This window comes from Seonamhaeicola sp. ABD4_175 (genome assembly GCF_056160885.1).
This window is the reverse complement of sequence record NZ_JBSWYC010000001.1, coordinates 355,514-413,184: the sequence shown is the minus strand read 5'-3', so window position 1 is coordinate 413,184 and position 57,671 is coordinate 355,514. Positions and strand designations below refer to the sequence as shown.

Here is a 57,671-nt window from a genome sequence, read left to right as displayed (position 1 = left end):
AAATATATTACATTTTGTAAGGTTTACTCTCTATATTTGTAGAACCAATCAAATAATAATTTAAACCCTAACACCTTAAAATTCAATGAAATCAAAATTACTTTTTCTAGCATTATTTGCTAGTACTATTTTTGCTTGTTATGCTCAAAATCAAAAACTGTTTTTTATAGATGAAGATAATAGGCAGTTAAAAACAATAAACACTAATGGTACTAACGAAAACTTATTTTTTGCCAAAACAGAAGCCTTATCTTCAAGGTATTTAGCTGTAAACAATACTACACAAGAGTTGTTTTTTTCAACAGGTTCTCCTTATAGCATTTATAAAAAGAACCTTAATGGTAGTGTAGAAGAAAAATTATATACTTCACTAAATAGTACTTCAATTTATGGTATAGCTATAGACGAAGCAAACTCTAAATTATATTGGGCGGAATATGAAACAATAAAGCGCAGTAATTTAGACGGGTCTTCTGTTGAAACTGTTATAAATCAAAGCACTGATGTATATTTTCGTAATGTAGCCATAGGTGGTGGCAAGCTTTATTGGGCAGAACGGTATTATAATACTTCTAATTTTTCAAACACCTATTATTTAAAGCGTAGTAATTTAGATGGTTCTAATTCAGAAACTATACATTCTGAATATGTACCATCAGGACAACTTTATGTAAATGAACTGGGTACCATTTATGGCATGCAAGTAGATAATACTAATAGTGTGTTGTATTGGGCATCATCATCGGCCGATGGTATATTTAAAAAGAATAGTGATGGTACGGGAAGTGTTGTTAAAATTTTAAACGATACTTATGTAAAATCTCCAAGAGGCTTAGCTATTGATGTTGCAAATAATAAATTATTCTGGACAGATTCCGATTCTAGCTTTGATAATTTAAGAAGTGCAAATTTAGATGGTTCAAATGTTACAGTATTGTCAACTACTTCAGACGATCCTTATGGGTTAGCGTTAGCGCTAGTAAACGAAAATCCATTGGCAAACCCAGAAATTGAAATACAGGGTAATAGTTTAAGTATTGCCAATAATGATGCAACCCCAAATACAGATGATAATACAGATTTCGGTAATGTTGCTTTAAATAATAATTATAAAGATTTTTACTTCTTTGTTAGAAATTTAGGTGGTGCAAATTTAAGCATAACAGGATCTCCTAGAGTTAGTATTACGGGTACTCATGCGGCAGATTTTACTTTACAAGCAGATGTAGCTGCAACAATAGAATCTACTAGTTCTAGTTATTTTGTAATTAGGTTTGATCCTTCCGTTTTAGGTGAAAGAACAGCAACTGTTACGGTAAATTCTAATGATGCAGATGAACCAGCTTATACGTTTTCTATTAAAGGAACTGGTAATGTTTCTAGTGGAGAAATAGGAACAAATGATGTTAGATTAACAACACATGCCACAGGAGTAACTCTTGATAATGAAGATCCTTACATTGCATACGATCCTACTTTAAATAGATATTTAATGGTGTATGAAGGTGAGGTAACAAATAGTGATGAAGAAATTTTTGGTCAATTTATTGATGCAAACGGAAATTTAGATGGCAGTGCGTTTCAAATTTCTAAATCAGGAAATGATGGTGTAACAGATATTGATGCTTTTAACCCAAAAGTTGTATTTAATGCTGTTTCTAATCAATTTTTAGTGGTTTGGAGAGCAGATATGGGTACAACTGCTCAAACCGACAGCGAAATTTTTGCACAAATAATTAATCCAAATGGTGTTTTTGTAAATGGGTTTGACTCTGGACAAATTAGAGTTTCTCAAAATGGACCAGAAAATAATGATACTTATGGAGCTTCAAATCCAGAAGTAACAGTTAATACAAGTAATGGAGATTACTATATAGTTTGGCAAGCTCCAACTGCAAGTAACGCCGAAGTAGAGATCTTTGGAACAATCCTACAAAGTAATGGTACATTAACTAACGGATTAGGAGGAAAGGTGCAGCTAAGTTCTTATGCGGCTTCAAATATAGCTCCAGCTACGCCGCACGTAACGTATAATCCTGTTACAAATCAATATTTAGTGGTGTATTATGCAGACTATCCAAGCAATGGCGTAAATAATATTTTTGGACAAATAGTTGCAGCAAATGGTAGTTTGGTAAGCGGTATTAATACCCCAATAACTATTACTAATGTAGATTCTGATAGAGATGCCGATTACCCAAGGGTTATTTACAATAGTTTATTAAATGAATATTTTGTTGGGTATCAAACAGATCATATTAATATAGATAACGAAGAGGAAATTTTCGGACAGCGTATTGCATCAAATGGAGCTTTAATTAATGCGCCAATACAACTTAGTTTTGCAGGAATTGATGGTGATGGTGAAGAAACAGGTTCTTACTTTGATTTTGCTTATAATACTATAGATGATCATATTTTAGTAACGTTTCAATCTGAAGAGCCAGGGAGTAACTCATATGATATTTTTGCAACAACTTTTGATGCTTCAAACTATGCTAAATTAGAAACTCAAAGCAGAGTTAGTGATATGGGAGATACTAATGGGGATAACGATTTTTCGGCCCAAAAACCTAAACAAGTCTTTAATAGTACATCTCAAAACTTTTTTATTGTATGGGAAGGTGATGATACTGTGCCAGGTAATGGAGAGGATGAAATTTTTGGCCAGTTATGGCAAGCGCCTCCAACAGCCGAGATAGACATTAGGGGAAATGCAGTTAGTATTTCCGACGGAGATACGACATCTGATACTGCTGATAATACAGACTTTGGTAGTGTAGCACCTTCTTCATCAATAATTAAAGAGTTTACTATTTATAATACAAATACTGAACAGTTAGTTTTAAATGGTTCACCTACTATTGAAATTACAGGAACTAATGCTGCAGATTTTGTAGTTACTAAACAGCCTAATTTAGCTATAAATTCAGGAGAGTCTACTACTTTTGAAATTACCTTTACACCAACAACAACTGGAGTAAAAACAGCAAGTATTAGTATTGCTAATAATGATGTTGGAGAAAATCCTTATAATTTTAGTATACAAGGAGAAGGTGAAAACACTTTAGATCTAGAATTACCAAAAAAGAAAGAGTTTTTAGTGCTTTACCCAAATCCAGCAGGAAGTTATTTATATTTTAAAGGGCTAAAAGAAACTACCAGTTTTTTGGTAGTAAATATTATTGGTAAGCAAGTTTTAAGTGGCAAGGTTAAACCAAATACTTATGTAGAACTAGAAAATTTGGTTCAGGGAGTATATATTATAAAGCTTAAAGGTCATTCACCTATAAAATTTATAAAAAAATAAAATAAGTAAAATCAAAATAAAACCCGGTAACTTATGCTACCGGGTTTTTTTATGAAAAAGAAATTAAAATTAATCTTCTTTTCTATCTTCTCTAGGTTTTCTATCGTCTCTACGGTTACCTTTATTGCGGTTATCACGTCCACGATTATTATCTCTATTACGATTGTTGTTATCACGTTTTGGTCTATCTTCCCAACCTTCAGGTTTAGGTAAAATAGCTTTTCTTGATACCTTTTCTTTGCGTGTTCTTTGGTCTATGCCAAAATACTTAACATCAAAAACATCACCCATGTTTACAACATCGCTTACGTTTTCGGTGCGTTCCCAAGCTAATTCACTTACGTGTAATAATACTTCGTTTCCTGGAGCTCCAACATATTCTACAACAGCGCCAAAGTCTAACATTTTAATAACTTTAACTTCGTAAATGCTACCAACTTCTGGTTTAAATAACATAGCATCAATACGCGCTAATACAGCATCAATACCTTCAGAGCCAACACCTAATATTTCAACAATACCCTCTTCAGTAACAGGGTCTTCATTAATAACAATAGTAGTTTCAGTCTCTTTTTGTAATTCTTGAATGTTTTTACCACCAGGGCCAATAAGCGCTCCTATAAATTCATTAGGTATGCGTCTTGTAACCATTTTTGGTGCATGACCTTTAACATCTGCATTTGGTGTTGCAATAGTATCAGTTAATTTACCAAGAATATGCATTCTGCCTTCTTTAGCTTGATTTAAAGCATTTACTAATATTTCATAGCTTAATCCTTTAATTTTAATATCCATTTGGCAAGCCGTGATACCGTCTTCAGTACCAGTAACTTTAAAGTCCATATCACCTAAGTGATCTTCATCACCTAAAATATCAGATAAAACAGCGTAACGTTCACCATCAGAAATTAATCCCATAGCAATACCAGACACTGGTTTCTTAAGCTGTACACCAGCGTCCATCATAGCCATAGTACCAGCACAAACAGTTGCCATAGAAGAAGAACCGTTAGATTCTAATACTTCAGATACAACTCTTACTGTATATGGACAATCTTCTGGTACCATACGTTTTAAAGCACGTTGCGCTAAGTTTCCGTGTCCAATTTCACGGCGCGAAGTACCTCTTAAAGGTCTTGCTTCACCAGTTGAAAATGGCGGGAAGTTATAATGTAAATAGAAACGTTCTTCGCCTTCTAATGAAGGGTTATCAATCATATTTGCTTCACGCGATGTTCCTAAAGTAACTGTTGCTAAGGCTTGCGTTTCGCCACGCGTAAATATAGATGAACCGTGTGTAGATGGTAAATAATCTACCTCACACCAAATTGGGCGCACTTCGGTAGTTTTACGTCCGTCTAAACGAATACCTTCTTCTAAAACTAAATTTCTAACAGCTTCTTTTTGTACTTTACTAAAGTATTTAGATACTAAATCGCCAACTTCTTCAAGTTCTTCTTCAGTATATTCAGCTTTTAAGGCTTCTTTTACTTCAGAAAACGCTAAACCTCTATCGTGTTTAGATGATGCGGCTTTGGCAATTTCGTAACATTTATCATAAGCAAAGGCTTTTACTTTTTCTAAAACCGCTTCGTCTTCATTTTCAAGTTCGTATTCGCGTGTTTCTTTTTTGCCTACTTTTTCAACCAAACGTTTTTGAGCTTCAATTTGAAGTTTAATGGCTTCGTGAGCTACTTTAATAGCTTCAACCATTTCTTCTTCAGAAATCTCGCTCATTTCACCTTCAACCATCATTACAGAATCTTCTGAGGCACCAATAACCATATCAATGTCAGATTGTTCTAATTGTGATTGACTTGGGTTAATAATAAATTCGCCATTTAAACGAGCAACTCTAACTTCAGAAATTGCTGTTTCAAAAGGAATATCACTTAATTGAATAGCAGCAGAGGCCGCTAAACCTGCAAGTGCATCTGGCATAACATCTTTATCTAAAGACATTAATTGAATCATTACCTGGGTTTCGGCATGGTAATCTTTCGGGAATAAAGGGCGTAAAACGCGGTCTACAATACGCATTACCAAAATTTCTTCGGTACTTGGGCGTGCTTCACGTTTAAAAAATCCGCCAGGGTAACGTCCTGCCGCGGCAAATTTTTCTCTATAATCTACCGTTAAAGGTAAAAAATCTACATCGGCAGCATTGTAATTTGAAACTACAGTACAAAGTAACATGGTCTCTCCCGATTGCACAACAACACTACCATGAGCTTGTTTTGCTAATTTTCCAGTTTCAATAGAAATTTCTCTACCGTCACCAAGGTCTATAACCTCTCTAAAAGTTTGTGGAATCATAAATTTTTTTAATTCTAATTAAACAATGGTCGTTGTGTTGTTGCGGTTGTTGTGTGTGGCAAAAAATGCCTAGACCAATGAAAAACTATAATTAGCTTCTTATTTATCAGGATTTTTTTAAACTCTTCCTGATTTAGAGTTTTATATATTTTTGGCGTTACCCGCAAGGGGTCGGGCTTTACGCTATATCTTTTTCTTCGTACCTCAAAAAAGGATGCCGCTACAATCCCTAACGCGCCCACCAACTAAGTGTAAGGCTAAAACAAAAAACCACGCTAAGTGCGTGGTCTTTTTTTATTACGATTATTTTCTTAATCCTAACTCTTTAACTATAGCACGATATCTTAAAATATCTTTCTTAGTTAAGTAATCTAATAACGCTCTACGTTTACCTACTAATTTCACTAATGAGCGCTCTGTGTTATAATCTTTTCTGTTATTTTTTAAGTGCTCAGTTAAGTGGTTAATTCTATGCGTAAATAATGCAATTTGCGCTTCCGCAGTACCAGAATCGTTTTTACCTTTTCCGTGTTTAGCGAAAATTTCTTCTTTCTTTTCTTTTGTTAAATACATGCTAATATTATTGTAAATGATTTTTATGTATATGAAAGACCATCTTTCAAGCGGCAAATATAATTATAATTAAATTTTTATTTACAAAAATTACAAACTTTTTAAAAAGTAATATTTTCCTTGTTAAAAGTGCTGATAATCAAATATATTTCCTAATTTTATATATAAGCTATTACATAATGACCGTATGAGGAAAAATTTAAGCCTTGATGCTGATAGAATTTTTGAAAACATTTTTAATTATGCAAGTGGAGGAATTGCAATAGTTAGTTTAAAAGGCGATTGGATAAAGGTAAACAACAGTATTGAGAAAACTTTAGGGTATACTAAAGAAGAACTCTATAACTTAACATTTCAAGAAATTACGCATAAAGATGATCTAGATTTAGATGTTAGCCTTATGCAATCTCTCATAAGAGGTGAAATAGAAAGTTATCAAATAGAAAAACGGTATTTTCATAAACGTGGGCATATTATTTGGGCTTTACTTTCAGTGTCTTTGGTAAGAGATGATTACCATAGGCCGTTACACTTCATATCTCAAGTTAGTGATATTTCACAACAAAAAAAAGCATCGGTTGGTTTGCAAAATATGCTAGATGTAGCTAAAGAGCAAAATACCAGACTATCAAATTTTGCAAATATAATTACGCACAATTTAAGAACACACGCCACCAATTTAAAAACCTTATATAGTTTTATTGAAGATGAAGAGGCACACGTAATTAACAAAAGCGAAAATTTTAGTTTTTTAAAAGAATCTATTTTAAACTTAAATGAAACCGTTAGTCATTTAGCTGAAATTGCTAAAATTAGAGCAGTTTCAGATGATAAAATGGAGCGTGTTAATTTAAGATTGTACGTTAAAAACGCTATTTACAATGTAAGTGCGTTAATTAAAAATTTACACTTTACTATAGAAAACAATGTAAAGCCAGACCATTATTTAAAAGTTATACCAGCGTATTTAGATAGTATAATTCTTAATTTTTTAACCAATGCCATAAAATATAGAAGTACAGAAAGACCAGGAGTGGTTGTGCTATCTAGTTTTTTAGAAGATGATTATGTGGTGTTTTGTGTAAGAGATAATGGTGTTGGTATAGATTTAAAAAAACATGGCGAGCACATGTTTGAAATGTACAAAACCTTTCATAGAAATAAAGATGCCATGGGCTTAGGGTTGTTTATTACAAGAAACCAAATAGAGTCAATGGGCGGATATGTTGAGGTTGAAAGTGAAGTAGGGGTTGGTACAAAATTTTTAACATACCTAAAAAAGAGCGCATAAAAAAACGTCTTTAAACTAAATTTTAAAGACGTTTTTTAGTGATTTTTTATTTTTAACTATGCTCTTAAAGGCATATTTAATATTAAATCTAAATATTGGTTTACTTTGTTTTTTAATTCTTTTCTTAAAGTAATAAAATCTAAAAAGCCATGTTCTAACAAAAACTCTGAAGTTTGGAAACCTTCGGGTAAATCTTGTCCGGTAGTATCTTTTACAACACGTGGGCCGGCAAAACCAATTAAAGCACCAGGTTCACTAATATTGATGTCTCCTAGCATAGCAAATGATGCAGTTGTACCACCAGTTGTAGGGTCTGTACACAATGAAATATATGGTATTTTAGCATCAGCTAATTGCGCTAGTTTTACTGATGTTTTAGCTAATTGCATTAATGATAATGCGGCTTCCATCATTCTTGCGCCGCCAGATTTTGAAATAATCATTAATGGTACATTGTTTTTTAAAGAATAATCTGCTGCACGAGCAATTTTTTCACCAACAACACTTCCCATTGAGCCGCCAATAAAGCTAAAATCCATACAAGCAACTACCAAATTACGCCCTTTTGATTTTCCTACGGCGGTTCTTACGGCATCTTTAAGTTTTGTTTTTTCTTGAGCTGCTTTTAAGCGTTCAGGGTATTTTTTTGTGTCTTCAAATTTTAAAGGGTCTTTAGATTCTAAACTAGCATCTAATTCTTTAAACTTATTATCATCAAAAAGTATTTCAAAATATTCTTTGCTACCAATACGTACGTGGTATCCATCTTCAGGACTTACGTAAAAGTTTTTAGCTAATTCTTCAGTATCAACAATTTTACCTGTTGGTGTTTTGTACCAAAGTCCTTTAGGGGTGTCCTTTTTTTCTTCGGTGGTTGTGGTTATTCCTTTTGTTTTTCTTTTAAACCAAGACATATGATTTATAATTTTAGGTTTACGGTAGTTAGCCGTTTATTTTTTAGGTTTTAGAGTACAATACTAAAAAAGCCTGTTGGCAAAATTAAGGCTTTTTTTAATTTTGTGGTAACACCGTACGGTTTTTATTGTAATGCACGCATACTATAAATAGGTTGTATAAAAAAAGCTCTGTTAATACAGAGCTTTAATAATATTTATACTGTGCTTATTATAAAGTGTTTACGTTGTTTAAGTCTTCAAAAGCTTTCTTTAAACGTTCAACAAACGTTTTTTCACCTTCGCGTAACCAAACACGAGGATCGTAGTATTTTTTGTTTGGTACATCTTCACCATCAGGGTTTCCAATTTGAGCTTTTAAATAATCTGCTTTTGCACCCATGTAGTCTCTAATACCTGTCATAAATGCATATTGTAAATCTGTATCAATATTCATTTTAATGGCACCATAACTAATACTTTCTCTAATTTCTTCAACTGTTGAACCAGAACCACCATGGAATACAAAGTCTATATGGTTGTGACCTACGTTGTATTTTTTAGAAATATATTCTTGAGAATTTTTTAAGATTTTTGGTGTAAGTTTTACGTTACCTGGCTTGTAAACACCGTGTACATTACCAAAAGCGGCAGCAATTGTAAATTGGTCACTTACTTTGCTTAATTCTTCATAGGCATAAGCAACTTCTTCTGGTTGTGTGTATAGTTTAGAGTCATCAACATCAGTATTATCAACACCATCTTCTTCACCACCAGTAATACCTAATTCAATTTCTAGCGTCATGTTCATTTTGCTCATGCGCTCTAGGTATGTTTTACAAAGTTCAATATTTTCTTCAATTGGCTCTTCAGATAAGTCAATCATATGTGAACTGAATAATGATTTACCAGTTTCGGCATAGTGTTTTTCACTAGCGTCTAATAAACCATCAATCCAAGGTAATAATTTTTTAGCACAGTGGTCTGTATGTAAAATTACAGGAACACCGTAAGCCTCGGCCATAGTATGTACGTGTTTAGCACCAGCAATAGCCCCTTGAATTGCGGCTTTTTGCCCATCATTACTTAAGCCTTTACCTGCGTTAAACTGTGCGCCACCATTTGAAAATTGAATAATTACAGGTGCGTTTAATGCTGCTGCAGTTTCTAAAACACCATTAATTGCGTTAGAGCCTATTACGTTTACTGCTGGTAAAGCAAATCCTTTTTCTTTTGCTAGTTTAAAGATTTCTTGTACCTCATAACCTGTAGCAACTCCTGGTTTTATATTATATGCCATTTTGTGTTTAAATTTAATTTGTATTTAATGTTTTCAAAAGTAATTAAATTTTATATAAAATTATATGGTTTTTAGTATGTTGAAGATAATTTAAAACTAAAACGTTATAGTTTTTTGTATTAAAACGGGTAGTTAATACCTATGTTATAAACGGCATTGGCAAAGTTATAATCATTAAACCAACGATTATTGTTTGGATATGTTGGGTCATAGGATTTAAAACCTACATCAAACCTAAATACAAAAAAGCTAAAGTCATACCTTAACCCAAAGCCAGAGCCAACAGCAATATCTTTTAATGCGCTTAAATTGTTAAAAGTTGCGTTGGTATCATCAACATCATCAAGTACGTTCCAAATATTTCCGGCATCAATAAAAAGTGCGCCATTTAGGTTTTCAAAAATGTTAAAACGTTGTTCTATGTTTAATGCAATTTTTAAGTTAGCTTCATTAAACTCGTTGGCAGATTCTGTGCTACCAGGACCTAAACGGTAGGCAGACCACGCTCTATTATCATTGGGGCCGCCAGCAAAAAAACTTTTAGAAAAAGGTATGTTTGAAGAGTTGCCGTAAGGTATAGCAATACCAAAAAAACTGCGTAAAGCTAATACGTTTTTAGAGCCTAAATCCCAGTGTTTTGTGTATTCTAATTCGGTTTTAGCGTATTGTGAAAAAGCAACATCTAGTAAATTATACCGGTTGTTTTCATCTTTTTTAAGTCCTAAAAGGCTAGAGGCGTTTGCTAATAAATTACCTGCAAATTCTATTTTGAATCTGAAAATTGAAAAATCATCATCAAACAGATTGGTTCTTTCATCTTTTGTGAAACTAAAGGCCGTTGACAGTATTAAGTTGTCTTCGGTTAAACGCTCTTTACGTTCATTAATACTGTTTACATTTTGCCTTTGCGTATTTGAAATTTCAGAAGGTGTAGGGCTTGAAAGTGCGTAATTTATAAATTCATCGGCTTCGTTTACAGGATTTTCATTATTAGGTAAATTCAAGTCATCATCAGTATAATTAACATCTTTTGCAATGGAATTTAAAAGTGCATATGAATTTTGGTACACATCAAAATAATTGTCTGTATTTAAATTTCTAACGTATTGAACATTGAATAAATCTAACCTGTTTGTTATTTTACTGTTAGGAAACCAGTTGTAATTTAGTGTGCCGCTTAATGATTGCTTATCTAAACCAATATTGGTTTGGCTAGATAGCGCTAAGCCAATACGGGTGTTTGGCGACATGTACTTTGGAATAAGGCGCTCTGTATAAAATGGCGATAGCAGTCTTGGTATGGTTAGTTTAAAATCTAAACCATATTCAATAATATCAAAAAACGGATCTGCAGCGTCTTTGTTTGCATCAATAGAAGCGCCAATAGCACCAATTGTTGATATTTGAAGCGTTTCGGCACCTCTAAAAATGTTTCGTATTTGTAAGCTAGGGTTTACAGAAAAGCCTACTTTTTGAATATTACTTGTAGAAACATCGGCTCCTAAACTTAAGCTAAACTTTTTTAATGGCGCTAGTTTTATGGTACTAGATAATGAGTGATCTAAATTTTCAACATATTCAATATTTGGATATTTAAATGTGCGTAATTGGTTTAAATGGCGGTAGGTAAGTGTGCGGTCTGCGTCTCTGTAAATATTACCAGGTGTAATAAAAATAGCATCTGTTAAAGCTCTAGGTTTATAACGCATTTTACCATAACTGTAAAGGTTGTAACCACCAAACTTTATAGAGTCTTGAAAAGGTTGATTTCTTTTATTAAATGAATAATCTGTAATAATATTTACCTCTCTAATATCGTAAATGTTAAAAGGTGTTCTTTTAATAGAATCTGGTGTTCTTATGGCTCTATTGCTAATTAAAACATCAATATCAACATTGTCATTTTCTTTGTTATGTATAACATCAAAGTTTATGTTTTCTTGAGTAAAATGATATACACCAGAATTTCTAAATAAATTAGTTAAACGATCTCTTTCATTAACAAGGTGCACATCTCTATACTGCTCATTACTATTAATAAAACTTTTTTCTGTTGAAAATTTATAAATAGAATCTACCACTTTAGAGCTTATGGTAGTGTAAATAGAGTCTATAATTTTGGGGTTGCCGGTTGTAATGTTATAAGTAACATTTGCACGTTTGTTGTTTGTTTTATCAATATTATAAGTTACTTGGTTGTTAAACCAACCATTGGCTTTGTAGTAAAGCTCTAGTCTGTTTTGAGATTTTTTGGTTTTGTTTTCGTCTAAAATAACAGGTGCTTCTCCCGTTTTTTTTAGCCAATTATTAAACCCAATAGATGATTGTTTAAGGTTGTTAATCTGTTTTTTTGAGAGTGTTTTAGTTAAACGTTCTCTACGCTTTGGTTTCTCATCTAACCATGCCTCAAAAAGCGAATCTCTATTTTTTCTGGCTAAATTATAAATATGAAGTCTTAGCGGTGTGCCTAAAATTTTGCGGTTAGGTTTTTGTATAATAAGGTTGTTTACAGCTTCGGTATTGTTTTTTTTACCATTAACATTTACAGTGTTATTGGTTAGTAAAAACGTGTTGTTAGGCACTCTTTTTGTAGCTTCGCAAGCAAAAAATAGTATTATGCATACAAAAAAAGCTAATATTTTTAAAAACTGTTTTTTCAAATGAAACTATAATTTATGTTTACTGGAGGTTGCCTAAAAACAGCTCAAAAATACACTATTTAATGCGTTTAATTTTTCTTGAATTCTTAATTTTCTCAAAAAAATAAACATCAAGGCTATTTTACAAGCTATTTTAGGTGTTTCTACCAATAATGTTATAAAAAATGGCTTATAATAAAAGTAAGCATCTATTTTTGTTTCTTTAAAAAAACAACTAGGTTACATGTTATCAAAAAACCAAATAAAATTAATAACGCGTTTAAAGCAAAAAAAATATAGATTAGAATTAGGTTTTTTTGTTGTTGAAGGTGTTAAAACAATAAAAGAGCTCCTGCATTCTAACCTAGAGCTATATATGTTATATACAACACAAAGCTTCAACTTTAATGCCAAAAATGAAGTGTTGATAACAGAAAATGAATTAAAAAAAATTAGTTTTTTAAAAACACCCAATACAGCATTGGCCATTTTTAAAATTCCTGAAGCAAAAGCTATTGATACCTCGCAATTAATTGTTGCTTTAGATGATATTAGAGACCCTGGGAATTTAGGAACTATTATAAGACTTTGCGATTGGTTTGGTATTACAGATTTAGTGTGTAGTAACCAAACTGTAGACTGTTTCAACCCAAAGGTAATTCAGGCAACAATGGGTTCAATTACCCGTGTAAATATAAATTATGTAGATTTAGAAGCCTTTTTAAATAACGTTGAATTGCCAAAATATGGCGCTTTTATGGAAGGTGATGATGTTTACAAAGCTACTTTGCCAAATAAAGGTATTTTAATAATGGGTAACGAAGCTAATGGTGTAAGTAAAAGCATTGAAAATTTAGTAACCAATAAAATTTCAATACCAAGGTTTGGTAAATTACAAGCTACTGAAAGTTTAAATGTAGCAACCGCAACCGCAATTTTATTAAGTGAATTTAAAAGAGGTTAAATTTCTAACAAAACAACAATAATACATAAAGTTTTGTTATTGTTTATTGAAACGTAAAGTTTACAAAAACGCCTCTTGTTTTCATGCTGTTTATATTACTTGTCCAAGGGCTGTTAGGGTCCTCGTCTCTAACTAATTCGTCATTTAAACCAAATACACCGCGTATTGAAGGTGTAAATTTAAAGTTGTACAAATACAAATCAATACCAAAACCAAGTTCATAAAACAAAGCATTTTTTTTGGTTCTAAATTGGCCGTTACTATTATCTTCTGGGTTGTCTTCGTTACTAGATAAATTTAATGCAGTAGAAACCCCGCCAATAATAAAAGGCTTAAAATTGTTAATACGTTTAGTTGAAACTTTTAAAAGTAAAGGCACATGTATGTATGTAGATTTTATTTCTCTAACCAAATCGTTTTGGTTTATTGTCATACCTGTAAAGTAGGTTTGGCTGTAATGCAATTCTCTACTTGTAATAAATAAACCGGGTTCTAAACGTAAGTCTAAAAAGCTGTTAATACGTAAATTACCAATAAGTCCAACGTTAAAACCTGCATTGCGTTTTACATAAATATCACGCAAATCTTGGTTGTAATCAAAATTAAAATCATACTGACTAAAACCTAAAAAATACCCCCAACGTAATAAATTATTATCTGTAGAGCCTCGGCCTTGGTTAGCGTCATAGGTTACTTTTTCTTTTTTAAAAAGTTGAGCGTTAGTAGTTTGTATAACTAGTAAAAATGATATTAATGCAAAAAACTGCTTCATATTATTACTTAGATGATTTATAAATTGTTGCCACGCCAAATGTTTGCGGAAAATCTTCAACATTAATAAACCCCGTTTTACGTAAAATATTGTTTAAAGCTTCACCATAAGGAAAAACAGAGGCAGATTCGCTTAGGTATTTATAAGCACTTCTGTCTTTTGAAAACATTTTGCCAATTAGTGGTAAAATATTTTTGGTGTACAGCTTATAGCCTTGTTTAAAAGGTGTTTTGGTAGGTACAGATGTTTCTAAAATAACAAATGCGCCATTAGGTTTAAGTACTCTGAGAATTTCTTTTAAGCCGTTTTCTAAATTTTCAAAATTCCTTACACCAAATGCTACCGTAATGGCATCAAAAGTATTATCATTAAAAGGCATATTTTCACTATCGCCTAAAACCATTTCAATTTTGGCATCTAAACCTTTAGTTTTTATTTTTTGTTTACCAATTTCAAGCATACCGCTACTAATATCTAAACCAGTAATTTTTGAAGCATTGGTTTGTGCTAAATTTATAGCCAAATCGCCAGTGCCAGTGGCAATATCTAAAATAGTATCTGGATTGGTGCTTTTTACAATGTTAACAACTTTTTTTCGCCATTTAACATCAATTCCAAAAGATATAACACGGTTTAAGCCATCATAATCGCCAGAAATAGTGTCAAACATTTTGGTAACCTGTTCTTTTTTACCTAAATCGCTGTCTTTGTATGGTTTTATTTTTGACAAATCAATATTTTTTAGCAAACCTACATAATTTATTCTTACTATAAAACACTAGCAATGTAGAAGTAACTAAATATTATAATAATGTAATATTAATGCATCTGTGTATAAATTAATGTATATTTGCATCACTTTTTATGATTATTAAGAAATGAAAATAATTATTGCAGGAGCTGGTGAAGTAGGGTTTCATTTGGCCAAATTATTGTCTTACGAATCTCAAGAAATTACCTTAATAGACCCCAACAAAAAAAGTTTAGCATACGCTGATTCTCAATTAGATATTAGAGTTGTTAAAGGAGATGCTACGTCTATTTCAGTATTAAGAGACGCAAGAATAGATAGTGCAGATTTACTTATTGCGGTAACATCAAGCGAAACTACAAATATTACCATTAGCGTATTATCAAAACAACTGGGAGCAAAAAAAACCATTGCCAGAATTTCTAATACAGAATTTATTAGGTATAAAGATGATGTTGGATTTACCAAATTTGGCATTGATGAGTTAATTTCACCCGAAGCATTAGCTGCTTCAGAGATTGAATTATCACTAAAACAATCATCATTTAAAGAAAATTATGAGTTTGAAAACGGTGCTTTAACCATGCGAGGTTTAACACTTTCAAGCACAGCATCTTTTGTTGGTAAAACCGTAAAAGAAGCCGCTCAAATATTTCCAGAAATTCATTTTGTGCCCATAGCTATGCAACGTTTTGGCACACAAAACACCATTATTCCAAGAGGCGATACGCAGTTTAGAAGAGGTGATACCGTTGTTTTTGTAACATCTGAAGGTGGTGCCGATGAACTTTGCAGACTAACAGGAAAAGCAAAAGCCGATATTAAAAATGTAATGGTTTTAGGAGGTACAAAAATAGCCTACAAAACAGCCCGAAACTTAAGTGAAAACGGTATAAATGTTAAGCTTTTTGAAGGTAATAGAGATCGTGCTTTTGAAATAGCCGAAGAACTAGATAGAGTGTTGGTAATAAACAGTGATGGTAGAAATGTTGATGTTTTAGAAGAAGAAAACATAAGCGAAATGGATGCTTTTATAGCTGTTGGTCCAAACTCTGAAACCAACATTATGTCTTGTTTATTAGCCAAAACTAAAGAGGTTAAAAAAACCATAGCGCTTGTTGAAAATATGGATTATTTTGATTTATCGCATTCCATAGGTATTGATACGCTAATAAATAAAAAGCTGCTAGCCGCCAACAATATTTTTAGATACATTAGGCGTGGCGAAGTTGTAGCCATGACCAAGCTTAGCAATTTAAATGCTGAATTACTTGAGTTTGAAGTAAAATCATGCTCTGCGGTGTGTAATAAATCAATTAAATCTATAGACTTTCCAAGAACAGCCATTATTGGCGGTGTGGTAAGAAATGGTGAAGGCATTATTGCATTAGGTGATTTTGTTATAAAAGAAGGAGACCGCGTAGTAGTTTGTAGTTTGTTAAAATCTATTAAGCGTGTTGAAAAATTATTTTTATAACATAACTTCATGAAGCTCAACTACAAAATTATATTTCAATTTTTAGGTTTATCAATGGTGTTTAATGGTGCTTTTATGCTATTATCTGCCTTGGTAAGTTTTATTTATAATGATGGTGTAACCAATCAATTACTTTTAGCAGGTTTATTAACTTCTGTTTTAGGTGGTATTGCAATGCTTGCTACTAGAAAGCACAAAAAAGAAATTAATAAAAGAGATGGTTATGTAGTTGTAACTTTTGGTTGGTTAGTGATGTCTTTTACAGGCGCAATGCCTTATGTTTTTACCCAAAGTATTCCAGATTTTACTAATGCTTTTTTTGAAACCATGAGTGGTTATACAACCACGGGTGCTTCTATTTTAAATGATATTGAAGCAGTGCCAAAAGGTGTGTTATTTTGGCGAAGTTTAACACACTGGATTGGAGGTATGGGCATAATTGTTTTAGCAATAGCTATTTTACCATTGTTAGGTATTGGTGGTATGCAGCTTTTTGCAGCCGAAGCACCCGGGCCCAGTGGAGATAAATTACACCCTAGAATTACAGATACAGCCAAACGTTTGTGGCTTATTTATTTTGGTTATACTGCTGCCGAAACTATTTTGTTACAAGTAGCAGGTATGTCTTTTTTTGATGCTATAAACCACGCACTTTGTACACTATCTACAGGAGGTTTTTCAACTAAAAATGCCAGTGTTGCCTATTGGAACGATAAACCAATAATTCAATACATTATTATTGTTTTTATGTTTTTAGCAGGAACCAATTTTGTTTTAAGCTACTTTGCTTTTAAAGGAAAGGTTCAAAAAATAATTCAAGACGAAGAATTTAAACTTTATTTTAAATTTATAGCAGCTTTTACAATAGTTGCTGCACTTTTAATTTATTTTAAAGCCGATGTTAGTAAATCTTCTATAGCACACCCAATGGTTTGGGGTAAAGCCGAAAGTGCTTTTAGGCATTCTCTATTTCAGGTATTAGCCATAGTAACAACTACAGGTTTTGTAACCGCAGACTATACACTATGGACACCCTTTTTGGTGGTGTTTTTCTTCGGGTTAATGTTTTTAGGTGGTTCAGCAGGTAGTACGTCGGGTGGTGTAAAAGTAGTGCGTCATTTAATTTTAATTAGAAATGGTTTTTTAGAGTTTAAGCGTACATTGCACCCTAATGCAATAGTGCCTGTGCGTTATAACAATAAAGCTATTAACAGGTTTATTGTATTTAATGTATTAGCATTTTTTATTCTTTATATGCTATCATTTATAATTGGAGGCTTAGTGTTTTCAATGTTTGATATAGATTTTAAATCGGCTATAGGTTTAGCAGCATCCACTTTAGGAAACGTTGGTCCTGCTTTAGGTGAATTTGGACCAGTTAATAACTACGCAGCATTACCACCTTTGGCTAAATGGTGGGCTTCTTTTTTAATGCTTATAGGCCGTTTAGAATTATTTACAGTGCTTATTTTATTCACACCGTTTTTCTGGAGAAATAGATAATTAATATTAAATTAAACCTAATTTTTTAGCACTTTTTACAAGGTTGAAGCCATTGTTAGAGTCTTTAGTATCTAACAATGTTTTTAGTTTATTTTTTCTAACCTCAATAGCGCGCGTTGAAAGTGGGATAAATTTAGTTAAGTCTTTCGTTTTTTCTCCCATTGATAAATGGTAGAGTATTTGCCTATCAAAATCATCAATAATTGAATCATTAAATACAGCTTTACTCACATAGTTTTCAATGGTTTTACTGTAATATGTTTTATTGTTTATAACATTAATAACAGCTTCTTTTAATTCTTTAGATTCAATATCAGATTTTATCATAAAGCCTTCAGGATGTATTTCTTTTATAATGCTAGATATCCTGTTTTGATCTGTTAGAGATGTGAGTATAATTATTTTAGCATTTGGTAGTTTTTCTCTTATTAACAAACTTAAATCTTCACCAGATAAAAAACGTTCGTTTGTTGATATTGGTAATTGTAAGTCTAAAATAAAAAGATCATTTTGCTCTTTTGAAATTTTTGAAACGGCATCATCACAATTTGCAGCAAAAGTAAAACTGAAATTAATTTTGGGTATTTCAGTTAAAATATTTTTGTATGCTTGGGCTATAATTTGATGGTCTTCAATAATTAAAAGCTTAATACTTTGTTCCCTCATTAACTATTAATTTTCTCAGCTCTATTTGAATAAAAGATAAGCAAAAATATAGATTGTTTTACGGTTTTGCATTATCGTAAGAAAAATATGTGGTAAAACCACATAGTATGTACGCTTTTTAATTATTTCTTTGCAAATGGTTGTTTTTATTTATCAATAATTACATTAAACTGCTGTTTTAACAGCAAATAAGAGAGAGAGAAAGCCGCTTTTAGCGGCTTTTTTTTATAAAACTTTTTAAGAAAGGTATACTATTAAAGTTTACAGTTAATTATCATGAATACATTTTAAAATTTTATGAAACACTTCATTGTTTTCATACACACCAGTAAATAGGTGAGATTTTGGCCCGTAAGCAAAAATAGGAACCATGGTACCCGTATGATCATGCGTTGTGAAATCGCCTTCAATGGAATGGTTTTTTAAATTACCTTGCGGAATACTAAATCCTGATGTTTCATGGTCTGCCGTTATTATTACAAGTGTATTATGATGATTATCAGCATATTTTAAAGCTTCAGTTATAGCTCTATCAAAATCTATAGTTTCAGTAACAATGCCGGCAGTGTTGTTGGCATGACCAAATGAATCTATCTTAGCAGCTTCTACCATTAAAAAAAATGGTTGTTGTTTTTTATTAAAAAAGTTCAAACTATTTTTTGTGGTTTCAGATAGTAAGGTGCCTCTTCCATCAGTAATAGAGGGAACGCTACCACCTGTAAAAAACAACCCTATGTGATTACTGTTGGCTGAATTAATGGCTTTTGTAGATTTTAGAATTTTAAAATTATTTTTTAAGCCAGAGTTTTTAAAAAACACGCCGCCGCCGCCGGCAAATAGGTTAAGTTTACTTGAAAGTAAATTTGTTGAAATACCATTGATATTTGATCTATCTACTTGGTGAGCGTAAAAAGACGCAGGAGTAGCACCTGTAATTAAATCGGTTGTAATGCACCCTGTAAGGTATCCTTTATCGTGTAAAATTTCGGTTATATTTTTAATAGGTTGTCCATTTACATCAGTGCCAATTGCTCTATTATTAGTTTTTTCGCCTGTTGCTAAAGCGGTAGCAGCTGCAGCTGAGTCTGTTGTGAAATCATCAGCTGATTGTGTTTTTATTAAACCAATACTTTTAAGTTGCGTTAAAGATAAAGCACCATTATTTGCAAGAACTGCCGAAGAAATTTGAGTTAATCCATTACCATCGCCAATTAGCAGAATAATGTTTTTAACCTTTGTATTTTTTTGATCTGAAGCAAATGTAGGTTTATAAACTTCAGAAAATATTTTGTTAGTAAACACTCTGTTTTTTAATGATTTTGTATACTGAACACATTTTGAAGGAACATCTGTGTTTATAATATTAACACCCATATCAATAAATGCTTTCCAAGCCGTTTTAGAATCTGGTGTAGCCCAAAAACGAAATGGTTTTTTAAAGGTTTTGGCTTTGTTTATAACAGATTTTACGCGTTTAAAGTCCTCATGCGTTAATCTGCCTTTGCCATTCCATTGAGATAATTTTTTAAAACCAGTGCTAATCATAGCCACTTTGTTTAGGCTTTCTTTAGATAATGAAATGTCTAATTCTTGATGATCAAAGTAGATGAATTTTGGATATTTAGTGTAGTCTTCCGGTAAAGGTCTATTGCCCGATATTACTATTTTTATTTTAGGATGTTGAATAACTTTTGGATACTTTTTTAGAACTTTTATAAGTTTTTTTAAAGTAGAGTAAGCTTCTGTTTTTATATCAACTAGCAGTATAATGTCTTGAAAATTAGCTTTCTTTAAATTAATAGCATTTTGTAATGGATTAAGATATAGTACATCTATTGTGTTTTTTAATTCTATTTCTTTTTCCGTATGCGCTACAAAAAGTTTTTTGTTTTTTAAAAAAACATCTACTTCAATTGAATTAGCACCGTTTGAAAAGGCATTCCAAAAAGGAAAATTTTGTAAATAATCGTTATGCGAATGTATTAGTTGTTGGTTATTGTTTTGTGAAGCTATTTTGTTAATTGCTAATACAATTAATAGTATAGTTATAATTGATTTTATATTATTAAACATGTTTACAATATTATGTTTTAATGTAATTGATGGTTAATGTAAGTAGATAAATAAGGGAGTTAAACTTAACTCCCTTATAACTAATTGAAAAAACTAACTATCAATCAAACTCAAAAATGATGTTTTACCAGCCTTTGTTTTGTGAAATTCCTGAGGATTCTAAGGCTGTATTAGGTATTGGCCATACGTGATTTACGTTTGGATCAAAATTTCTAGCGGGCCAAATAACTTCAGAATTATACGGAGAGTCTGGGTTGGCTCTATCAGTATGAATTCTACCATGTAACGGTTGGGCATAAACGGTTTGAGCATCACCCCAACGCACTAAATCAAAATGTCTGTTAGCAAATTCGCCTGCTAATTCTACGCGCCTTTCGTGTTTTAAATCATCAATAGTAGCATTAGATATTGGCGCTAAACCAGCTCTGTTTCTTACTAAGTTTAGCGGAGCATCACCGTTTTGTCCTTGCATAATTAAGGCTTCGGCTTTTATTAATAATATTTCGGCGTATCTTAGTAACGGAACATTGTATGCTGTTGTTGGGTTATCTCCGTTTGTGTTTACCGTTGTACCAATGGCGCCAGCTTCTCTAAATTCATACATGTATTTATTAAATTGAAAACCAGATAATGAGTTTTCAGATTGGTACCTTCTTGTTTCACCAAAATATTGAAACTCATCACCAAATTTTAAAATAGTTACAGCTCTTCTGGCATCGCCATCTTCAAATTCGTTATATAATTCTTCAGTTGGTTGAAAATAGCCCCAACCGTTGTAAGAACCCCAACCTTTGTTTTCTAACATAACACCAGTTAAAATACTACCGCCATCTGCACTAGAGTTAACAGACCATATATATTCACTGTCCCATTCTTTTACTGCACTGTGTAATAGTCTGTAGTCTTCTGCCGGATTATCTGTATCAATTAATGCTCTACCAGAGCCAGAGTTTGTTACAGCATCACAGTACGTTACGGCATCAGCGTATTTAGTGTTGTCATATTGTGCCCAGTATAGGTAAGTTTTAGCAATATATGCTAAAGCGGCATCTTTATGTGCTCTACCTTTATCTGCATCACCATAGGTTGAGAATAGAGGTAATAAATCGGCAGCAGCTTTTAAATCTTCAACTATTTGAGCATAGTTTTCTGTAACACTTGCAGGCCTTTCAAAGCTACCAGCTGGAGCATTCATGTTTTCAACAGTAACAATTGGTACGCCTCCGTTAGTACCGTTATCTCCATACATATGAGCTACCCAAAAAGCACTAAAACCACGCATAAAGTAGGCTTCACCTAGAATTCTATTTTTTAAGTCTTCGTTTATATTCATGCTAGGTACATTGGCTAAAATAAAGTTGGCTCTTCTAATAACTTTATAGCAATCTCCATACATGTTTTTGTAAGAACCTTCATCACCGTTCATTATAAAGTTTTTAGCATTATCAACATCGGCTCTAATTCTACCAGTAACCATGTCATCAGATACGTTTAAGTACCAAAAGAAGCCACGGCCAAATAGGTTTTGAGCTTGCATTTCATGGTATAAACTATTTGAGGCTTGTACAGCGTCTGCTTCAGATTTCCAGAAGTTACCTGTAGATACACCTCCAATTGGTTCTAAATTAGTAAATTCATCTGAACATGAGTTTACGGTTAGCATTATACTAGTTGCTAGCAAAGTGCTTTTGGTTAATTTTATAATTGATTTTATCATTTTTTTAATTTTTGTTTTATAGTTTATACTATAATTTTAAAGATAAACCTGTTGTAAAGGTTCTAGATAATGGGTATCTGGCAACGTCTAAACCATAGCCACCTACTTCTGGGTCTATACCGCTATAGTCTGTAATTGTAAATACGTTTTCAGCAGAAACATAAATTCTTAATTGTGAATTTTTAATAAGCTTGTTCATAGCGTTTGCAGGTACATTATAGCCTAATGTTATGTTTTTAAGTCTTAGGTATGACGCATCTTCTAAATACCAACTAGAGTTTGTGCCAAAATTGCTATTGTTGTCTTTGGTAGATACTCTAGGAATGTTGGTGTTTGTGTTAGTACTTGTCCATGCGTTTAACACTCTATTGTCTAGGTTGTAACCTTGAAGTGAAGCATTGTAAGTAGAGTATTTATATGCGTTAAACACTTCAGAGCCACTTACGCCTTGAAAAATCATGTTTAAATCAAACCCTTTATAATCTAGATTTAAACCAATGTTATAAGTAAAATCTGGTTGATAGCTACCCATTAAAACTCTATCATCTGGTGTTATTTTACCATCATTATTGGTATCTGTAAATTTTAAATCACCAGGTACTGCATTAGGTTGAATTAAATTACCATTTAAGTTATGAGCATTAATTTCGTCTTGATTTTGGAAAATACCTTCATAAGGTACCAAGTAATATGAAAATGGTTCTTGGCCAACCTGGGTTCTAAAAGGCCTAATTACTTGTCTTGCTGTGGTTTCATCGGTTTGAGGAATATTATAAACTTGTGTGTTGCCATTTAAGCTTACTAATTCATTTTTAAATAAAGAGAAAACGTTAGCATTTATATTAAAGTTAAGATCTCCTATGTTGTTTTTGTAGTTTAGGGCAATTTCAAAACCTGTATTTAAAACTTCGCCACCATTAATTACACCAGAGCTTAAGCCAATGTGTGTGTCACCATCATCAGGTAAAAGCATGTCTTTTGTGCGTTTTTCAAAATAGTCTGCAATAACAGTTAAAGAGCTATTAAATAAAGCAATATCAATACCAATGTTTGTAGATTCTGATGTTTCCCATGTTAAGTTTGGGTTAGATTTAATTCTCTCAAAAACAGATCTGTTTGTTCGGTCTCCATTACTTCCAATAATTTCTAAACCGCTACTTAAAGGAATATCAAAAGAGTAAGACTCTACAGAATTAATGTTTCCTAATTGCCCAAAGGAAGCCCTTAATTTTAAGTCGTTTATTACTTTGCTATTAAAAAAGTTTTCATTTGAAATTCTCCAAGCTAAAGAACCAGAGAAAAACTCGTCTTTTTGGTTTGTTTTAAAGAGTCTTGAAGATTCATCTTGCCTATAACTAAAGCTTGCATAGTATTTACTATTGAAATTATACATAGCTCTACCAATAACAGATTTTAAAGCACGCTCAAAGGCGTTAGAAAATGGATTTCTAATAACAGATGCATTTTCTAAAAACTGATTGAATGGAGCTTCACTACTAAATATTTCACCTCTTTGAGATAGAGATTCATACTTTTGATTTTGTGCAGAGTGTATGGCCGTTAAGTTTACATTATGGTTGCCAAAAGACTTAACGTAGGTTAATTGATTATCCCAAATCCAAGTTCTATTATTAGAGTTACTTTGGTCTAATGCGTTTGTTAGGTTTGTTCTTCCTAATTCTGGTCTTGTGGGTGTAAATTTTTTAGATTTATTATGCGTAGTTGCATAAGAAAAATTAGTTTTAAAGTTTAAACCTTCAATAATTTCATAATTTAAATAAGCATTTGCATTAATGTAAGTTGAAGGTCTAGTTCTTGTTGGGGCTAATAATAAAGCCATTGGGTTATAAACATCACCATAAGCTCCAGCAAATTGAGCTAAGTTAAAAGGTACAACTCCATGAAAAAGACCGTTTTCATCTTTTACAGGGGCTGCAGAAGGCATGTAAATGGCGTTTATTATGGCTCCAGAGTAACCGCTAGAAGTGTTAGTTCCTAATGCTTCGGTTTGAGAGAAATACACATTTTCGCCAATGGTTATTTTATCAGACAAATCAAAATCAGATTTCACTCTAAATGAATAACGTTCAGAACTTGTTCCTTGTAAAACACCTTCGGTAGTATTATAGCTAAACGATGTTAAATAGTTATAATTATTACCTGCACCACTAATGTTTGCGTTAACATTTGTTGTAGCTGCAGACCTAAAAATAGCATCTACCCAATTGGTTCTTGTTGTTTGGCCCCAAGGGTTTTGGTCTGCATCATGGGCAGATTGTCTTGGGTCACCAGCGTTATCTGTGGCTTGGTTATAAACAAACGCTTGTTGCTGTGCGTTTAAAGCTGTTGGTAAATTGGTAGCTTTTTTAAATCCGGTGTATGTGTCTATGTTAATTCTAGGTTTTCCTTTTTTTCCTTTTTTAGTTTGAATTACAATAACACCAGAGCTAGCAAGTGCACCATAAATTGAGGCTGCAGCACCATCTTTTAATACAGAAACAGATTCAATATCATTTGGGTTTATAGCGGGCCCATAGTATGGTACGCCATCAACTACAGTTAATACATTTTCAGAATTTGGATTAATAGAACCAATACCTCTAATAACTACTTTACCGCCACTTGTTGGGTCTCCGCCGTTTTGTAAAACAGTAACACCAGGTACATTACCTTGTAAAAAATCGGTTAAATTGTTTACAGGGCGGCTAGCAATACTTTTAATGTTTTCAACTTTAGAAATTGCCGAAGTTAAATCGCCTTTTTTAGAAGAACCATAACCAATTAAAACAACTTCATCTAGAGCGCTAGCTTCTTCTTCTAAAGTAATTTGAATTGTTTGGCTACCATTGTAATTAATTTCTTTAGTAGCGTAGCCTAAATAAGAAAATTTTAAAATACCTTTTTCTTGTTTTAAAGATAAGGTGAAGTTGCCATCAAAATCTGTACTTGTACCAGTGTTTGATTGGTTGTTAGCAACAATGGTTACACCAGGAATTGGTATGCCATCTGAAGCAGATTTTACAGTTCCTTTAATAGTTGTTTGAGCGTTAGTAAAGGTTACAAAACCTATACTAAACAACAACAAAAAGTAAATTTTATTAATCATGTTTTTAATTTTTTGTTTGTGTTTCAAAACTATTTTAAAGGTGTTATTTTAGGGTGTAAAAATGTTTCGGTAGGGTGTGAAAATGTTTCAAATTTTGTGTTTTAATTTTGAAAAAAACACCACTTTTGTTACAGTAACAATAGGGTAACACTAGAGTAATCTGGCATTAACAGCTTGTTTAGTTATTTTGTTTTTTGAATGCTTTAGGGCTAACGTTGTATGTTTTTTTAAATAAACGACTAAAATATTTTGGGTCATTATAACCACACTCAAAACTAACTTCAGATATGTTGAGGTTTTTATTTTTTAATAAATAACAGGCTTTTTCTAAGCGAAGTTTAATTATGATATCTGATGGAGACTGATTTAAATTTTCTTTAAACACTCGGTAACATTTTATTCTAGAAATTTCTAAAATGTTTATTAGTTTTTCAACGTTAAAACTGGTGTCGTGAAGATTGTTTTTTATAATCTGTAAACTTTTTTTAATTAATTTCTCATTAGGTGTATCCAGATCATTTTTATCGGTTAAAATTCTAAAAATTTGTTGTTGTAGCTTATTGTTATTTTTATTGCTTTTTTGATTTATAAAAGCAGATATTTTTTTGTTAATGTAGGTTTTTGTAGCAGGTAATTGAATAACAGTATCTATACCTAATTCAATAGATTGTTCTTGTAAATTATAATCTATAGTTTCAGAAATATATAATTTAGGAATGTTTTGCGAAGCTAAATCTTGTTTCAAGGTATTTAAAAAAGAAACTAATTTGCTGTTAATTGGGGTTTGGTAAAGTATTATGGTGCTAACAATAATATTTTTTGTAACAGCTAATGCGTTAGTTACTTCGTTTTCAAAAATTAAATTATAAGAATTGTTTGAAAGTAACTGGTTTGCAACATCAAAATTATTTTTATTGGTAAAAATAAGTATGTTGTTATCTTTTTCTAAAATAGTTTTAGAGGCTGCATTTAAGTGTTTCCATGATACTGTTTGTATTACTTGGGCATTAGTATCTACCTCAGTAACAGGTATGTTAATATAGTTTTTAAATAAATGCTCTGTATTATGTGTTATGGTGGCGTTTAAATTTTTTATTAAGTTTTTTGAAGCTTTAAAGTATGGGCTGTAATGCTCAATATTGTACCAGTTATTTCTTAGCGTTTCACTGTTAGATTCTGTAATTATTGTTATGGCATTATTTTTATAACCAATAACTGTATTTAATTGCGTTTCAGCATCAGAGTATTTAATAATATCATGAAATATATACTTTAATAGTAGTTTAAAACGTAAAACATCTAATTCTACCCAAGGTATTTTTGAGTTTATTTCACAATTAAAATTAATGTTGTTTTTTTGAAGTAGAAGCTTTTGCTTTTCTATAAAATTTTCAATTAACGGCTGAATGTTTATTGATGTTCTTTTGGTTGGCCCTAAATCTTTTACGTGGTCTAGATAATGCCACTCAGAAATCAAGTTTATAAGTTTACTACTTTGTTTTAAAATGTTTTCTTTTATTTGAGGTAAGGCTGTTAAGTTTTGTGTGTTTTTTATTATTTCAGAAACCGGCTCTTTGAACTCTGATAATGCAAAACTTTTAAATTTTTCAATTTCAAAAGCTTCACTTTTTAAGTTATTGTGAAGTTTTAAAAGCTTTTCCTTTTGTAAGAATATTTCTTTGTTTTTTTCGTCTAATTTATTATTTGCTAAAACTAAATGCTTTTTTTGCTGTTCAATTTCATGTGTTCTTAATGCTATTTGTTTTTCTAGTTTTTTGTTACGACGTTTAATATTTCTATGACGATTAAATGAGGTGTAGCCTATAATACCTAAGCATAAAAAAGCAATTAATATGTAAAAAGTAAAAGTATTATAAAACGGTTTATTTATTTTTAAAGTTAAAACTTTAGTTGCTTTAGCGTTTAAATTGCCTTTTTTTATTAATAATTGATAGTAGCCAAACGGCAAGTTTTGGTATTTAATAGTGCTGTTTTTAAGTTTATGCCATGTACTATCTAGGTTGTTTAATTTATAGTAAATTGGAAAGTTAGAATTACTAGGAAATATTATGGAATTAACAGAAACATTTAAATTATTGTTGTAATAGGGTTTTACGAGGGTGTCACTGTTTACGGGTGAGTTATCAACTAGTATATTAATATTTGGCTCATTTTTATTGAATTTAATGGTATTTGGATGAAAAAAGTTTAAACCTCTAATGCCACCAAAATAAATTAAGCCTTTGTTATCTTGGTAATAAGCACCTTCAGAAAACTCTGCAGCTTGCCAGCCTTCCTTAGGGTTGGTGGCATGTACTTTAAACGTGTTTTTATTAATAGCAGCAACACCTTTGGTGGTACTAACCCATATGTAATTAAGGTTATTTACCAAACTGTAAACCATGTGGCTTGGTAGGCCATTTAACTCTGTAATGTTGGTAATTATTCCTTTTTTTTGGTTGTAAACACTTACGCCACCCAAAGAGGCAAACCAGAAATTATTAGTTTTTTCATCAAAGTAAATTGAAAATATACTATTGCCAAGTATGCCATCTTTTGTAGTAATGGTTTTGTAAGTGCCACTTATAGTATTAAAAATAATAACGCCATTATTTTCTGTTGCAATAACTAAATTGTTGTTACTTATTACAACGTTTCTAATATTATAACCAGATAGTGATTTTTGGCTTTTAAAGGTTTCAAATTGTTTTGTTTTAAGGTTGAAATTTGCTAAACCGCCCCAACAAGCAATCCAAATATGGTTATTGTTTTCACAAAAATTATAATGTCTATTGTTAGGAATTTCAGGAATGTTTTCTGCTGTATATAGTGTATAATTATTGTTTGTAATTTTTATAATACCTGCATATGTGCCAACCCAAACAGAACCATCTGATGCTGTAAATAAAGCTCTTATTCTGTGCCAATTAGGGTTTTTTGTGGCTTCTTTTATTTCATATTCTAGGTAACAATTTGTTTTTTTGCTAAACTTATATAGTCCTTTGGTGTAGTAGCCTAACCAAATATTACCGTTATCATCTTTGGTAACAGCTCTAATGGTTTCATTGGGTAAGTGAGGGAACTTTTTAGGATGAAAAGCTACGGTTTTAATGTTTTCTGAATTTGAAAAAGCCATACTTAAGCCACCATCTTTATGCCCTAACCAAACATTTCCAAAAACATCTTTATGTAAAGTATTTATTTCATTACTTTTAAAACTATAGGTTGAATAAATATCACTTACGTAATGGTCAATTTTAGTATTATTAATATTTTCTGGGGTATTAGGTACTATAAATAAGCCGTTTCTTCTTGTGGCATACCAAATATTACCGTTGTTATCTTTTAGAATATCATTTATAATAACATCAGGATGTTTTTTTAATAGAATTTCTCTAAAAGAAGATAAATTAGTGTTATTGTGTGGTTGTTGCTGAGTTGTTTTAAATGTATCCTTTTCAAAAATATATTTAGAATTGGTTGTTTTAACAATTATATTTTTTTTAGCATCTGTATATATGTTAAGAACAGGATTGGTAAAGGTGAAATTTTGAAAGATGCCATTACCTTTATATCTACCTATTTTATAGTCTTTGGTAAGCAGCCATAAACTATTGTTATTATCTTTAATTAGTTTAATGATGTCGTTACCTGGTAGTGAATTGGCATCATTTTTTTTATGTTTAAAAACAGTAAAGTTTACACCATTGTAATAATTAAGTCCGTCCCATGTAGAAATCCATAACCCGCCGTTGGCATCATTTTCAATATCGGTTATGGAGTTATTTGATAAACCCGAGCTTGTTTCAAAAGTTTCAAATTTTAGATTTTGAGACCAATGAGATAAACTAAAAATAAGTAATGAGAGCGTGAATACTTTTTGTAACATTTTAATAAAAATAACTAGCAATATTAGCTGTAATTTTTTTTTCAAATGTTACTAATGAATTAACTATAGGTTACTGTTTTGTGGTTTTAAAGGCTTTTTTTAATAGTTGTGTAGGGAAATGTTTATATAAAAAAAGCCACTGTAAAAACAGTGGCTTTTTTGATGTGTTTGTGCTAATGTTAGTATAATTTTAGCTAACAGCTTCTTTTATTCTTTTAATAGCTTCTTTTATTTGTTCTTGTGATGCAGCATAAGAAATTCTAATACAATTAGGGTTTCCAAAAGCATCACCAGTAACAGTTGCAACTAAGGCTTCTTCTAACAGGTATAGTGAAAAATCTGTTGCATTATTAATAGTTTTTCCTTTTAGTGTTTTTCCAAAGAAATAAGAAACATCTGGGAACACATAAAAAGCACCATCAGGAGTATTGGTTTTAAAGCCTTCAATATCATTTAATAAATTTAAAATCATATCTCTACGTACATTAAATTCATCAATCATGTATTTTATGCGAGAAGGCGATTCATTTAAAGCAGTAATTACTGCGCGTTGTGCAATACAGTTAGCGCCACTAGTTGTTTGCCCTTGTAATTTATTACATGCTCTTGCAATTTTTTCTGGAGCACCAATAAACCCAATACGCCATCCTGTCATAGCATAGGCTTTAGAAACGCCGTTTACGGTAATTGTTCTATCGTACATTTCATCAAACTCCGCAATACTTGTGTGGCCTTTTCCGTAGTTAATGTGTTCGTAAATTTCATCTGAAACCACATAAATATTAGGGTGTTTAGCTAAAACATCAACCAAAGCTTGCAGCTCTTCTTTACTGTAAACAGAGCCACTTGGGTTACATGGTGAGCTAAACCACATCATTTTGGTATTAGGTGTAATGGCTGCCTCTAGTTGTTCAGCAGTCATTTTAAAATCAGTATCAATAGAAGTTTTTACTTCAACAGGAACGCCACCAAAAAGTTTTACAATATCGGCATAACTTACCCAGTATGGGCATGGTAAAATAACTTCATCGCCATCATTTAACATAACGCCAGCTACATTAAATAACGCTTGTTTAGCACCTGTTGAAACTACAACTTGAGAAGGTGTGTACGTTAAATTGTTATCGCGTTTAAATTTTGTTATGATGGCATCTTTTAAATCGGCATAACCATCAACAGGTGTGTATGAGTTGTAGCCTTCGTTAATGGCGTCAATTGCTGCATCTTTAACAAAATCTGGCACTTTAAAATCAGGCTCTCCAAGGCTTAAGCCAATAATGTCTTTGCCTTCGCCTCTTAATTCTCTTGCTTTTGCAGCCATGGCTAAAGTTGCAGAAGTAGCCATGTTTAAAATTCTATCAGATAGTAAGTTCATTCTTTAAGTTAATAGTGGTTGTTAGACTTGTAAAGCTGGTTTTACGCCCATTTCTTTTAAATGTTTAAAATGCGCTATTATGGCTTTACGTGTAGTTTTGTATTCGTTGTATGGTAAATTAAATTCTTTAGCAGTTTCTTTAACTATTTTTGAAATATTAGTGTAATGAATGTGGCTAATATGCGGAAAAATATGGTGTTCAACTTGATGGTTTAAGCCACCTGTAAACCAGTTTACAATACTGTTTTTTGTACTAAAATTAATTGTGGTTTTAAGTTGATGTACTGCCCAAGTGTTTTTCATGGTGCCATCTTTTTCGGGTAAAGGCATTTCGGCATCTTCCATTACATGTGCTAATTGAAAAACAACACTTAAAATTAGGCCAGCTGTGTAGTGCATTACAAAGAAACCAATTAAAATTTTCCACCAAGCAATATCTAAAATAAGCATTGGTAAAACTATCCAAACAGAAACGTATATTATTTTTGAAATAACAAGTTTACTCCAGTTCCAAACAGGATTTGGGTATTTGCCGTAAGATAATTTACGCTTCATGTAACGTCTCATTTGTTGCCAATCTGTAGTAATGGCCCAATTTATAGTTAGTAAACCGTATAATAAAATAGAGTAGTAGTGCTGAAATTTGTGGTACCATTTCCATTTAGAGTGTTTAGTAAAACGTAAAATTCTACCAGCATCTAAATCTTCATCGTGCCCATGAATATTTGTATACGTGTGGTGTAAAACATTATGTTGCACTTGCCAGTTATAAACATTACCGGCTAATATGTAAATGCTGCTACCCATTAAACGGTTTATCCATTCTTTATTAGAAAATGAACCATGGTTACCATCATGCATAACATTCATACCAACACCAGCCATACCAACACCCATAACAATGGTAAGTAAAAAGTTAACCCAATTAGGGAAATTAAGTGTTAAAATTAAAAAGTATGGCGCCAAAAATATTGAAAACATTACAATGGTTTTTACCCAAAGTTTCCAATTACCGGTACGTTTTATGTTATTGTCTTTAAAATAGCTGTTTACACGTTTGTTTAATGTTCTGAAAAATTTTGCAGAGTCTGTACGTGAAAATGATAGCGTTTGTTTAGTCATAACTGTATTTTTCTTACTAAAAATTAGTTTAGTCTTTGCTTTTCAACGGGCAAAGATAGGCATAAACCTTATGAACTAATAACGATTTAATGTAAAAATATGTACATAAAAAGTATATTTTTGTTGAAAATTTAACAGATTTAAATAAGTGTGATAAAAAATTGAATTTTAAATGAATTCATTAACCTTTTTATTGTATTTATTTTTTTGAAAATGTAAAAATTAATGGAACTAATTTTAAAGTATTTCCCAAATTTAACTGAAGATCAAATAACTAAATTTGAGAAATTAGAGGCTTTATACCAAGATTGGAATTTGAAAATAAACGTGGTTTCTAGAAAAGATATTGATGAATTGTATTTGCGCCATGTTTTGCACTCATTAGCCATAGCAAAACTTATAAATTTTAAAGATGGTACAAAAATTATGGATGTTGGTACTGGTGGCGGTTTTCCTGGTGTGCCATTAGCAATTATGTTCCCAAATTGTTCGTTTCATTTAGTTGATAGTATAGCTAAAAAATTAAAAGTAGTTAATGAGGTTGTTGATGGTTTAGGTATTACAAATGTGAAAACTACGCATACACGTGTTGAAGAAATTAATGATACTTATGATTTTATTGTGAGTAGAGCCGTAGCAGCAATGCCAACTTTTGTACATTGGACTAAAGGTAAAATTGATAAAAAGCAAAATAACCGTTTAAAAAATGGTATTATTTATTTGAAAGGTGGCGATTTAACCGATGAGCTAAAAGAATATACAACGGCTAAAATTTATAACCTAACAGATTATTACACTGAAGATTTTTTTGAAACCAAGAAATTAGTGCATTTACCTCAAAAGTTTAAGGGTTAATTTTTTGTTGCTTTTTCTAAAGCGGTAATGTTATTTATAAAAAAATAATATTGGTTTTGCTGCCAGTACGTGTTTTCAAAAACTTCCGAAGGTAGTAAATCTTTATTAGGGTTTAGTATGCCTTTAGCTTTGTTAAGGCTTTCGGTAGCTTTTTCAAAATTGTTCATTTTAAAATAGGTTAAAGCCAAACCTAAAAGTGCGTCAAAATCTAAAGAATCTAAGGCTAGAGCATTATTAAAATCATCAACGGCATTTTCGTATTTACCAAGTAATAAAAACGAAGCGCCTCTATAAAAATGAGCAAAGGTATTATTACTATTTAGTCTTATAGATTTAGTTAAATCTCTATTTGCTTTTGCGTAATAGTTTATATCCATGTAAAATACACCACGGTTGTAAAATGTATTGGCATCTGGTGAAATATAAATGGCTAAAGAGTAATCTTCTAATGCTTTTTTAGGTTTGTCTAGCGCTTTGTAGCAAGCAGCTCTAAGCATATATACGTTAGGAAAATTTGGGGCTGTTTTTAAAATTTTATCAAAATCTGCTATGGCGTTTTTGTAATCTTCTAAATCATATTTTACACAAGCTAAACTGTAAAGGGCGTCAATAAAACTAGGGTCTAGTTCATAAGCTTTTTCATAGTCACTTTTGGCTCCAACAAGATCTTTTAGGCTAAACCTTGAGTTACCACGATTAAAATAGCTATCGGCATCTGGTTTGTTTAAAATTATTTTTGAATAATCTACAATAGCACCGCTATAATCACCAATATCATTTTTAGTAATGGCTCTTAAAAAATAAGCGTCTAAATGATTGGGATCTAGTTTAATAACTTGGTCTAATAAATTTAGCTTTTCATTTAAGTCTGTGGCTCTTACCGCTTGCCTGTATAACTTGTTTGCTTGACTAAAAGAAAGCAATGGAACTATGGCGCAAAAGATTAATAGAAATTTTTTCATATGCTTGAAACAGCAAATAATATGCCGTAATTTTTAACCGAAAGATAATTAATTTTGAAAACATAAATGATGTCGTTTTTCAAAAAAAATATTGAAACAAAAAAAGCGAGCTTGTTAAAAGCTCGCTTTTCAGTTTTATAAGAAAGAGTTGTTAGCCTAAAAACGGATATCTGTAATCTGTAGGTGTAACAAACGTTTCTTTTATTAGCATTGGAGATACCCAACGCAATAAGTTTTGTGCGCTTCCTGCTTTGTCATTTGTTCCAGAGGCTCTTGCTCCACCAAATGGTTGTTGGCCAACTACGGCACCTGTTGGTTTATCATTAATATAAAAGTTACCAGCACTGTTTTGTAATAGTTTTGTGGCTTCAACAATTGCGTATCTGTCGGCAGCAAGAATAGCACCAGTTAAGGCGTATTCACTTGTATTATCAACAAGTTTTAAGGTTTCGGTGTAATCATCATCTTCATATACATAAATAGTTACTACCGGGCCAAAAAGCTCTGTACACATGGTTGTATATTTAGGGTTTTTGGTTACAATAACCGTTGGTTCAATAAAATAGCCTTTACTTTTATCGTAATTTCCACCAGCAATAATTTCGGCATCATCATCGGCCTTAGCTTGGTCTATGTATTTTGCTAATTTATCAAAAGAACCTTCGTGAATAACAGCAGTAATAAAGTTGCTCATGTCTTCAGGTGATCCCATTTTAAACGATTTTAAATCTGCTAATAAATGGTTTTTCACGTCTTCCCAAATACCTTTTGCTACGTAAACTCTAGAAGCGGCGCTACATTTTTGACCTTGGAATTCAAAGGCACCACGAGCAATAGCGGTAGCAACTTGTTTAGCATTAGCTGTTTTGTGGGCAACAATAAAATCTTTTCCACCAGTTTCGCCAACAATTCGTGGGTATGTTTTGTAATTGTGAATATTTTCTCCAATTTGTTTCCAAAGTTCTTTAAATACAAATGTTGAACCTGTAAAGTGTAACCCTGAAAAATCTGGACTTGCTAAAACAGTATTTGTAATCATTACCGGGTCTCCAAATACAACATTAATAACACCGGCAGGTACGCCAGCTTCTTTAAACACATCCATAATTACTTTGGCAGAGTAAATTTGGCTATCGCTTGGTTTCCAAACAACAACGTTACCCATTAAAGCCATACAAGCAGGTAAGTTACCAGCAATAGCGGTAAAGTTAAAAGGTGTTACGGCATAGGTGAAACCTTCTAATGGGCGGTATTCAACACGGTTCCAGGCATCACTTGTGCTTTCGGGCTGCTCCATGTAAATATCGCTCATAAATTGAACGTTAAAACGTAAAAAGTCTATTAATTCACAAGCCGAATCAATTTCTGCTTGATGAATATTTTTAGACTGCGCAATCATTGTAGCAGCGTTAATTTTAGCTCTGTATGGGCCAGCAATAAGTTCGGCAGCTTTTAAAAATATAGCAGCACGTTGCTCCCAAGGTGTATTTGCCCAATTATTTCTTGCTTGTAAAGCTGTTTCTATAGCGTCTTCAACATTATTTTGTTCAGCTAAATGATATGTTCCAACAATATGTTTATGATCATGAGGAGGCGATATTTGTCTAGTATTTCCTGTTGTAACATCTTCACCGTTAATATATAAAGGTACATCAACTTTACTGTTAAACATATCTTTATAAGTTTTTAAAACTGCTTCGCGCTCCGGTGATCCTGGAGCGTAACTTTTTACGGGCTCGTTTACCGCAATTGGCACATTAAAAAAGCCTTTTCCCATGATTTTTTAGTTTTTATTAAAAATATTTCATTGAATTGGTCGCAAATTTAAGAATTATTAAATGATTTAGTTGAATATAGCTTTATAAAATAACGTTAATTTTTATTTATTTTTTGTAAGTTGCTCCTTTGTATTTAGACTACAATTTGCATGTGTACAGTTACCCTTATTCCTACTAGTAATACTAATTTTATTTTAACCTCTAATAGAGACGAAGCTCCTAACAGAACATCTTTAGCTCCAGAATTTTACAGTTTTGATGGTGTAAAAACTTTATTTCCAAAAGATGAGCAATCTGGCGGAACATGGGTTGGTGCAAGCCAAAAGAACAGAGTGGTTTGTGTTTTGAATGGGGCATTGAAACCCCACCAAAGAAAACCGCAATACCGAAAGAGTAGAGGTTTAGTGGCTAAAGATTTTATGATTGCTGATGATATAGTAAACACCATTGAAAATTATAATTTAATAGACATTGAACCGTTTACAATTGTTATAGCCGATTGGAATACAGGTTTGACATTTTTTGAATTAATTTGGGATGGTAACCATAAGCATTTTAATAAATTACCATTATTGCCTAAAATATGGTCTTCATCTACATTATATAATGATGTTATGAAACAAGAACGCCATACGTGGTTTGATAATTTTACAAAAACACATGCTTTAACTGCCGATAATTTGTTGGAGTTTCATAATGAAGCAGGTAAAAACAAGCCAAATTATGGTGTTGTAATGGATAGAGGTTTTGTTAAAACCACCAGTATTACTCAAATAGAAAAACAGGATACAATGTTGCATATGGCTTATGATAACCTTCAAGATAAAACAGTAGCAAACCAAATATTTAATTTACCTTAAATGAGTAACACAGGTATAATTTTAACATTGGCTTACCCGGAAACTATTGTAATGGTGGCAGATGAATGGTATTCGCCATTTTTAAAATATTTGGGTATTGGTAAAAAGAATTATTTACGAGCAGGACACGCTGCGTTGGTTTTAATTAATAAAGAAACAGGTGTTTTAGAATACCATGATTTTGGACGATATATTACTTCTGAACCTAACGGAAGAGTTAGAGGTGCAGATACCGATAATGAACTTTACTTTCCTGTAAATGTCATTATTAAAAATGACGAAATAAAAAATCTTAACGAAATTTTAAAGTTTTTAGCAACCCACCCAAAGTTAACGCATGGCGATGGCAAATTAGTAGCCTCTGTTTGTAATGCTGTTAATTATGAAAAGGCTAGGGCACATATTAGCCAAATGCAAAACAAACATTTTATAAGGTATGCCGCATTTATTAAAAATGCTTGTAATTGCGCACGTTTTGTTACAGATAGTTTAATTGCTGGTGTTACCGATTTGCGAATTAAAAAAACGCTACAAAAATCTAAATGGTTTACACCAAGCACTGTTGGAAATGTGTTATTGGCAGATACAGAGAATTACCCTTATGAAGTGTCTGAAAATGGTGTAATTTCAAAGTTTACAGGTTCGCAAAAAAGTGAAAATTTACGTTGTTTTTTAGATAAGCTTAAAAATCATGAAGTGAATTTAGTAGGAACTTTACAGCCCAGACTAGTTGATGTTACCTATGAAAATGCACAATGGTTATCTGGTATTGCTGCTGGGGCATGGTTTGAATTGCATGAAACTGAAAATATTTCAGAATTTAGATTCAGACGAATTTCTCCTTACGGAAATATTGATTGTGATGCTGTTTTTAAGGTTGAAAATAGTGCTTTTAATTTTAGTGAAGGTTATAAGTTTGTGCATTACTCTAATTGTAAATTTTTTCATGTTGAACAACGTGATGTTGTTTACAGGTTTGATAGAGTTTAAATGTTTGCTGTGTTTGCGTTAGGGATTGAGGCGGCATCCTTTTTGAGGCACGAGAAAAGATATAGCTGAAAGCCCGACCCCATAGGGAAACGCCCAAAAAAAAATTAATTTATGGCAAACGGTGCGCTTAATTTAAATGTGGGGATTTCTACTGTAAATTTTTGTGTAGTTGTGAAGTTTACCATGGTGTAATAGCCATACATGGCACCCAATGGTGATGTTAACAGGCATCCTGATGTGTAGGTGTGAGATTCGCCTGGTTTTAAAACGGGTTTTTGGCCTATAACGCCTTCGCCATCAACTACTTCGGTGTTGTTTAAGGCGTCTAGTATTTGCCAGTGGCGCCATTGTAGTTGAACTGAGTCTTTGCTTTGGTTTTCAATGGTAATTGTATAACCAAAAGCATACTGTATTTTGTAGTTTCTGTAATAAGAGCCTTCAAAAGTAGTTTCAACCGAAATTTTTATGCCTTTTGTTACTTGTTGTACCATATTAAGTGCTTATAAACAATGTGTTTACGCTGCAAAAATAGTGATTTTTTAAATGATGTTTAAAAAAAGTGGTTAAAATGCGTGTTTTAGTTACTAATGTTTATTGAGCTTGTTTCGCCTAAACCTATTATTTTATCGTAACGAGCACCTAAATCTCTGTAGTAAACTAACACTTTATAGTTGTTTTCTGTTTGGTAGAAGTTGCCACTTATGGCGCCTTCGTTAACCATATCATTTTGTAATGTTACAAATTTATAGTTGTAAAAACCTTGTTTTAAAAGTATGCTAGCGGTGTAAATGCCTTTGCTTTCATTAAAAACCATTTTGTTGGTTTGGTTTAATGCGTAGTTGTTATAATTACCGTATACAAAAACGGTTGTATTGGTATTGAATGATGGGTTTGGTTTTAATGAGAAATGTACCCAAACGTAATCTGATTCTATACTAACATCTCCACTATTTACATTGGTTATAAGGTAGGTGCCGTTAATATCTGGGTTGTACGTGTAAGGTGTGTTGCTACGTTGAATATTTGTGTATAAATAATTGTGATATAATGTTTGTAAATCTATGCTTTGTACGCCTGTGCTAGCGGCTCTAGCATCTTTGTTTTCAAAATAAAAATACTCATTACCGCCCCAAAAACTAGCTTCGGTGTCATATTTGTAAATTAATTGGTTGCCAACTGTGTACTGTGGTTTTAGGTTGTTAATGGCAGTATTTAAGTTATTGTTTTGTACTATTAGTGTTTTTACAGTTTGTGTTGGGTTGTTTAGTTGTAAACTTTTGGGGTCAATTATAATTTCAACACGTTGCTTTTGATTTATAAAATTAATATCTCTTGAGCGTTTTATGCTAAGGCCAACGTTGGCTTTGTTTTCATAAATCATAAATTTTCTTGAAAACACAAGTTCATCATAACTGTTGTAAATACCCATTATGTAATTACCAGATTTTTTTAAGCCTCTTGTAAATTGATTGGGTATTGTTAGTTTGTAGTTAGAAAATATTTGCAGGGTGTTGTATGAGTTTTCGTAATTACGTATGCGTTGGTTATCGAAACCGTTTAAGTATTCAGATTTTGCTAAAATTGAAGGTGTCCAATCAAAATTACAGTGTTGTATTTTGTAGTAGTAATCATCTTCATTGCCATTTAAAACATCAAACTCAAGTATAAGCGGCGTTCCTAATTTTATAATAGGTAGCTGTGTTTCGGGAGTGCTGCCTTTAAAATTTATGGTTTTAATATATTCGGGTGGGTTTACTTCAGTAATTTGACCAAACACCGATAATGTAAAGGTTAAAAAAATAAATAAGAAACTAAACTTTGTTAACATATAGCGTTGTTTTGGGTAAATATAAACAAAATTAATGCCTAAGTGATTTTAGCTATTTAGAATAAGTATAAATAATATAACGTTAACTAAATTAAATTAAAAAATGTGTTATTAATTTGTACTTTTGCCTCGATTTTTAGACAACTAATTTCAATAAAAAAAATATGTCAAACGACATTCGTATTAAAAAAGGTCTAGACATAAAACTAAAAGGTGCTGCTGTAAAAACTCTAGATACAGCAATTGTAAGCAATTTTAGCACTATTAGACCTGAGGACTTCCACGGCGTTATACCAAAATTGATATTAAAAGTTGGATCTAAAGTAAAGGCAGGTGAAGCTGTTTTTTATGATAAATCTAACGAAAATGTAAAATTTGCTTCTCCTGTTTCTGGTGAAATAGTTGAGATTGTTCGTGGTGAAAAGAGAAAAATTTTAGCAATTAAAATTCAGGCAGACAAAACGCAAGAATACCAAGATTTTGGTAAGTTTGATGTTGATGCTGCAAAAGCAGAAGATGTAAAAACACATTTATTAGCTGCAGGTTGCTGGCCATTTGTAAAGCAACGTCCTTATGACGTTATTGCAAAACCAGAAAAAACACCAAAAGCTATTTTTATTTCTGCCTATGCAAGTGCTCCTTTAGCTGCAGATTTAGATTTTACATTGCAAGGAAAAGAAGCTGAGTTACAAGCTGCAATTATTGCACTTGGAAAACTTACCGATGGAAAGGTTCATATTTCCGTAGGTAAAAATTCTAACTCTCCACTAGCTTCTGTTTCTGGAGCAACAATTCACAAGGTTTCAGGGCCGCATCCATCAGGGAATGTAGGTACACAAATAAATAAAATAGATCCTATAAACAAAGGCGAAGTAGTGTGGACGGTAAGTGCACAAGACCTTGTTATTATTGGTGAATTATTATTAACGGGTAAATTTAATGCAGAACGCATTGTAGCCATGGCAGGTTCATCAGTTGAATCACCAAGATATTTCAAAACTAAAATAGGAAGCGAAATATCTACAATGGTTTATGATAAAGGCATTGCTAAAAATGCTAATGTGCGTATTATTTCTGGAAATGTACTTTCTGGCAAAGAAGTGAAACCAGACGGCGAACTTGGTTATTACAATAATGTAATTACAGTGATTCCAGAAGGTGATGATTATGAATTTTTTGGTTGGAATAAGCCAGTTTTCAATAAAGTGTCAACTTCAAGAGCTTTAACATTTTCTTGGTTAAACCCTAAAAAAGAATACGATTTAGATACAAATACTAACGGTGAGCACAGAGCATTTGTGGTTACTGGTGGTTATGAAGAAGTATTTCCTTTAGATATTTATCCGCTACAAACCTTAAAAGCTTGTATGTATAAAGATTTAGATGAAATGGAAGCTTTAGGCATGTACGAAGTAGCTCCTGAAGATTTTGCGCTAACAGAATTTGTTTGTGTTTCTAAACAACCACATCAAAAAATAATTAGAGAAGGATTAGACTTAATGCTTAAAGAGATAGGATAATGGGTTTAAAACAAAATTTACATAATTTTAAAGAGAAGAATAAAGACAAAAAGTGGCTTCCAGGATTTAATGCCCTTTTTACCTTCTTATACATGCCAAATGAAACCACGCACAATGGTACACATATAAAAGCGGCAGATGATTTAAAACGTACCATGAACACTGTAATTATTGCATTAATACCGTGTTTAATATTTGGTATGTTTAATGCAGGTTACCAACATTACTTAGCGCAAGGTTTAATAGAATCTGCAAACGGATTTTTAGGAGCCTCTTTCTGGACTTGGGATAACCTAGTTATTGGTCTGTGGCAAGTGTTACCACTTGTTGTAGTGTCTTATGGAGTTGGTCTTGCTGTAGAATTTATTTTTGCAATTATTAAAGGGCATGAGGTTGAAGAAGGTTACCTAGTAACAGGTATGTTAGTGCCATTAATTGTTCCTGTTGATATTCCACTTTGGATGTTAGCTGTAGCAGTAATTTTTGGTGTAGTAATTGGTAAAGAAGTGTTTGGTGGTACAGGTATGAACATACTTAACCCAGCACTAACAATACGTGCATTTTTATTCTTTGCATACCCAACATGGATGTCTGGAGATAAAGTATGGGTTCACGGTGCGGTAGAGCGTGCTGAAGAAATTGCTGGCGGAGCTAATTTAGATGCCATTTCTGGTGAGACTTTATTAGGCGCATATGCACAAAACAGTTCTTTAGCTGGTATTGATTATTGGGATATGTTTTGGGGCCTAATACCCGGCTCGGTAGGTGAGACTTCAAAATTTCTAATTATCATAGGCGCTTTGTTTTTAATTTTCACAAAAATAGGTAGTTGGAGAATTATGTTAAGCACCGTGGTTGGGGCTTTAGTAATGGGCTTAATTTTTAATGGCGTTGTAGATGCAGGTTGGATTGGTGAATCTAGTAAGTTTTATGGCTTAATGAGTGTACCTTTCTGGCAACATTTAATTATAGGTAGTATTTTATTTGGTGCGGTTTATATGGCTACAGATCCTGTTACTGCTGCACAAACCAATAAAGGAAAATGGATTTACGGGTTTTTAATTGGTTTCATTTCAATAATGATTCGTGTATTTAACCCGGCCTACCCTGAAGGTGTATTTTTAGCTATTCTATTAATGAACGTATTTGCACCAACAATAGATCATTACGTGGTACAAGGAAACGTTAAGAAAAGAATGAAACGTTTAAAAGTAAAAACAGCTTAAAAAGATGAGTAATAAAACAGATAGTAACGTATACACTATATTATTTGCCATAGGAATGGTAGTAGTAGTAGGCGCCTTATTAGCTTTTACAGCAGCGTCTTTAAAGCCAAATATTGCAGAAAATGTACGTTTAGAAAAGCAACAAAACATTTTATACGCTATGGGTGTTAATGAAAACGATGAAAGTTCAGCCGTTTTTGTTGATAAAGCCGAAGCTCCAGAATTGTTTAAAAAATACATTACTAAACAATTAGTAATTAAAGGTGGCGATGTTTCTGAAAATAACGAAGCTTACCTTATAGACATTAAAAAGCAAAAAGCAATTGGTAATGATAACCCAAGCGAGCGTAAGTTACCTTTATTTGTTGGTGAAAAAGATGGTGAAACATTTTACGTAGTGCCAATTTACGGTAAAGGTTTATGGGATGCCATTTGGGGGTACGTGTCTTTAAATAAAGATATGGTAGTTCAAGGTGCCTATTTTGACCATAAAGGTGAAACACCAGGTTTAGGAGCTAACATTAAAGAACGTTTTTTTATGGACGATTTTATTGGTGAGCATTTACTAGATGAAAGTGGATATTTTAAAGGTATTGATGTTGCAAAAGGTAATGCAGACCCAAAAAATGAAAATAAAACCGATAACGAGGTTGATGCTATTGCAGGAGCAACTATTACAGGTAATGGTGTAACTGCAATGATTAAGAGCGATCTTAAATTGTACAAGCCTTATTTCGATAATCTTAAAAACAATTAAACATATGGGACTTTTATCAAAAAAAGATGCCAAGTTAATAACAGACCCGTTAGCAGATAACAACCCAATTACTATTCAAGTATTAGGTATTTGTTCTGCACTAGCAATTACTGCAGAGCTTAAAGCATCTATTGTAATGGCTATATCGGTATTATTTGTATTAGGTGTTGGTAACGTTGTGATTTCTTTAATGCGAAATATTATTCCATCAAAAATCAGGATTATCGTTCAGCTTACAGTAGTTGCTGCTTTAGTAATTATTGTAGATCAAGTACTAAAAGCATTCGCTTATGAGCTAAGTAAAACATTATCAGTTTTTGTAGGTTTAATCATTACAAACTGTATCATTATGGGACGTTTTGAAGCTTTTGCCTTAGGTAATGGCCCATGGAAATCGTTTTTAGATGGTATTGGTAACGCATTAGGTTACGGTGTTATACTTATAATAGTAGGTTTCTTTAGAGAATTATTAGGTTCTGGTACTTTATTAGGATTTAAAGTTTTAGGAGATCCTATTGAAAAAACAGGTTTGTACGCCATAGGGTATGAAAACAATGGTTTTATGCTATTATCACCAATGGCATTAATAGTTGTAGGTATCATTATTTGGGTACAACGTAGTAGAAATAAAGACTTAATAGAAGACTAAGAAAAATGGAACATTTAGAATTATTTTTCAAATCAATATTTATAGATAACATGGTATTTGCTACATTCTTAGGAATGTGTTCTTACCTAGCAGTATCTAAAAAAGTAAGTACAGCCGTAGGTTTAGGTGCTGCAGTAGTTTTTGTACTAGCAGTAACAGTACCAGTTAACTGGTTGTTAGATCAATATATACTTCAACCAGGAGCATTACAATGGCTAGGTGAAGAATATGCAGATTATGATTTAAGTTTCTTATCATTCATCATGTTTATTGCAACCATTGCAACCATGGTACAATTAGTAGAAATTATTGTTGAAAAATTTGCACCTGCATTATATAATTCACTAGGTATATTTTTACCACTAATTGCCGTAAACTGTGCAATTTTAGGAGGCTCGTTATTTATGCAATCGCGCGAAATTCAAACTATTGGTTTAGCCTTTAACTATGGTATTTCTTCTGGTATTGGGTGGTTTTTAGCAATTTTAGCTATTGCAGCAATACGCGAAAAAATACGCTATTCAAATGTGCCAGCACCTTTAAGAGGTTTAGGTATTACTTTCATTATTACAGGTTTAATGGCCATTGGTTTTATGAGTTTTGGTGGTATGCTAACAGGTGGTGATGATGAGAAAAAAGAAGAAAAAACAGCTAAGGTAGAAGAAGATAAAGCAAGCAAAGAAATAGCTGATAACACAATAAAAGCAGTAAAATAACATGGTATTTTTAGCAGCTAGTACAACAGGAATAATTATAGCAACTGTAGCAGCGTTTTTAGTTTTAACACTTGCTTTAGTTGGCTTACTATTATTTGTAAAGCAAAAATTAGCACCGTCTGGTCCTGTAAAAATTAAAATAAACGGTGAAAAAGAAATTGAAGTACCATCAGGAGGTAGCTTACTATCTACTTTAGGAAATCAAAAAATATTTTTACCATCAGCTTGTGGTGGTGGTGGTACATGTATTCAATGTGAGTGTCATGTATTAGAAGGAGGAGGCGAAGCACTTCCAACTGAAACACCTCATTTTACGCGTAAAGAATTACAACATGGTGCACGTTTAGCTTGTCAAGTAAAAGTTAAACAAGACATGAATATTACCATTCCTGAAGAAGTTTTTGGTATAAAGAAGTGGGAAGCTGAAGTTGTACGTAACTACAACGTAGCATCGTTTATTAAAGAATTCGTTGTTCGCATTCCTGAAGATATGAATTACAAAGCCGGTGGGTATATTCAAATTGAAATTCCTAAATGCGAAATTAAATATGCTGATATTGATATAACAGCTCACCCTGAAGAGCACGAAACACCAGATAAATTTCAAGCAGAATGGGATAAGTTTGGTTTATGGCCTTTAGTAATGAAAAATGATGAGATTGTAGAACGTGCTTATTCTATGGCTTCTTACCCTGCAGAAGGAAGAGATATTATGCTTAACGTACGTATTGCAACTCCACCATGGGATAGAAATAAAAATGGTTGGATGGATGTAAACCCAGGTGTTGCGTCATCATACATTTTTTCAAGAAAACAAGGAGATAAAGTAACCATTTCTGGTCCTTACGGAGAATTCTTTATTAATGAAAGTGATGCTGAAATGCTATACGTTGGTGGTGGTGCAGGTATGGCGCCAATGCGTTCACATTTATACCACTTATTTAAAACATTAGAAACAGGAAGAACTGTTACCTATTGGTACGGCGGACGTTCAAAACGTGAGTTATTCTACCTAGAGCATTTCTATGAATTAGAACGTAAATTTCCTAACTTTAAATTTTTCTTAGCTTTATCTGAACCTTTACCAGAAGATAACTGGAAAGTTAAAAAAGATATTCATGATGAAGAAGGTGATGGTTTTGTTGGATTTATTCATAACTGTGTAATTGATAATTACTTAAACCATCATGAATCTCCAGAAGATATTGAATTATATTTCTGCGGACCACCATTAATGAACCAAGCTGTTCAAAAAATGGGCGAAGATTTTGGTATTCCAGATGAAAACATCAGATTTGATGACTTTGGTGGATAAAAACTAAATATTATTTTATACTATATCTTTTAGTATTATAAAAACAAAACCAACGCATTGCGTTGGTTTTTGTTTTATACATATTGTTGTTGTAATATGTTTTCTTTTTTTTGCATGAACAGTACTTTATAATCCATAACATTACTAATATTATCTAGCTTACATAATAGCTCAATAACATCACTTAATCCATTAAAAAGAACTTGATTATCTGTTGGATTTTCAGGCCTTTTATTTTTATAATGTAACGGTAATTCATAACCACATGCTTTTAAAAACATACGTTCTATTTTTAGTAGTTCATTTGGTGTATAGCCATTAAATTTTCTTCCCAATTTTTGGTGTACCTTTCCAACATAATTTAAATTTAAAGCACCGTGATTATCGGTTAAATGTTTCCAACTATCCGTATTATCCAAAATATTTCCAACCGCACACTGCTTACAACATTCAGGGTTTAATGTTTTGTTATAAAAAGCAATGTATAATTTTTTAATAGCAGCATCAAATCGAGGTGTAGTTTTCATAATTCAAATTATTTTTTTAAGCATTATAAAGTTAAACAAATTTTATGCAACGTCATAAAACTGTAAATTTGCAGTATGAGTAAACCACTTTCACAACAAGAATTACATAACTTAGCCATGAACCATGTTGGTAAAGATTTAGAAAATAGAGGTTTTGAGTTTGTAGCCATAAATAGCCAGTTAAAAAAACATCCGCAGTTTGTTTGTATTGATAAAAATAGCCAATACTATTTTGTAATTGTTAAAGCTGTTTTATTGCCAGACAATCCAAATAACTATGATGTAGTTTGGATGGAAACTTTCAAAAAACATGCACGCAATAAAAATGCCAAAGTATTGTATGCAGGTGTTGGTTTAGGAAACCCTAACGACGAAAGTTTACCTGTTTATTTAAATCAGGAATATTTAATTGAGTATAACGGCATACAAGTAGTAGAAACTAATTTAAATTAACTTATGAAAAAACTACTTATTTTATGTTTTGTAATAACTATTTACAGTTGCAAAAAAAATAGTGTAAATACCAAGCTAACAGGTACGGTTTTTGGTACGTCGTACACGTTTATTTATGATTCTAATAAAAATTATAAAAAAGAGTTCGATAGTGTTTTTAAGGTATTAAACACATCATTATCAACATACCAACGAGATTCTGATATTTCTAAAATAAATAGAAACGAACCTGTTAAAGTAGATAATCATTTCATTAACGTTTATAAAACAGCAAAAACTATTTTTAATGAAACAGAAGGCGCTTTTGATCCTACAATAGGCAATATTGTAAATGCATGGAGTTTTGGGGCAGAAAAGGCTATAAAAAACATTGATAGTGTTAAAATAGATAGTTTAATGCAGTATGTAGGTTTTAATAAAACCCAATTAAATGGTAACATTATTAAAAAAGATAACCCTAATGTTTATTTAGAATTTAATGCGCTTGCTAAAGGATATGGTGTTGATGTTATATCTCAATTTTTAGAGCAAAAAGGTATTCATAACTATTTAGTTGAAATTGGTGGAGAAATTCGAGTTAAGGGAATGAATATTGAAAAGCAAGCGCCATGGAAAGTAGGGGTAGAAGAGCCACATTTTGATGGTAAACAATCAATTTTAAAAGCTATTGTTTTAAACGAAGGAGCAATGGCAACTTCAGGCACTTATCGAAAATTTAAACTTGATGAAAACGGCAATAGATTTTCGCATATAATTGATACTAAAACAGGCTATTCTAGCAAAACCAACTTATTAAGTATTTCTGTTATATCTAAAGATTGTATGACAGCCGATGCTTATGCAACAGCTTTTAAAGCTATGGGAATAGAAAAAGTTAAAGCGTTTTTAAAAAAACACCCTGAATTAAAAGTGTTTTTAATTTTTGAAAATGATGAAAGCACTTTTGAAACACTTGCTTTGAACGGTTTTCCTGAATAAAATATTATAGTATGTGACCTATCAAAAAAAATTGTGTCTTATAAGTGCTATTAATCAAATTTTGAAAAAAAGTCGTGCCTTTGTTCGTTTATGGTACGGCTTTTTTTGTGCTTTATAAACTTATACTAGCATTTTAGAAATAATTTATAACACTTGAATAATAATTAATAACCAACCCACAACAAATAGAAGCCCACCAATAGGAGTAATAGGCCCAAGAAACTTTATTTTTTTGCCTTTTGCATCACTTAAAACCAAACCGTAAATACTAAACGAAAAAAGAATTATACCTAAAGTGAAACACCAATACATTGCAGAAGTTGAAAACTGAAAGTTAAAGCCTAAAACTAATAAAACAATAGCATGATACATTTGATATTTCACACCAGTTTCAAAACTTTTTAATTGATCTTCAGAAAGTATTTTCTTTAATGCATGTGCACCAAACGCACCAAAAATTATGGCTAACATTCCGAATAAAGCACCTGTAATAATAAAAACTTGTTGTGTCATGTTGGTTTATTTTTTTCTAACTAAAGGAATAATTTCGCCTTTAGCTAATCGATATTTATCAATTTCAGAATCTGATAATTTAGCGGTATAATCTATCTCTTCAACTGTAAAACCAATACGTCTCAGTTTGTTAAAATAATCTCTACCATAAACACGAACGTGATCATATTGCCCAAATATTTTAGCACGCTCAGCCTTATCTGTTATTGTATCATCTTCAAACGTAAATTCTCGATTTAAATCTTGAGGTATTTGAAATATTCCAAACCCTCCAGGTTTCATAACACGATATAGTTCTTGCATAGCCTTTGTATCATCTGGTATATGCTCTAACACATGATTGCAAAAAATAACGTCGTAACTATTATCTTCAAAAGGAAGATTACAAATATCTGCCTTTACATCTGCAATGGGCGATAATAAATCTGTAGTAGTATAATCTAAATTTTTAAGTTCTCTAAAAAGTTTTAAAAAACATTGCTCTGGTGCAAAATGAAGGACTTTCTTTTTATAGGCCGAATTAGCTTCAGTATCTAAAAAAAAATCAGTTTCATTTTTTAAATATAACCAAAGCAGCCTGTGGCGTTCTAAACTTAAGGTAGAAGGTGATAAAATATTGTCTCGTTGTGTTACATAGCCATACGATAAAAACGATTTAAAGCTTTTACCATCAATTGGGTCTGTGTATGTGTTTCCTTTTAAAAAAAAAGCTAAAATTGGTCTTACGATGTAACTTAACCTAATTAAAAGCGGTCTTGGAACTAAGTTTAATATGAATTTAAAAAGTTGTTTCAAGTTAATTAAACGTCAGCTGTTTTGTGACACTCTATTAAATTATAAATACCATCCCAAAGTGCTATTCTATGCTGCAAAGCTAATTTAGAAACTTCTAAAGTTTCCTCCCATTTTTGAGAATCATTACCGCATAAATCTTCAATCATTTTTAAAGATAAAGGCCCGTGTTCATCACCATCTAATTCAATATGTCTTTGTAAATAATAGCTCAGTTTACTGTAGTTTTTACCGTTTGTTTCAGCTTTATTTATAATTTCAAAAAACATATCAGGTATAATATCTTCTCTTCCAAAAGTAAAAGCTGCTGCAATTTTGTGAGGTTGGTTTGTAGCTATAATATTAAATGTGAAATTTACAAATTTGGTAATGTACGCTGGTGTTTGGCTTTTGTGTAAACTTGCTTCTACAGAACAACCATGAGATAAAAATTCTAAAAAATTAGTAATGCCACTAGTGCTAGCACCAACTTGTTGCATAGCATCAATATACATTTCATAATGACTTTTAGGCTGCCCCAATTCATTAACATCGCTTTCTTCTCCAAATACAATTTCATTAATAAAACGCGCAGTAGCTGGGTTTTTTACAGGCATCCAAGGCAAATTAGTACACGTTAAACTATTTTGAAGTGCTTTTAATAACGACATAAAATCCCAAACGGCAAACACATGTGCCTCCATAAAAGTTTTTATATCATCAATAGTTTTTAAATGGCTGTATAATTTATGATTGTTGAGTTGATTACGCAGTTGGCTTAACTGGTTTTCTATAGTTTGTATGTTGTGTGTCATGTGTGTTTAAAGAACTAAAGCGTTTTGTCTAAAAGCGTTTTCTTCATCACTTGTAATACCTAAAGCTTCATGAACATAAGCAAAGGTTGAAAGAATTTCAGGTTTTCCGTCAACTAAAGCTACATCATGTTCAAAATGTACACTTGGTTTACCATCGCGCGTAACAATAGTCCAACCATCTTTAAGCTGTTTAATTCTGTGTGTACCCATATTTATCATAGGTTCAATAGCCACAACCATACCTTCAATAAATTTTTTACCTCTGCCACGCTTACCGTAATTTGGCATTTCAGGGTCTTCGTGCATTTTTTTTCCTAAACCATGTCCAACAAGCTCTCTAACAACACCGTAGCCTTGGTTTTCGCAATATTGTTGTATAGCATAACCAACATCGCCCACACGGTTGCCATGTTTAAATTGAGCTATACCAACGTATAAAGATTCTTTGGTAGTTTGTATAAGTTTTTTAGTGTCTTCAGCAACGTTTCCTATTTCAAAAGTATAGGCGTGGTCACCGTAAAATTCGTTCATTAAAGCGCCACAGTCAATAGATACAATATCACCATCTTTCAAAGGTATATCAGTAGGTAAGCCATGTACAACGGCATCATTTACACTACAAAGTAATGTAGATGGGCAGTCATAAAGCCCTTTAAAACCAGGCAAAGCACCATGGTCTCTAATAAATTCTTCAGCAATGGTATCTAAATAATTTGTGGTAACACCCTCTTTAACTTCGGTGGCTAGCATACCTAAAGTTTTAGATACTATAAGCGCACTTTGGCGCATTAATTCAATTTCTTCTTTTGTTTTTACTACTATCATACCTAAAAAATATTGGCAAAGATACTAAATAGAAAACAAGAATACTTTAAAAAGCTTAAAGTGTTGTTGGTGGTTATTTAAAAAGTCCGAAAAGGCCTTTTTTCTTTTCAATTTTAGGTGGTTGGCTATTGGTTAGCTCTTGGTAAATTTCTCCCCAACCAGGAAAACCGCCAAAGTTTCTATCGTCTATAAAAATATCGGCATTAATTTTTCTACTGGCATCATTATTGAATTCTTCTTCCGGAAAACTGTTATTAACTGCGTAAAAAACAACACCATTTTCTTTACAAAAATTTACGGCTTCATCTAATTTGTTGCCAAATCTGTAGGTCCATAAAATAAGTCTATGCCCTTTGTCTTGTAACATTTTTAAGGTATCAAAAGCAAACATTTGGGGTTTGCCAATTTTTGGGTAAGCATCTTCAACAATGGTACCATCAAAATCAACAGCAATTACTAAGGTATCATTAAAATTCATATGTTTTTACAGACTTGAGTTTGTACAAAAATACACTATTTTTTTAGGTAAACAATTTGGGCGTTTCCCTAAAGGGTCGGGCTTTACGTTATATCTTTTTCTCGTGCCTCAAAAAAGGATGCCACTACAATCCCTAACGCAAAAAAGCCTGCTTGGGGCAGGCTTTTTTTAAAGACTATTTATTTTATACTAAAGGGTGTTGCGTCATAGCTTTTGGTTGTTCAACACCAATTAATTTGAGTATTGTTGGTGCAACATCACCTAGAACACCACTTTCAATATTTTTTAATTCGTTATCAATTAAAATAACAGGCACAGGGTTTGTGGTGTGTGCTGTATGGGGTGAACCATCTGGGTTTATCATGGTTTCACAGTTACCGTGGTCTGCAATTAAAAGGGTGGTGTAACCGTTTTCTAAACCTGTTGTAATAACATCTTTGGCGCAGGCATCAACAGCTTCACAAGCTTTAATGGCAGCTTCCATAACACCAGTATGTCCAACCATATCACCGTTTGCAAAGTTTAAGCAAACAAAATCTGCTTCACCTTTTTGTAATTCAGGCACTAAAGCATCGCGCAACTCGTAGGCGCTCATTTCAGGTTTTAAATCGTAAGTAGCAACTTTGGGCGAATTTTTCAAAATTCTAGACTCACCTTCAAACGGAGTTTCTTGTCCGCCAGAAAAGAAAAATGTAACGTGTGGGTATTTTTCAGTTTCGGCAATTCTAATTTGTTTTTTTCCGTTTTTTGCTAAAACTTCACCTAAAGTTTCAGAGATGTTATCTTTATTAAATATAACTTTAATACCTTCAAAATCATCACTATAATTTGTAATAGTAACGTAGTATAAGTCTAGTTTCTTAGTGTTGTACTCAGCAAAATCTTTTTGATTTAACATTTCTGTTAACTCACGGCCTCTATCGGTTCTAAAGTTGTAAAAAATAACAACATCATCTTTTTGTACTTTGGCTATAGGTTCACCGTTATCATTAGTTACAATAAGTGGTTTTATAAACTCATCAGTAACATCATTATCATAATTAGATTGTACAGCTGCTGCAGGATTTGTGGTTTTTGTGCCTTCGCCGTTTACAATGGCATTGTAGGCTAGTTGTACGCGTTCCCAACGTTTATCTCTGTCCATGGCGTAATAGCGGCCAGTAACAGTAGCTAGTTTGGTGTTAGTGCCAGCAATGTGTTTTTCTAAATCTTCAATATAACCTTTGCCAGATTTTGGATCTACATCTCTACCATCAGTAAATGCGTGTACATATGAATTAACGCCCGCTTTATTGGCAGCATCAATAAAACCTTTTAGGTGGCTAGTGTGTGCATGAACACCGCCATTACTTAAAAGACCTAAAAAATGAACATTTTTATTGTTATCGGCAGCATATTTTAATGCATCAACTAATACTTTTTCATCTTTTAAAGTATCTTTTTCAATAGATAAATTAATTTTTGCTAAATCTTGGTATACAATTCTACCGGCACCTAAATTCATGTGGCCAACTTCACTATTTCCCATTTGACCTTCAGGTAAACCTACGTGTAAACCATCGGTTCTAAGGGTTGCAAAAGGGTATTTTTTGTATAGTGAATCTATAAAAGGTGTGTTTGCATGGTCTATAGCCGAAACTTTTGGGTCTGGAGAGTTTCCCCAACCATCAAGTATCATTAAGATGACTTTTTTGTTCATTTTTTTTAATTTTTTGTACTAAGCAAATATAGGTAAGTTTACTAAAATATGAGCAATAAAAACCGCCGAAATACCTTGTTTTTTAAGGTGTTTTGCGTCGTTTTTTTTGAGAAAACGTTTTCGTTAATGGTTTGTGAAATAAATGTTAAAAGTGTGTTATATAAATTTTTTGATGTAACAATTTAAAAATATTGTCGTCTCTTTAGTATATCAAAAAACGTAACATAATTATCAATTAATCAAATAAATCAAACTTAAATTCTTTCATCATGAAAAAAACAATCATTACAACCGCAATTGCATTATGTGTATCTGTAGTATCAATTAATGCTTTACCAGCTACTTCAACTAGTAATACTGCTGCATCAGAGTATTATTTTAAAGTAAATTCATTTTGTGTATCTATTGCCAAAGGCGATTTTGATACTGTAAAAAAATTAATTGAAAGAGGTGCCGATGTTAACGCACGCTCAAATGGTATGACACCAGCTATGTATGCTGCTAAATTTAACAGAACTGAAATTTTAGAACTTTTAATTGCTGAAGGTGCAAATTTAAAATTAAGATGTTCAAACAAAAGTTACACAGCCGCTAAATATGCACAATTACATGGTGCCAATGAAGCAGCTGCTATTATTAAAGATGCTTTAAAGAAAAAGAAGAAAAAATAATTATAATAATTTTTTAAAATTAATTATTTTGAGTTAGTCTGAAAAAGCCTCGCAATGCGAGGCTTTTTCTATAGATTTCTATATTTATTAATGGCTTCTTTTATTTTTTCAATACGGTTGTCAGGGTCTGGGTGTGTACTTTGAAATTCAGGAACTCTATTTGGGCCGGCAGCTGCTTTTAAAATTTGCATTACCCCAATCATTTCTTCGGGGTTATAACCCGCTTTAATCATAAATTTAACACCTAAATCATCACTTTCAAGTTCATCATCACGTCCGTTAGTCAATAACTTTTGCTGGCCAATACCACTAACCACACCACCCATATCTGCACCAACAGAACCAGCTGTTGCAAGTCCTTGCCAATATTCGCTTTCGGCAATACGTTCTGCACTATGTCTTCCTAATACATGTCCAATTTCATGACCTAAAACACCAGCAAGCTGATCTTCATTTTCCAATTTTGAAAATAGGGCAAAGGTTATAAATATTTGTCCGCCAGGTAAAGCAAAAGCGTTAATAGTATTAGGGTCGTTTAGTAAATGAAACTCATATTTATAAGGTGTTTCATTAGCTATACTGTTGTTAATTAGTTTGTTGCCAACATTGTCAACCAATGCTTGGTATTGATTGTTTGGGTGTAAACCACCATGTTGTTGGGCCATTTGCGGAGCGCTTTGTAAACCAATGGCTATTTCTTTATCGGGTGTCATTGAAATAGTTTGCGTTCTGCCAGTATATGGGTTAACTTCTTGTTGGCTGCAGCGTTTAAAAACAAAAAATAGTGCAATAGCTACACCAATTAATAGTCTGAATTTTAAATTCTTTCCTCTCATTTGGTTATAAATTAGGGTTTTAATTTACAAAATAATGTTGTTCAAAAGTGTTACAATTTATAATTATGACACATTTTTTAAGTAAAGTCACTTATTTTTACAGTGTAATTACAAAGCATAAAGTAATGAGTTTTACATTTAAAATATTAGAAAAGAAAGATATAGATTTAATTATACCATTGGTTTACAAGTTAAATAATAAAAACATTGATAAGGCGCTTTTAAAATTGCGCTTTAATGAAATGGTAACTTATAAAAATTATGAATGTGCTGTAATTTATGATAAAGATAAAATTGTAGGGGTAAGCGGTTTATGGTTTTGTACTAGGCATTACTCTGGTAAAAGTGTAGAGCCCGATCATGTTTTTATTGATGAAAGTTACAGAGGTAAAGGCTTAGGTAAACAATTTTTTAATTGGATTTATAATTACGCAAAAGCAAAAGGTTTTCAAGCTGTAGAGTTGAATACTTATGTGGCAAATGCGGCATCACATAAATTCTATTTTAACGAAGATTTTAAAATTTTAGGCTTTCATTTTTTAAAAAAGCTGTAAAAAGTGTTGCACAAATAAAAATAGGTTTTATATTTGCATCCGCTAATGCGGGAGTAGCTCAGTTGGTAGAGCGTCAGCCTTCCAAGCTGAATGTCGCCGGTTCGAACCCGGTCTCCCGCTCAAAAAGCCTCACATATATTTTGGGGCTTTTTTATTTTAAAGCATTAAGCTCAGTGCCAGTTTTAACTTCGTATGGGGTTTTGCCAGCTTCAAATATTCTAGCAGATAAATTCCCTTTTAAAGTAATGGTATTGTTTTTTACTTGTAACCAACTACCTTCTCTTAAACCAACAACAGGTTGTGTGTTAAATTTATGAAATTCTTTTATTCTTGTTTCTCGGGTTTCACCCATGTGTTTGCTTTTGGTATCAGGATCTAAATAATGCGGATTTATATTAAAAGGCACCAACTTTAAAGCATCAAAACTAGGCGGATACACAATAGGCATATCATTTGTGGTACGTATGGTAAGTCCGCAAATATTACTGCCAGCACTTGTGCCTAAATAAGGCGTGCCATTATTAACAACTTCGTTTAAAACATTAGTTAGTTTGTTTTTATAAAGCATGCTAGTTAATACAAAAGTATTACCACCACCCACAAAAATACCTTGTGCGTTTTGTGCTGCTTTAACTGGGTTTTTATAACTATGTAATCCTACAACACGTTTATTAATTTTTGAAAAAGCTTTTTTAGCAATTTCGGTGTAAGCATCATGAGTAATACCACTTGGTCTTGCATAGGGTATAAATAAAATTTCTTCAGTATCTTTATATAAATGAGTTAATTCATCTAGAATATATTCTAAATAACCACTGCCATGTATTGTTGAAGTGCTTGCAATAATAATGTTTTTCATAATAAACAAAATAATTAATGGTTGGTAAAAGTATATAAATTGATGTTTTAACAAAAGTTTAAAATGTTATTTCATTTTAATTAAGATTATAAAACCGAACTTTAAACTTTAAAACCAACCTTATGAAAACTCATGTGCTTTTATTTCAATTTTTATTTGTTATTACGGCTGTACAAGCGCAGTTTGTAGACAGAATTTCAGTAAAAGGAACCATTTACGCGCTTGCAAATGATGTTGAAGGTGTTACTATTTTTAATGCATCATCAAACCAAGGCACTATTACAGATGAGAACGGAACATTTACACTTGATGTTGCTGAAAATGATATTATTCAAATTTCGGCCTTACAGTTTCAACCGCTTTCAGTAACTGTAACAAAAGATGTTATAAAATCCAGACAACTAAAAATTCATTTGGTAGAACAAATACATAAGCTAGATGCGGTTTTATTATCATCTGGTTTAACAGGAAATATTAATACAGATGTAGAAAATGTAGCCTATATAAAACCCATAATTTTAGATATGGGAAGTATGAATGTAGATTATGAATATAATGATGAAAAGCCTTTTGATGAAAAATCTGTTGTATACGATTTAAAATCTAGAATTAGTAAAGGCGAACTTTATAATGGTTTTGATTTAGGTAAAATATCGCAATTAATTTTTGGTAAAAAGAACAAAAAATATAAAAAACCAGAATACATAACTGTAGAAAAACCTTTTGAATTGGTTGATTTATACTCGCCGCAATACATAAGCGAAATGTTTAATATTCCTTTAACCAAAGTAGATGCGTTTATAGCCTATGTTGATACCCAAAATTTAGATGCAGAATTACTTGAAAAGGGTAATGAAATTAAATGTTTGCAATTTTTATATGAAAAAAGTGAGCAGTTTTTAAACTTACAAAATGCCAAAAATTAACTGCTGCTTTGTTATAATGGTTACTTTTTTTACCATTAAAACCGTAGCACAAACTGTTGAAATTTCGGGGCGCGTTATAAGTAAAACCGATGTTGAAAACATTCATGTAATTAACAAAACCGCAAAAGTATTTACTATTACAAATGCTAAAGGAAATTTTACAATTACGGTTAAGGTTAACGATACACTTCAGTTTTCATCTATTTTACATGGTGTAAAAGATGTAAAAGTGTCACAAGGCACCATTATTTCAAAAACCATCCTTGTTAATTTAGATGCGCAAGTAAACCAATTAGAAAAAGTAATTGTTGGAAAAGTGCTTACAGGTAATTTAATTTCAGATATTGAAAACGCAAAAAAAGACCGCCCAATTAATTTTTATGATGTAGGTATACCCGGTTACACCGGAAAAATAGCCACACAAAGTGAGCGCCGTTTAAGTGAAGCATCTAGTTTAAACCCATCAATAGGTATTGGTGGTTCAGTAGGTTTTACACCTTTAATTAATGCTATTACAGGCAGAACAAAAATGCTAAAGCAACGTGTTAAGTTAGAAGAAAAAGACCGTTTAATGCATAGTATAAAAAGTAAATTAGCAAAAGATTTTTTAATGTCTAACCCATTAGGGAATGATGAGGTTAACGATTTTTTTTATTTCTGTTCAGAAGATGAGAATTTTTTAAAACATTGTAAAAATCAATCAGATTTTAAAATTTTAATCTTTTTAAGAACGAAATACAAACAATACCAAGCCAATAAACAAACTACAGATAATTAAGCTTTTTTTTGGAATACTTTTTGAAATAACATTTACTTTAGCAAAAAAATTACATGAAGTATACAAAACTAGTACTGTTTTTTTTAATTCTGCCAACACTTGCTTTTACAAGTTTACATAAATATTATATTAGTGTAACACAAATTGAGTATGTGCCAGAACAACAATCTGTTCAAATAATTTCAAGACTTTTTTTAGATGATTTTGAAAATGTTTTAAAACAACGTTATAACGAAAAAATTACACTAGATGAAGCTTTTGAAATACCTAATACAAACAGTTATATAACCAAATATCTTACTGATAAACTACAAATTACAATAAATGGTAAACCTGCAACATTTCAATTTATAGGTAAAAAATACGATTTAGATGTAATGAAATGCTATCTTGAAATAAAAGGTATTCAAAACATTGAAAGTATTCAGGTTAGCAATAAAATTCTGTTTGATATGTTTCCAGATCAGCAAAACATCATCAAAACAAACATAAATTCTAAACAAAAAAGCTTTATCCAAACAGTGCAAAATGCTAAGTCATTGTTAAATTTTAATGAAAATTAAGTTAAAGCTACATTAAAATCATTATTTTCGTTCAGTTTTTAATAAAAAGCTAATGGTTTGTTACAATCAGTAAGCTAATATTTGATAAAATCTAAAATTTGAAAATGAATAAACTAAAGTACTACGTTCTATCTGTAATTTTTATTTCCGCTGCCGCAATAGCACAAGATAAAACTGATCAAACGGTTAAAAAAGGTCATGCAAATACAAACAAATTTAAGCAATTGTATGA

At 32.1% G+C, this 57,671-nt stretch carries 49 protein-coding genes and 1 tRNA gene (1 of these 50 cut by a window edge); 23 read left to right on the top strand and 27 right to left on the bottom strand.

Going from position 1 to position 57,671, the window contains the following annotated elements; all coding sequences use genetic code 11:
* The first annotated feature begins 85 nt into the window (after nucleotides 1–85).
* Nucleotides 86–3,310, top strand: a complete 3,225-nt coding sequence (locus ACXAG4_RS01690; RefSeq protein ID WP_475294347.1) for a choice-of-anchor D domain-containing protein — start codon at nucleotides 86–88, stop codon at nucleotides 3,308–3,310.
* A gap of 69 nt (nucleotides 3,311–3,379) precedes the next feature.
* Here ACXAG4_RS01690 and ACXAG4_RS01685 read toward each other — a convergent pair whose 3' ends face one another.
* Together ACXAG4_RS01685 and rpsO are read right to left on the bottom strand one after the other, a co-directional pair.
* Complete coding sequence (locus tag ACXAG4_RS01685) at nucleotides 3,380–5,626, bottom strand: polyribonucleotide nucleotidyltransferase (RefSeq protein ID WP_475294346.1); 2,247 nt, start codon at nucleotides 5,624–5,626, stop codon at nucleotides 3,380–3,382.
* Between the two features lie 303 nt (nucleotides 5,627–5,929).
* Nucleotides 5,930–6,199, bottom strand: a complete 270-nt coding sequence (rpsO, locus tag ACXAG4_RS01680; RefSeq protein ID WP_475294345.1) for a 30S ribosomal protein S15 — start codon at nucleotides 6,197–6,199, stop codon at nucleotides 5,930–5,932.
* A gap of 187 nt (nucleotides 6,200–6,386) precedes the next feature.
* Here rpsO and ACXAG4_RS01675 point away from each other — a divergent pair, with 187 nt between their 5' ends.
* Nucleotides 6,387–7,490, top strand: a complete 1,104-nt coding sequence (locus ACXAG4_RS01675; RefSeq protein WP_475294344.1) for a sensor histidine kinase — start codon at nucleotides 6,387–6,389, stop codon at nucleotides 7,488–7,490.
* A 56-nt stretch (nucleotides 7,491–7,546) separates the two neighbouring features.
* Here the strand turns inward: ACXAG4_RS01675 and accD are convergent, their stop codons facing one another.
* The 3 genes from accD to tamL form a co-directional block, all read right to left on the bottom strand.
* Nucleotides 7,547–8,404, bottom strand: coding sequence for an acetyl-CoA carboxylase, carboxyltransferase subunit beta (gene accD, locus ACXAG4_RS01670; RefSeq protein WP_475294343.1), 858 nt, complete (start codon nucleotides 8,402–8,404; stop codon nucleotides 7,547–7,549).
* A gap of 211 nt (nucleotides 8,405–8,615) precedes the next feature.
* On the bottom strand, nucleotides 8,616–9,683 hold the full coding sequence (gene fbaA / locus ACXAG4_RS01665) for a class II fructose-bisphosphate aldolase (protein ID WP_475294342.1): 1,068 nt from the start codon (nucleotides 9,681–9,683) through the stop codon (nucleotides 8,616–8,618).
* Between the two features lie 119 nt (nucleotides 9,684–9,802).
* Nucleotides 9,803–12,343 (bottom strand): translocation and assembly module lipoprotein TamL, encoded by a 2,541-nt coding sequence (gene tamL / locus ACXAG4_RS01660; protein WP_475294341.1) that lies wholly within the window; start codon nucleotides 12,341–12,343, stop codon nucleotides 9,803–9,805.
* Nucleotides 12,344–12,566: 223 nt separating this feature from the next.
* Between tamL and ACXAG4_RS01655 the strand changes: the two genes are divergently transcribed.
* Nucleotides 12,567–13,286, top strand: a complete 720-nt coding sequence (locus ACXAG4_RS01655; protein WP_475294340.1) for a TrmH family RNA methyltransferase — start codon at nucleotides 12,567–12,569, stop codon at nucleotides 13,284–13,286.
* A 43-nt stretch (nucleotides 13,287–13,329) separates the two neighbouring features.
* Here ACXAG4_RS01655 and porT read toward each other — a convergent pair whose 3' ends face one another.
* Both porT and ubiE read right to left on the bottom strand, forming a co-directional pair.
* Complete coding sequence (gene porT / locus ACXAG4_RS01650; RefSeq protein ID WP_475294339.1) at nucleotides 13,330–14,058, bottom strand: type IX secretion/gliding motility protein PorT/SprT; 729 nt, start codon at nucleotides 14,056–14,058, stop codon at nucleotides 13,330–13,332.
* A 4-nt stretch (nucleotides 14,059–14,062) separates the two neighbouring features.
* On the bottom strand, nucleotides 14,063–14,788 hold the full coding sequence (gene ubiE / locus ACXAG4_RS01645; RefSeq protein ID WP_475294338.1) for a bifunctional demethylmenaquinone methyltransferase/2-methoxy-6-polyprenyl-1,4-benzoquinol methylase UbiE: 726 nt from the start codon (nucleotides 14,786–14,788) through the stop codon (nucleotides 14,063–14,065).
* Nucleotides 14,789–14,936: 148 nt separating this feature from the next.
* Between ubiE and trkA the strand changes: the two genes are divergently transcribed.
* Both trkA and ACXAG4_RS01635 read left to right on the top strand, forming a co-directional pair.
* Entirely contained in the window at nucleotides 14,937–16,286 is a 1,350-nt protein-coding gene (gene trkA, locus ACXAG4_RS01640) for a Trk system potassium transporter TrkA (protein WP_475294337.1), read from the top strand.
* Nucleotides 16,287–16,295: 9 nt separating this feature from the next.
* Nucleotides 16,296–17,789: a TrkH family potassium uptake protein gene (locus ACXAG4_RS01635; RefSeq protein ID WP_475294336.1), complete on the top strand. Its 1,494-nt coding sequence runs from the start codon at nucleotides 16,296–16,298 to the stop codon at nucleotides 17,787–17,789.
* Between the two features lie 6 nt (nucleotides 17,790–17,795).
* Here the strand turns inward: ACXAG4_RS01635 and ACXAG4_RS01630 are convergent, their stop codons facing one another.
* The 7 genes from ACXAG4_RS01630 to ACXAG4_RS01600 all read right to left on the bottom strand — a co-directional run bounded on the left by ACXAG4_RS01630 (nucleotide 17,796) and on the right by ACXAG4_RS01600 (nucleotide 31,737).
* Nucleotides 17,796–18,455: a response regulator gene (locus tag ACXAG4_RS01630; RefSeq protein WP_475294335.1), complete on the bottom strand. Its 660-nt coding sequence runs from the start codon at nucleotides 18,453–18,455 to the stop codon at nucleotides 17,796–17,798.
* Between the two features lie 267 nt (nucleotides 18,456–18,722).
* Nucleotides 18,723–20,528: an alkaline phosphatase gene (locus ACXAG4_RS01625; protein WP_475294334.1), complete on the bottom strand. Its 1,806-nt coding sequence runs from the start codon at nucleotides 20,526–20,528 to the stop codon at nucleotides 18,723–18,725.
* Nucleotides 20,529–20,652: 124 nt separating this feature from the next.
* Nucleotides 20,653–22,245, bottom strand: a complete 1,593-nt coding sequence (locus tag ACXAG4_RS01620; RefSeq protein WP_475294333.1) for a RagB/SusD family nutrient uptake outer membrane protein — start codon at nucleotides 22,243–22,245, stop codon at nucleotides 20,653–20,655.
* A 28-nt stretch (nucleotides 22,246–22,273) separates the two neighbouring features.
* Nucleotides 22,274–25,351 carry a SusC/RagA family TonB-linked outer membrane protein gene (locus tag ACXAG4_RS01615; RefSeq protein ID WP_475294332.1) on the bottom strand — a complete coding sequence of 1,026 codons (3,078 nt, stop codon included), beginning with the start codon at nucleotides 25,349–25,351 and terminating at the stop codon, nucleotides 22,274–22,276.
* A gap of 178 nt (nucleotides 25,352–25,529) precedes the next feature.
* On the bottom strand, nucleotides 25,530–29,240 hold the full coding sequence (locus ACXAG4_RS01610; RefSeq protein WP_475294331.1) for a two-component regulator propeller domain-containing protein: 3,711 nt from the start codon (nucleotides 29,238–29,240) through the stop codon (nucleotides 25,530–25,532).
* A gap of 190 nt (nucleotides 29,241–29,430) precedes the next feature.
* Nucleotides 29,431–30,615 (bottom strand): pyridoxal phosphate-dependent aminotransferase, encoded by a 1,185-nt coding sequence (locus tag ACXAG4_RS01605; protein WP_475294330.1) that lies wholly within the window; start codon nucleotides 30,613–30,615, stop codon nucleotides 29,431–29,433.
* A 21-nt stretch (nucleotides 30,616–30,636) separates the two neighbouring features.
* Complete coding sequence (locus ACXAG4_RS01600) at nucleotides 30,637–31,737, bottom strand: fatty acid desaturase family protein (protein ID WP_475294329.1); 1,101 nt, start codon at nucleotides 31,735–31,737, stop codon at nucleotides 30,637–30,639.
* Between the two features lie 225 nt (nucleotides 31,738–31,962).
* On the opposite strand from ACXAG4_RS01600, the gene rsmG reads away from it, so the two are divergent.
* The gene (rsmG, locus tag ACXAG4_RS01595) at nucleotides 31,963–32,592 is read left to right on the top strand and encodes a 16S rRNA (guanine(527)-N(7))-methyltransferase RsmG (RefSeq protein WP_475294328.1); all 630 of its coding nucleotides are present in this window, start codon (nucleotides 31,963–31,965) and stop codon (nucleotides 32,590–32,592) included.
* Here the strand turns inward: rsmG and ACXAG4_RS01590 are convergent.
* Both ACXAG4_RS01590 and pruA read right to left on the bottom strand, forming a co-directional pair.
* The gene (locus ACXAG4_RS01590) at nucleotides 32,589–33,554 is read right to left on the bottom strand and encodes a tetratricopeptide repeat protein (protein WP_475294327.1); all 966 of its coding nucleotides are present in this window, start codon (nucleotides 33,552–33,554) and stop codon (nucleotides 32,589–32,591) included. The two genes, rsmG and ACXAG4_RS01590, sit on opposite strands and share 4 nt — an antisense overlap.
* 151 nt (nucleotides 33,555–33,705) lie before the next feature.
* Entirely contained in the window at nucleotides 33,706–35,331 is a 1,626-nt protein-coding gene (pruA, locus tag ACXAG4_RS01585) for an L-glutamate gamma-semialdehyde dehydrogenase (protein ID WP_475294326.1), read from the bottom strand.
* Nucleotides 35,332–35,481: 150 nt separating this feature from the next.
* On the opposite strand from pruA, the gene ACXAG4_RS01580 reads away from it, so the two are divergent.
* Together ACXAG4_RS01580 and ACXAG4_RS01575 are read left to right on the top strand one after the other, a co-directional pair.
* Entirely contained in the window at nucleotides 35,482–36,192 is a 711-nt protein-coding gene (locus ACXAG4_RS01580) for an NRDE family protein (RefSeq protein ID WP_475294325.1), read from the top strand.
* On the top strand, nucleotides 36,193–37,182 hold the full coding sequence (locus ACXAG4_RS01575) for a DUF6695 family protein (protein ID WP_475294324.1): 990 nt from the start codon (nucleotides 36,193–36,195) through the stop codon (nucleotides 37,180–37,182).
* A gap of 104 nt (nucleotides 37,183–37,286) precedes the next feature.
* Here the strand turns inward: ACXAG4_RS01575 and apaG are convergent, their stop codons facing one another.
* Both apaG and ACXAG4_RS01565 read right to left on the bottom strand, forming a co-directional pair.
* The gene (gene apaG, locus ACXAG4_RS01570) at nucleotides 37,287–37,673 is read right to left on the bottom strand and encodes a Co2+/Mg2+ efflux protein ApaG (protein WP_475294323.1); all 387 of its coding nucleotides are present in this window, start codon (nucleotides 37,671–37,673) and stop codon (nucleotides 37,287–37,289) included.
* A gap of 86 nt (nucleotides 37,674–37,759) precedes the next feature.
* Nucleotides 37,760–39,010: a type IX secretion system plug protein gene (locus tag ACXAG4_RS01565; protein ID WP_475294322.1), complete on the bottom strand. Its 1,251-nt coding sequence runs from the start codon at nucleotides 39,008–39,010 to the stop codon at nucleotides 37,760–37,762.
* A 164-nt stretch (nucleotides 39,011–39,174) separates the two neighbouring features.
* Here ACXAG4_RS01565 and ACXAG4_RS01560 point away from each other — a divergent pair, with 164 nt between their 5' ends.
* From ACXAG4_RS01560 to nqrF, 6 genes are read left to right on the top strand one after another with little or no spacing between them, the layout of a single operon-like run.
* Nucleotides 39,175–40,530 carry a Na(+)-translocating NADH-quinone reductase subunit A gene (locus ACXAG4_RS01560; protein WP_475294321.1) on the top strand — a complete coding sequence of 452 codons (1,356 nt, stop codon included), beginning with the start codon at nucleotides 39,175–39,177 and terminating at the stop codon, nucleotides 40,528–40,530.
* Complete coding sequence (locus ACXAG4_RS01555; protein ID WP_475294320.1) at nucleotides 40,530–41,756, top strand: NADH:ubiquinone reductase (Na(+)-transporting) subunit B; 1,227 nt, start codon at nucleotides 40,530–40,532, stop codon at nucleotides 41,754–41,756. Before ACXAG4_RS01560 ends, ACXAG4_RS01555 begins: the two co-directional genes overlap by 1 nt.
* Nucleotides 41,757–41,760: 4 nt before the next feature.
* A complete protein-coding gene (locus ACXAG4_RS01550; protein WP_475294319.1) occupies nucleotides 41,761–42,513 on the top strand; it encodes a Na(+)-translocating NADH-quinone reductase subunit C in 753 nt (250 codons plus the stop codon).
* A gap of 4 nt (nucleotides 42,514–42,517) precedes the next feature.
* Nucleotides 42,518–43,162: an NADH:ubiquinone reductase (Na(+)-transporting) subunit D gene (locus tag ACXAG4_RS01545; RefSeq protein WP_475294318.1), complete on the top strand. Its 645-nt coding sequence runs from the start codon at nucleotides 42,518–42,520 to the stop codon at nucleotides 43,160–43,162.
* Between the two features lie 5 nt (nucleotides 43,163–43,167).
* Nucleotides 43,168–43,878 carry an NADH:ubiquinone reductase (Na(+)-transporting) subunit E gene (gene nqrE / locus ACXAG4_RS01540; protein WP_475294317.1) on the top strand — a complete coding sequence of 237 codons (711 nt, stop codon included), beginning with the start codon at nucleotides 43,168–43,170 and terminating at the stop codon, nucleotides 43,876–43,878.
* A 1-nt stretch (nucleotide 43,879) separates the two neighbouring features.
* Entirely contained in the window at nucleotides 43,880–45,193 is a 1,314-nt protein-coding gene (gene nqrF / locus ACXAG4_RS01535; RefSeq protein ID WP_475294316.1) for an NADH:ubiquinone reductase (Na(+)-transporting) subunit F, read from the top strand.
* 74 nt (nucleotides 45,194–45,267) lie between these two features.
* Here nqrF and ACXAG4_RS01530 read toward each other — a convergent pair whose 3' ends face one another.
* Nucleotides 45,268–45,720 (bottom strand): Na(+)-translocating NADH-quinone reductase subunit F, encoded by a 453-nt coding sequence (locus tag ACXAG4_RS01530; protein WP_475294315.1) that lies wholly within the window; start codon nucleotides 45,718–45,720, stop codon nucleotides 45,268–45,270.
* Nucleotides 45,721–45,795: 75 nt separating this feature from the next.
* On the opposite strand from ACXAG4_RS01530, the gene ACXAG4_RS01525 reads away from it, so the two are divergent.
* Both ACXAG4_RS01525 and ACXAG4_RS01520 read left to right on the top strand, forming a co-directional pair.
* On the top strand, nucleotides 45,796–46,173 hold the full coding sequence (locus tag ACXAG4_RS01525; RefSeq protein WP_475294314.1) for a Na(+)-translocating NADH-quinone reductase subunit F: 378 nt from the start codon (nucleotides 45,796–45,798) through the stop codon (nucleotides 46,171–46,173).
* 3 nt (nucleotides 46,174–46,176) lie between these two features.
* Nucleotides 46,177–47,151 (top strand): FAD:protein FMN transferase, encoded by a 975-nt coding sequence (locus tag ACXAG4_RS01520; RefSeq protein ID WP_475294313.1) that lies wholly within the window; start codon nucleotides 46,177–46,179, stop codon nucleotides 47,149–47,151.
* Nucleotides 47,152–47,295: 144 nt separating this feature from the next.
* Here ACXAG4_RS01520 and ACXAG4_RS01515 read toward each other — a convergent pair whose 3' ends face one another.
* The 6 genes from ACXAG4_RS01515 to gpmI form a co-directional block, all read right to left on the bottom strand.
* Complete coding sequence (locus ACXAG4_RS01515) at nucleotides 47,296–47,664, bottom strand: DUF423 domain-containing protein (RefSeq protein WP_475294312.1); 369 nt, start codon at nucleotides 47,662–47,664, stop codon at nucleotides 47,296–47,298.
* Nucleotides 47,665–47,670: 6 nt separating this feature from the next.
* On the bottom strand, nucleotides 47,671–48,459 hold the full coding sequence (locus tag ACXAG4_RS01510) for a class I SAM-dependent methyltransferase (protein WP_475294311.1): 789 nt from the start codon (nucleotides 48,457–48,459) through the stop codon (nucleotides 47,671–47,673).
* A gap of 5 nt (nucleotides 48,460–48,464) precedes the next feature.
* Entirely contained in the window at nucleotides 48,465–49,250 is a 786-nt protein-coding gene (locus ACXAG4_RS01505; protein ID WP_475294310.1) for a DUF3050 domain-containing protein, read from the bottom strand.
* A 6-nt stretch (nucleotides 49,251–49,256) separates the two neighbouring features.
* Nucleotides 49,257–50,075: a type I methionyl aminopeptidase gene (gene map / locus ACXAG4_RS01500; RefSeq protein WP_475294309.1), complete on the bottom strand. Its 819-nt coding sequence runs from the start codon at nucleotides 50,073–50,075 to the stop codon at nucleotides 49,257–49,259.
* A gap of 73 nt (nucleotides 50,076–50,148) precedes the next feature.
* Entirely contained in the window at nucleotides 50,149–50,553 is a 405-nt protein-coding gene (locus ACXAG4_RS01495; protein WP_475294308.1) for a BT0820 family HAD-type phosphatase, read from the bottom strand.
* 184 nt (nucleotides 50,554–50,737) lie between these two features.
* Nucleotides 50,738–52,252: a 2,3-bisphosphoglycerate-independent phosphoglycerate mutase gene (gene gpmI / locus ACXAG4_RS01490; RefSeq protein ID WP_475294307.1), complete on the bottom strand. Its 1,515-nt coding sequence runs from the start codon at nucleotides 52,250–52,252 to the stop codon at nucleotides 50,738–50,740.
* 269 nt (nucleotides 52,253–52,521) lie between these two features.
* Here gpmI and ACXAG4_RS01485 point away from each other — a divergent pair, with 269 nt between their 5' ends.
* Nucleotides 52,522–52,923: an ankyrin repeat domain-containing protein gene (locus ACXAG4_RS01485; RefSeq protein ID WP_475294306.1), complete on the top strand. Its 402-nt coding sequence runs from the start codon at nucleotides 52,522–52,524 to the stop codon at nucleotides 52,921–52,923.
* A 68-nt stretch (nucleotides 52,924–52,991) separates the two neighbouring features.
* Here the strand turns inward: ACXAG4_RS01485 and ACXAG4_RS01480 are convergent, their stop codons facing one another.
* Nucleotides 52,992–53,759, bottom strand: coding sequence for a M48 family metalloprotease (locus tag ACXAG4_RS01480; protein WP_475294305.1), 768 nt, complete (start codon nucleotides 53,757–53,759; stop codon nucleotides 52,992–52,994).
* 65 nt (nucleotides 53,760–53,824) lie between these two features.
* On the opposite strand from ACXAG4_RS01480, the gene ACXAG4_RS01475 reads away from it, so the two are divergent.
* Complete coding sequence (locus tag ACXAG4_RS01475) at nucleotides 53,825–54,313, top strand: GNAT family N-acetyltransferase (protein WP_475294304.1); 489 nt, start codon at nucleotides 53,825–53,827, stop codon at nucleotides 54,311–54,313.
* A 47-nt stretch (nucleotides 54,314–54,360) separates the two neighbouring features.
* Nucleotides 54,361–54,433, top strand: a tRNA-Gly gene (locus tag ACXAG4_RS01470).
* Nucleotides 54,434–54,464: 31 nt separating this feature from the next.
* Here ACXAG4_RS01470 and pepE read toward each other — a convergent pair.
* A complete protein-coding gene (gene pepE / locus ACXAG4_RS01465; protein ID WP_475294303.1) occupies nucleotides 54,465–55,172 on the bottom strand; it encodes a dipeptidase PepE in 708 nt (235 codons plus the stop codon).
* Between the two features lie 122 nt (nucleotides 55,173–55,294).
* Between pepE and ACXAG4_RS01460 the strand changes: the two genes are divergently transcribed.
* The 4 genes from ACXAG4_RS01460 to ACXAG4_RS01445 form a co-directional block, all read left to right on the top strand.
* Nucleotides 55,295–56,098, top strand: a complete 804-nt coding sequence (locus ACXAG4_RS01460; protein ID WP_475294302.1) for a carboxypeptidase-like regulatory domain-containing protein — start codon at nucleotides 55,295–55,297, stop codon at nucleotides 56,096–56,098.
* Nucleotides 56,085–56,876 (top strand): hypothetical protein, encoded by a 792-nt coding sequence (locus tag ACXAG4_RS01455; RefSeq protein WP_475294301.1) that lies wholly within the window; start codon nucleotides 56,085–56,087, stop codon nucleotides 56,874–56,876. The genes ACXAG4_RS01460 and ACXAG4_RS01455 overlap by 14 nt, the downstream gene beginning before the upstream one ends.
* A gap of 53 nt (nucleotides 56,877–56,929) precedes the next feature.
* On the top strand, nucleotides 56,930–57,439 hold the full coding sequence (locus ACXAG4_RS01450) for a DUF6702 family protein (protein ID WP_475294300.1): 510 nt from the start codon (nucleotides 56,930–56,932) through the stop codon (nucleotides 57,437–57,439).
* Nucleotides 57,440–57,543: 104 nt separating this feature from the next.
* Nucleotides 57,544–57,671: the start of a M1 family metallopeptidase gene (locus ACXAG4_RS01445; RefSeq protein ID WP_475294299.1), read on the top strand. It continues 2,179 nt past the right edge of the window; only the first 128 of its 2,307 coding nucleotides appear in the window; it begins with the start codon at nucleotides 57,544–57,546; its stop codon lies beyond the right edge, outside the window.

Excerpts from the sequence above, each read along its gene's own strand:
- ACXAG4_RS01690 (WP_475294347.1), top strand. The coding sequence starts at position 86 with ATGAAATCAAAATTACTTTTTCTAGCATTATTTGCTAGTACTATTTTT.
- ACXAG4_RS01685 (WP_475294346.1), bottom strand. The coding sequence starts at position 5,626 with ATGATTCCACAAACTTTTAGAGAGGTTATAGACCTTGGTGACGGTAGA.
- rpsO (WP_475294345.1), bottom strand. The coding sequence starts at position 6,199 with ATGTATTTAACAAAAGAAAAGAAAGAAGAAATTTTCGCTAAACACGGA.
- ACXAG4_RS01675 (WP_475294344.1), top strand. The coding sequence starts at position 6,387 with ATGAGGAAAAATTTAAGCCTTGATGCTGATAGAATTTTTGAAAACATT.
- accD (WP_475294343.1), bottom strand. The coding sequence starts at position 8,404 with ATGTCTTGGTTTAAAAGAAAAACAAAAGGAATAACCACAACCACCGAA.
- fbaA (WP_475294342.1), bottom strand. The coding sequence starts at position 9,683 with ATGGCATATAATATAAAACCAGGAGTTGCTACAGGTTATGAGGTACAA.
- ACXAG4_RS01655 (WP_475294340.1), top strand. The coding sequence starts at position 12,567 with ATGTTATCAAAAAACCAAATAAAATTAATAACGCGTTTAAAGCAAAAA.
- porT (WP_475294339.1), bottom strand. The coding sequence starts at position 14,058 with ATGAAGCAGTTTTTTGCATTAATATCATTTTTACTAGTTATACAAACT.
- trkA (WP_475294337.1), top strand. The coding sequence starts at position 14,937 with ATGAAAATAATTATTGCAGGAGCTGGTGAAGTAGGGTTTCATTTGGCC.
- ACXAG4_RS01635 (WP_475294336.1), top strand. The coding sequence starts at position 16,296 with ATGAAGCTCAACTACAAAATTATATTTCAATTTTTAGGTTTATCAATG.
- ACXAG4_RS01630 (WP_475294335.1), bottom strand. The coding sequence starts at position 18,455 with ATGAGGGAACAAAGTATTAAGCTTTTAATTATTGAAGACCATCAAATT.
- ACXAG4_RS01625 (WP_475294334.1), bottom strand. The coding sequence starts at position 20,528 with ATGTTTAATAATATAAAATCAATTATAACTATACTATTAATTGTATTA.
- ACXAG4_RS01620 (WP_475294333.1), bottom strand. The coding sequence starts at position 22,245 with ATGATAAAATCAATTATAAAATTAACCAAAAGCACTTTGCTAGCAACT.
- ACXAG4_RS01615 (WP_475294332.1), bottom strand. The coding sequence starts at position 25,351 with ATGATTAATAAAATTTACTTTTTGTTGTTGTTTAGTATAGGTTTTGTA.
- ACXAG4_RS01610 (WP_475294331.1), bottom strand. The coding sequence starts at position 29,240 with ATGTTACAAAAAGTATTCACGCTCTCATTACTTATTTTTAGTTTATCT.
- ACXAG4_RS01605 (WP_475294330.1), bottom strand. The coding sequence starts at position 30,615 with ATGAACTTACTATCTGATAGAATTTTAAACATGGCTACTTCTGCAACT.
- ACXAG4_RS01600 (WP_475294329.1), bottom strand. The coding sequence starts at position 31,737 with ATGACTAAACAAACGCTATCATTTTCACGTACAGACTCTGCAAAATTT.
- rsmG (WP_475294328.1), top strand. The coding sequence starts at position 31,963 with ATGGAACTAATTTTAAAGTATTTCCCAAATTTAACTGAAGATCAAATA.
- ACXAG4_RS01590 (WP_475294327.1), bottom strand. The coding sequence starts at position 33,554 with ATGAAAAAATTTCTATTAATCTTTTGCGCCATAGTTCCATTGCTTTCT.
- pruA (WP_475294326.1), bottom strand. The coding sequence starts at position 35,331 with ATGGGAAAAGGCTTTTTTAATGTGCCAATTGCGGTAAACGAGCCCGTA.
- ACXAG4_RS01580 (WP_475294325.1), top strand. The coding sequence starts at position 35,482 with ATGTGTACAGTTACCCTTATTCCTACTAGTAATACTAATTTTATTTTA.
- ACXAG4_RS01575 (WP_475294324.1), top strand. The coding sequence starts at position 36,193 with ATGAGTAACACAGGTATAATTTTAACATTGGCTTACCCGGAAACTATT.
- apaG (WP_475294323.1), bottom strand. The coding sequence starts at position 37,673 with ATGGTACAACAAGTAACAAAAGGCATAAAAATTTCGGTTGAAACTACT.
- ACXAG4_RS01565 (WP_475294322.1), bottom strand. The coding sequence starts at position 39,010 with ATGTTAACAAAGTTTAGTTTCTTATTTATTTTTTTAACCTTTACATTA.
- ACXAG4_RS01560 (WP_475294321.1), top strand. The coding sequence starts at position 39,175 with ATGTCAAACGACATTCGTATTAAAAAAGGTCTAGACATAAAACTAAAA.
- ACXAG4_RS01555 (WP_475294320.1), top strand. The coding sequence starts at position 40,530 with ATGGGTTTAAAACAAAATTTACATAATTTTAAAGAGAAGAATAAAGAC.
- ACXAG4_RS01550 (WP_475294319.1), top strand. The coding sequence starts at position 41,761 with ATGAGTAATAAAACAGATAGTAACGTATACACTATATTATTTGCCATA.
- ACXAG4_RS01545 (WP_475294318.1), top strand. The coding sequence starts at position 42,518 with ATGGGACTTTTATCAAAAAAAGATGCCAAGTTAATAACAGACCCGTTA.
- nqrE (WP_475294317.1), top strand. The coding sequence starts at position 43,168 with ATGGAACATTTAGAATTATTTTTCAAATCAATATTTATAGATAACATG.
- nqrF (WP_475294316.1), top strand. The coding sequence starts at position 43,880 with ATGGTATTTTTAGCAGCTAGTACAACAGGAATAATTATAGCAACTGTA.
- ACXAG4_RS01530 (WP_475294315.1), bottom strand. The coding sequence starts at position 45,720 with ATGAAAACTACACCTCGATTTGATGCTGCTATTAAAAAATTATACATT.
- ACXAG4_RS01525 (WP_475294314.1), top strand. The coding sequence starts at position 45,796 with ATGAGTAAACCACTTTCACAACAAGAATTACATAACTTAGCCATGAAC.
- ACXAG4_RS01520 (WP_475294313.1), top strand. The coding sequence starts at position 46,177 with ATGAAAAAACTACTTATTTTATGTTTTGTAATAACTATTTACAGTTGC.
- ACXAG4_RS01515 (WP_475294312.1), bottom strand. The coding sequence starts at position 47,664 with ATGACACAACAAGTTTTTATTATTACAGGTGCTTTATTCGGAATGTTA.
- ACXAG4_RS01505 (WP_475294310.1), bottom strand. The coding sequence starts at position 49,250 with ATGACACACAACATACAAACTATAGAAAACCAGTTAAGCCAACTGCGT.
- map (WP_475294309.1), bottom strand. The coding sequence starts at position 50,075 with ATGATAGTAGTAAAAACAAAAGAAGAAATTGAATTAATGCGCCAAAGT.
- ACXAG4_RS01495 (WP_475294308.1), bottom strand. The coding sequence starts at position 50,553 with ATGAATTTTAATGATACCTTAGTAATTGCTGTTGATTTTGATGGTACC.
- gpmI (WP_475294307.1), bottom strand. The coding sequence starts at position 52,252 with ATGAACAAAAAAGTCATCTTAATGATACTTGATGGTTGGGGAAACTCT.
- ACXAG4_RS01485 (WP_475294306.1), top strand. The coding sequence starts at position 52,522 with ATGAAAAAAACAATCATTACAACCGCAATTGCATTATGTGTATCTGTA.
- ACXAG4_RS01480 (WP_475294305.1), bottom strand. The coding sequence starts at position 53,759 with ATGAGAGGAAAGAATTTAAAATTCAGACTATTAATTGGTGTAGCTATT.
- ACXAG4_RS01475 (WP_475294304.1), top strand. The coding sequence starts at position 53,825 with ATGACACATTTTTTAAGTAAAGTCACTTATTTTTACAGTGTAATTACA.
- pepE (WP_475294303.1), bottom strand. The coding sequence starts at position 55,172 with ATGAAAAACATTATTATTGCAAGCACTTCAACAATACATGGCAGTGGT.
- ACXAG4_RS01460 (WP_475294302.1), top strand. The coding sequence starts at position 55,295 with ATGAAAACTCATGTGCTTTTATTTCAATTTTTATTTGTTATTACGGCT.
- ACXAG4_RS01455 (WP_475294301.1), top strand. The coding sequence starts at position 56,085 with ATGCCAAAAATTAACTGCTGCTTTGTTATAATGGTTACTTTTTTTACC.
- ACXAG4_RS01450 (WP_475294300.1), top strand. The coding sequence starts at position 56,930 with ATGAAGTATACAAAACTAGTACTGTTTTTTTTAATTCTGCCAACACTT.